This window comes from Stenotrophomonas maltophilia R551-3 (genome assembly GCF_000020665.1).
GTDB lineage: Bacteria > Pseudomonadota > Gammaproteobacteria > Xanthomonadales > Xanthomonadaceae > Stenotrophomonas > Stenotrophomonas maltophilia_L.
In genome coordinates, this window is record NC_011071.1 from 286,373 (window position 1) to 341,589 (window position 55,217).

General features: G+C 67.3%; 53 protein-coding genes (2 of these 53 running past the window's edge). 24 read left to right on the forward strand and 29 right to left on the reverse strand.

Annotation, left to right across the window (positions count from 1 at the left end; translation table 11 throughout):
• From rocF to SMAL_RS01220, 3 genes are all read left to right on the forward strand, one after another.
• A protein-coding gene (gene rocF, locus SMAL_RS01210; RefSeq protein ID WP_004137058.1) for an arginase crosses the window boundary here: on the forward strand, positions 1-439 show its end. 482 nt of this gene lie to the left of the window's left edge; only the last 439 of its 921 coding nucleotides appear in the window; its start codon lies off the left edge, out of view; it ends in the stop codon at positions 437-439.
• Positions 440-601: 162 nt separating this feature from the next.
• Positions 602-739: an entericidin A/B family lipoprotein gene (locus SMAL_RS01215; protein WP_008266021.1), complete on the forward strand. Its 138-nt coding sequence runs from the start codon at positions 602-604 to the stop codon at positions 737-739.
• Between the two features lie 203 nt (positions 740-942).
• Complete coding sequence (locus SMAL_RS01220; RefSeq protein ID WP_004137109.1) at positions 943-1,164, forward strand: CsbD family protein; 222 nt, start codon at positions 943-945, stop codon at positions 1,162-1,164.
• Positions 1,165-1,237: 73 nt separating this feature from the next.
• Here SMAL_RS01220 and SMAL_RS01225 read toward each other — a convergent pair whose 3' ends face one another.
• Positions 1,238-2,038, reverse strand: coding sequence for a hypothetical protein (locus tag SMAL_RS01225; protein WP_012509781.1), 801 nt, complete (start codon positions 2,036-2,038; stop codon positions 1,238-1,240).
• A gap of 108 nt (positions 2,039-2,146) precedes the next feature.
• On the opposite strand from SMAL_RS01225, the gene SMAL_RS01230 reads away from it, so the two are divergent.
• The 4 genes from SMAL_RS01230 to SMAL_RS01245 all read left to right on the forward strand — a co-directional run bounded on the left by SMAL_RS01230 (position 2,147) and on the right by SMAL_RS01245 (position 6,726).
• Positions 2,147-3,439, forward strand: a complete 1,293-nt coding sequence (locus SMAL_RS01230; protein WP_004137142.1) for a tryptophan--tRNA ligase — start codon at positions 2,147-2,149, stop codon at positions 3,437-3,439.
• Positions 3,440-3,577: 138 nt separating this feature from the next.
• Positions 3,578-3,880, forward strand: coding sequence for a hypothetical protein (locus SMAL_RS01235; RefSeq protein WP_012509782.1), 303 nt, complete (start codon positions 3,578-3,580; stop codon positions 3,878-3,880).
• Positions 3,881-4,035: 155 nt separating this feature from the next.
• Positions 4,036-4,968, forward strand: coding sequence for an MBL fold metallo-hydrolase (locus SMAL_RS01240; RefSeq protein ID WP_004137180.1), 933 nt, complete (start codon positions 4,036-4,038; stop codon positions 4,966-4,968).
• Between the two features lie 105 nt (positions 4,969-5,073).
• Positions 5,074-6,726 (forward strand): M28 family metallopeptidase, encoded by a 1,653-nt coding sequence (locus SMAL_RS01245; protein ID WP_012509783.1) that lies wholly within the window; start codon positions 5,074-5,076, stop codon positions 6,724-6,726.
• Positions 6,727-6,852: 126 nt separating this feature from the next.
• Here SMAL_RS01245 and SMAL_RS01250 read toward each other — a convergent pair whose 3' ends face one another.
• Both SMAL_RS01250 and SMAL_RS01255 read right to left on the reverse strand, forming a co-directional pair.
• On the reverse strand, positions 6,853-7,206 hold the full coding sequence (locus tag SMAL_RS01250; protein WP_012509784.1) for a hypothetical protein: 354 nt from the start codon (positions 7,204-7,206) through the stop codon (positions 6,853-6,855).
• Positions 7,207-7,216: 10 nt separating this feature from the next.
• Positions 7,217-8,551, reverse strand: a complete 1,335-nt coding sequence (locus SMAL_RS01255) for an MFS transporter (protein WP_004137399.1) — start codon at positions 8,549-8,551, stop codon at positions 7,217-7,219.
• Positions 8,552-8,863: 312 nt separating this feature from the next.
• Between SMAL_RS01255 and yedA the strand changes: the two genes are divergently transcribed.
• Positions 8,864-9,769 carry a drug/metabolite exporter YedA gene (gene yedA / locus SMAL_RS01260; RefSeq protein WP_012509785.1) on the forward strand — a complete coding sequence of 302 codons (906 nt, stop codon included), beginning with the start codon at positions 8,864-8,866 and terminating at the stop codon, positions 9,767-9,769.
• Entirely contained in the window at positions 9,766-10,662 is an 897-nt protein-coding gene (rarD, locus tag SMAL_RS01265; RefSeq protein ID WP_012509786.1) for an EamA family transporter RarD, read from the forward strand. The genes yedA and rarD overlap by 4 nt, the downstream gene beginning before the upstream one ends.
• Positions 10,663-10,893: 231 nt before the next feature.
• Here the strand turns inward: rarD and SMAL_RS01270 are convergent, their stop codons facing one another.
• The 5 genes from SMAL_RS01270 to SMAL_RS01290 form a co-directional block, all read right to left on the reverse strand.
• Positions 10,894-13,752 (reverse strand): TonB-dependent receptor plug domain-containing protein, encoded by a 2,859-nt coding sequence (locus SMAL_RS01270; protein WP_012509787.1) that lies wholly within the window; start codon positions 13,750-13,752, stop codon positions 10,894-10,896.
• A gap of 370 nt (positions 13,753-14,122) precedes the next feature.
• A complete protein-coding gene (locus tag SMAL_RS01275; RefSeq protein ID WP_012509788.1) occupies positions 14,123-15,445 on the reverse strand; it encodes an ABC transporter permease in 1,323 nt (440 codons plus the stop codon).
• Between the two features lie 13 nt (positions 15,446-15,458).
• Positions 15,459-16,616 carry an ABC transporter permease gene (locus SMAL_RS01280; protein ID WP_012509789.1) on the reverse strand — a complete coding sequence of 386 codons (1,158 nt, stop codon included), beginning with the start codon at positions 16,614-16,616 and terminating at the stop codon, positions 15,459-15,461.
• A gap of 14 nt (positions 16,617-16,630) precedes the next feature.
• Complete coding sequence (locus tag SMAL_RS01285; RefSeq protein ID WP_012509790.1) at positions 16,631-17,320, reverse strand: ABC transporter ATP-binding protein; 690 nt, start codon at positions 17,318-17,320, stop codon at positions 16,631-16,633.
• A gap of 102 nt (positions 17,321-17,422) precedes the next feature.
• Positions 17,423-18,676, reverse strand: a complete 1,254-nt coding sequence (locus tag SMAL_RS01290; protein ID WP_012509791.1) for an efflux RND transporter periplasmic adaptor subunit — start codon at positions 18,674-18,676, stop codon at positions 17,423-17,425.
• A 202-nt stretch (positions 18,677-18,878) separates the two neighbouring features.
• Between SMAL_RS01290 and SMAL_RS01295 the strand changes: the two genes are divergently transcribed.
• Genes SMAL_RS01295 through SMAL_RS01310 form a run of 4 tightly spaced genes read left to right on the forward strand, consistent with a single transcriptional unit; the run spans position 18,879 to position 22,368 of the window.
• Positions 18,879-19,775 carry an ABC transporter ATP-binding protein gene (locus SMAL_RS01295; RefSeq protein ID WP_012509792.1) on the forward strand — a complete coding sequence of 299 codons (897 nt, stop codon included), beginning with the start codon at positions 18,879-18,881 and terminating at the stop codon, positions 19,773-19,775.
• Positions 19,772-20,548: an ABC transporter permease gene (locus SMAL_RS01300; protein ID WP_012509793.1), complete on the forward strand. Its 777-nt coding sequence runs from the start codon at positions 19,772-19,774 to the stop codon at positions 20,546-20,548. Before SMAL_RS01295 ends, SMAL_RS01300 begins: the two co-directional genes overlap by 4 nt.
• Positions 20,549-20,554: 6 nt before the next feature.
• Positions 20,555-21,769, forward strand: a complete 1,215-nt coding sequence (locus SMAL_RS01305) for a sensor histidine kinase (protein WP_012509794.1) — start codon at positions 20,555-20,557, stop codon at positions 21,767-21,769.
• The gene (locus tag SMAL_RS01310; protein ID WP_005407733.1) at positions 21,766-22,368 is read left to right on the forward strand and encodes a response regulator transcription factor; all 603 of its coding nucleotides are present in this window, start codon (positions 21,766-21,768) and stop codon (positions 22,366-22,368) included. The genes SMAL_RS01305 and SMAL_RS01310 overlap by 4 nt, the downstream gene beginning before the upstream one ends.
• Before the next feature lie 608 nt (positions 22,369-22,976).
• Here the strand turns inward: SMAL_RS01310 and SMAL_RS01315 are convergent.
• From SMAL_RS01315 to SMAL_RS01355, 9 genes are all read right to left on the reverse strand, one after another.
• Entirely contained in the window at positions 22,977-23,513 is a 537-nt protein-coding gene (locus SMAL_RS01315; RefSeq protein ID WP_012509795.1) for a cytochrome b, read from the reverse strand.
• Positions 23,510-24,613 carry a catalase family peroxidase gene (locus tag SMAL_RS01320; protein WP_012509796.1) on the reverse strand — a complete coding sequence of 368 codons (1,104 nt, stop codon included), beginning with the start codon at positions 24,611-24,613 and terminating at the stop codon, positions 23,510-23,512. Before SMAL_RS01320 ends, SMAL_RS01315 begins: the two co-directional genes overlap by 4 nt.
• A gap of 135 nt (positions 24,614-24,748) precedes the next feature.
• The gene (locus SMAL_RS01325; RefSeq protein ID WP_012509797.1) at positions 24,749-26,116 is read right to left on the reverse strand and encodes a leucyl aminopeptidase family protein; all 1,368 of its coding nucleotides are present in this window, start codon (positions 26,114-26,116) and stop codon (positions 24,749-24,751) included.
• Between the two features lie 3 nt (positions 26,117-26,119).
• Positions 26,120-26,839: an HAD family hydrolase gene (locus SMAL_RS01330; RefSeq protein ID WP_004137824.1), complete on the reverse strand. Its 720-nt coding sequence runs from the start codon at positions 26,837-26,839 to the stop codon at positions 26,120-26,122.
• Positions 26,840-26,870: 31 nt separating this feature from the next.
• Positions 26,871-27,980 carry an AI-2E family transporter gene (locus SMAL_RS01335; protein WP_012509798.1) on the reverse strand — a complete coding sequence of 370 codons (1,110 nt, stop codon included), beginning with the start codon at positions 27,978-27,980 and terminating at the stop codon, positions 26,871-26,873.
• A 67-nt stretch (positions 27,981-28,047) separates the two neighbouring features.
• Entirely contained in the window at positions 28,048-28,515 is a 468-nt protein-coding gene (locus SMAL_RS01340; protein ID WP_012509799.1) for a hypothetical protein, read from the reverse strand.
• On the reverse strand, positions 28,512-28,982 hold the full coding sequence (locus SMAL_RS01345; protein WP_004137827.1) for a phage holin family protein: 471 nt from the start codon (positions 28,980-28,982) through the stop codon (positions 28,512-28,514). The genes SMAL_RS01340 and SMAL_RS01345 overlap by 4 nt, the downstream gene beginning before the upstream one ends.
• A gap of 8 nt (positions 28,983-28,990) precedes the next feature.
• Complete coding sequence (locus SMAL_RS01350; RefSeq protein ID WP_004137828.1) at positions 28,991-29,356, reverse strand: hypothetical protein; 366 nt, start codon at positions 29,354-29,356, stop codon at positions 28,991-28,993.
• 101 nt (positions 29,357-29,457) lie between these two features.
• On the reverse strand, positions 29,458-30,891 hold the full coding sequence (locus SMAL_RS01355; RefSeq protein ID WP_012509800.1) for a Do family serine endopeptidase: 1,434 nt from the start codon (positions 30,889-30,891) through the stop codon (positions 29,458-29,460).
• 491 nt (positions 30,892-31,382) lie between these two features.
• Between SMAL_RS01355 and SMAL_RS01360 the strand changes: the two genes are divergently transcribed.
• Both SMAL_RS01360 and SMAL_RS01365 read left to right on the forward strand, forming a co-directional pair.
• Positions 31,383-32,291, forward strand: coding sequence for a hypothetical protein (locus SMAL_RS01360; RefSeq protein WP_012509801.1), 909 nt, complete (start codon positions 31,383-31,385; stop codon positions 32,289-32,291).
• 107 nt (positions 32,292-32,398) lie between these two features.
• Entirely contained in the window at positions 32,399-33,088 is a 690-nt protein-coding gene (locus SMAL_RS01365; RefSeq protein ID WP_012509802.1) for a hypothetical protein, read from the forward strand.
• Between the two features lie 15 nt (positions 33,089-33,103).
• Here the strand turns inward: SMAL_RS01365 and SMAL_RS01370 are convergent, their stop codons facing one another.
• The gene (locus tag SMAL_RS01370) at positions 33,104-33,463 is read right to left on the reverse strand and encodes a DUF1428 domain-containing protein (RefSeq protein ID WP_004137873.1); all 360 of its coding nucleotides are present in this window, start codon (positions 33,461-33,463) and stop codon (positions 33,104-33,106) included.
• Between the two features lie 282 nt (positions 33,464-33,745).
• Between SMAL_RS01370 and SMAL_RS01375 the strand changes: the two genes are divergently transcribed.
• The gene (locus SMAL_RS01375; RefSeq protein ID WP_012509803.1) at positions 33,746-34,318 is read left to right on the forward strand and encodes an OmpO family porin; all 573 of its coding nucleotides are present in this window, start codon (positions 33,746-33,748) and stop codon (positions 34,316-34,318) included.
• Positions 34,319-34,508: 190 nt separating this feature from the next.
• Positions 34,509-35,243 carry a response regulator transcription factor gene (locus SMAL_RS01380; RefSeq protein ID WP_004137916.1) on the forward strand — a complete coding sequence of 245 codons (735 nt, stop codon included), beginning with the start codon at positions 34,509-34,511 and terminating at the stop codon, positions 35,241-35,243.
• On the opposite strand, the gene SMAL_RS01385 is transcribed toward SMAL_RS01380, so the two are convergent.
• Positions 35,188-35,577 carry a DUF6165 family protein gene (locus SMAL_RS01385; protein WP_012509804.1) on the reverse strand — a complete coding sequence of 130 codons (390 nt, stop codon included), beginning with the start codon at positions 35,575-35,577 and terminating at the stop codon, positions 35,188-35,190. The two genes, SMAL_RS01380 and SMAL_RS01385, sit on opposite strands and share 56 nt — an antisense overlap.
• 178 nt (positions 35,578-35,755) lie before the next feature.
• Here SMAL_RS01385 and SMAL_RS01390 point away from each other — a divergent pair, with 178 nt between their 5' ends.
• Positions 35,756-36,454, forward strand: a complete 699-nt coding sequence (locus tag SMAL_RS01390; protein WP_012509805.1) for a TorF family putative porin — start codon at positions 35,756-35,758, stop codon at positions 36,452-36,454.
• Here SMAL_RS01390 and SMAL_RS01395 read toward each other — a convergent pair.
• Complete coding sequence (locus tag SMAL_RS01395; protein ID WP_332250438.1) at positions 36,451-37,599, reverse strand: MFS transporter; 1,149 nt, start codon at positions 37,597-37,599, stop codon at positions 36,451-36,453. The genes SMAL_RS01390 and SMAL_RS01395 overlap by 4 nt on opposite strands.
• Positions 37,600-37,742: 143 nt before the next feature.
• Between SMAL_RS01395 and SMAL_RS01400 the strand changes: the two genes are divergently transcribed.
• The gene (locus SMAL_RS01400; RefSeq protein WP_012509807.1) at positions 37,743-38,630 is read left to right on the forward strand and encodes a LysR family transcriptional regulator; all 888 of its coding nucleotides are present in this window, start codon (positions 37,743-37,745) and stop codon (positions 38,628-38,630) included.
• On the opposite strand, the gene SMAL_RS01405 is transcribed toward SMAL_RS01400, so the two are convergent.
• Positions 38,599-39,066, reverse strand: a complete 468-nt coding sequence (locus tag SMAL_RS01405) for a YehS family protein (RefSeq protein WP_012509808.1) — start codon at positions 39,064-39,066, stop codon at positions 38,599-38,601. The two genes, SMAL_RS01400 and SMAL_RS01405, sit on opposite strands and share 32 nt — an antisense overlap.
• Before the next feature lie 162 nt (positions 39,067-39,228).
• Between SMAL_RS01405 and SMAL_RS01410 the strand changes: the two genes are divergently transcribed.
• The gene (locus tag SMAL_RS01410; RefSeq protein WP_012509809.1) at positions 39,229-39,981 is read left to right on the forward strand and encodes an SDR family NAD(P)-dependent oxidoreductase; all 753 of its coding nucleotides are present in this window, start codon (positions 39,229-39,231) and stop codon (positions 39,979-39,981) included.
• Between the two features lie 161 nt (positions 39,982-40,142).
• Here the strand turns inward: SMAL_RS01410 and SMAL_RS01415 are convergent, their stop codons facing one another.
• The 3 genes from SMAL_RS01415 to radC all read right to left on the reverse strand — a co-directional run bounded on the left by SMAL_RS01415 (position 40,143) and on the right by radC (position 43,583).
• Positions 40,143-41,054, reverse strand: a complete 912-nt coding sequence (locus SMAL_RS01415) for an SPOR domain-containing protein (protein ID WP_012509810.1) — start codon at positions 41,052-41,054, stop codon at positions 40,143-40,145.
• A gap of 21 nt (positions 41,055-41,075) precedes the next feature.
• Positions 41,076-42,764 carry an arginine--tRNA ligase gene (gene argS, locus SMAL_RS01420; RefSeq protein ID WP_012509811.1) on the reverse strand — a complete coding sequence of 563 codons (1,689 nt, stop codon included), beginning with the start codon at positions 42,762-42,764 and terminating at the stop codon, positions 41,076-41,078.
• 114 nt (positions 42,765-42,878) lie between these two features.
• A complete protein-coding gene (gene radC, locus SMAL_RS01425; RefSeq protein WP_012509812.1) occupies positions 42,879-43,583 on the reverse strand; it encodes a RadC family protein in 705 nt (234 codons plus the stop codon).
• A gap of 151 nt (positions 43,584-43,734) precedes the next feature.
• Here radC and SMAL_RS01430 point away from each other — a divergent pair, with 151 nt between their 5' ends.
• Entirely contained in the window at positions 43,735-44,790 is a 1,056-nt protein-coding gene (locus SMAL_RS01430; protein ID WP_012509813.1) for a hypothetical protein, read from the forward strand.
• Positions 44,791-44,801: 11 nt separating this feature from the next.
• Here SMAL_RS01430 and SMAL_RS01435 read toward each other — a convergent pair whose 3' ends face one another.
• Entirely contained in the window at positions 44,802-45,428 is a 627-nt protein-coding gene (locus SMAL_RS01435; RefSeq protein WP_012509814.1) for a response regulator, read from the reverse strand.
• Positions 45,429-45,656: 228 nt separating this feature from the next.
• Between SMAL_RS01435 and coaBC the strand changes: the two genes are divergently transcribed.
• From coaBC to SMAL_RS01450, 3 genes are read left to right on the forward strand one after another with little or no spacing between them, the layout of a single operon-like run.
• On the forward strand, positions 45,657-46,919 hold the full coding sequence (gene coaBC / locus SMAL_RS01440; protein ID WP_012509815.1) for a bifunctional phosphopantothenoylcysteine decarboxylase/phosphopantothenate--cysteine ligase CoaBC: 1,263 nt from the start codon (positions 45,657-45,659) through the stop codon (positions 46,917-46,919).
• Positions 46,916-47,389, forward strand: a complete 474-nt coding sequence (gene dut / locus SMAL_RS01445; RefSeq protein WP_006387785.1) for a dUTP diphosphatase — start codon at positions 46,916-46,918, stop codon at positions 47,387-47,389. The genes coaBC and dut overlap by 4 nt, the downstream gene beginning before the upstream one ends.
• Before the next feature lie 12 nt (positions 47,390-47,401).
• The gene (locus SMAL_RS01450) at positions 47,402-49,750 is read left to right on the forward strand and encodes a phosphomannomutase/phosphoglucomutase (RefSeq protein WP_012509816.1); all 2,349 of its coding nucleotides are present in this window, start codon (positions 47,402-47,404) and stop codon (positions 49,748-49,750) included.
• Between the two features lie 95 nt (positions 49,751-49,845).
• Here SMAL_RS01450 and SMAL_RS01455 read toward each other — a convergent pair whose 3' ends face one another.
• The 4 genes in view from SMAL_RS01455 to kdpB are tightly spaced (at most 51 nt apart) and all read right to left on the reverse strand, a layout consistent with a single transcriptional unit that may run on beyond the window.
• A complete protein-coding gene (locus SMAL_RS01455) occupies positions 49,846-50,559 on the reverse strand; it encodes a response regulator transcription factor (RefSeq protein WP_006387966.1) in 714 nt (237 codons plus the stop codon).
• Entirely contained in the window at positions 50,540-53,200 is a 2,661-nt protein-coding gene (locus tag SMAL_RS01460) for an ATP-binding protein (RefSeq protein ID WP_041864462.1), read from the reverse strand. The genes SMAL_RS01455 and SMAL_RS01460 overlap by 20 nt, the downstream gene beginning before the upstream one ends.
• Positions 53,201-53,251: 51 nt before the next feature.
• Positions 53,252-53,902: a potassium-transporting ATPase subunit KdpC gene (gene kdpC, locus SMAL_RS01465; RefSeq protein ID WP_012509818.1), complete on the reverse strand. Its 651-nt coding sequence runs from the start codon at positions 53,900-53,902 to the stop codon at positions 53,252-53,254.
• A protein-coding gene (kdpB, locus tag SMAL_RS01470; RefSeq protein WP_012509819.1) for a potassium-transporting ATPase subunit KdpB crosses the window boundary here: on the reverse strand, positions 53,899-55,217 show its 3' portion. 739 nt of this gene lie beyond the right edge of the window; the window shows 1,319 of its 2,058 coding nt (coding positions 740-2,058); its start codon lies beyond the right edge, outside the window — the gene reads right to left on this strand; it ends in the stop codon at positions 53,899-53,901. The genes kdpC and kdpB overlap by 4 nt, the downstream gene beginning before the upstream one ends.

Consider the following 55,217-nt stretch of genomic DNA (forward strand, 5'->3'; position numbering starts at 1 on the left):
CCTCGGTGGCACCGTGCCGGCGATCACCCCGGCGCAGATGCACCAGATCGGCATCCGCTCGGTGGACCCGGAAGAGAAGCGCCTGATCAAGACCCACAAGGTGGATGTCTATGACATGCGCTACATCGACGAGAACGGCATGAAGCGCACCGTGGAAGCCGCCTTGGCCGGCATCGACGAGAACACCCATCTGCATGTCAGCTTCGATGTCGACTTCCTCGACCCGAGCATCGCACCGGGCGTGGGCACCACCGTGCCGGGCGGGGTGAACTACCGTGAGGCGCAGCTGGTGATGGAAATGATCGCCGACACCGGGCGCATGGGTTCGCTGGACATCGTCGAGCTCAACCCCTTGTTGGACAAGCAGAATGCCACTGCCGAACTGGCCGTGGACCTGGTCGAAAGCCTGTTCGGCAAGTCCACGCTGATGCGCGATTGACGGCGCCGCCTGAACGAATCTGTGATCCGTTCACACGCGCTCCACGCCACTGCCGCCAGATTGCACTTCACGCGGCGGTGGTGGGTGTTGGCCTTCTCCCGCCGAGCGAAACAATCCCATCCGCGAATGAAGCGGTGTAGCGGCAAACCCAAGGAGAAGCCCATGAAGCGCGTAGTTGCCCTGATGCTGTTGTCGATGTTCTCGGTGGCCCTGCTGGCCGGTTGCAACACCATTGCCGGTGCCGGCAAGGACGTGCAGAAGGCTGGTGAGAAGGTTGAGGACACCGCCAAGGGCCGGTAAGACCGGCACGCAGCGAAAAGAAAAAAGGCCGGGGACATCCCCGGCCTTTTTTTGTGCGCGCTATTCGCTGCGTGCTGTCGAAGCGGAGTGAACCATTCAAGCAGGTGAGCATGTATTTCATTGCAGGTTGACCGGTCTTCAACGGCCACTGCGCGAAGCTGGAGCCACGGTAAGAACGCCGTTGCAACCAAGGATTCCCAGCAATGAACAAAGACATCATTTCCGGCAAGTGGTCGCAGCTGAAGGGCAAGGCCCAGGCCAAGTGGGGCGATCTGACCAACGACGATTTCGATGTGGCCGAGGGCAATGCCGAGTATCTGGCCGGTCGCCTGCAGGAACGTTATGGCTGGGCCAAGGACCGCGCTGAGAAGGAAGTCCGTGAGTTCCAGGACAGCGTGAGCAAGGACTACCCGGACTACAAGTAAGCGCTTCGGTTTCCCCCATAACACGACGCCCGCACCGTGAGGTTGCGGGCGTTGTGTTGTCTGCAGGGGGCGATCAACGCGCCGGCGGGTCCGGCACGTAGCGGTTGGGGAACGCCTGCGGTTCGCGCGGTAGGCGGGAGGGGGAGTCCACCAGGATGCCGCGTGCGCGCAGGTTGCGGGCGCTGTCGTAGCGCAGCTGCAGGACCTGCGCCGGGCTGCGGCTGGCGCGTTCGAAGTCGGTATCGCGCACCGAAGACTGCTCGCGTGCACCGTGGCCGGTGCCCAGCGCTGGCGACTGCGACTTGCTGGCGTAGCCCTCGATGCGGCTGTTGCTGGCGCTGGCATCGGCCGCTGCTTCGGCCGCCGGGGCCGGTGCTGGCAGGCCACGGCGCAGGATCGGCTGCGGGTACCAGCGTCGCGCTTCCTCGAACACCGCCACGCCCACCACGCCGATATTGTCTGGGCGGCCGGTGCGGCTGGCATAGCTGCCGCTGGGGCTGCTGAACACGAACTGCGCCACTTCGTCCTGGCTCTTGCGCCAGCCGGTGATGTCGGCGCGCTGGCCGGGGTTGAGCACGTAGCCGGTCTGCGAGGGATCGGCATCCTCGCCGGAGATGGCATTGACGCCGTCCACCGACAGCACCACCAGCACCCGGCGCGGGCTGTCGTTGTACAGGCGCACGGCGTAGCGGTGGCCGCGTTCGCCGGCCACCCAGCGCTGGCCGTCGGCCGGGTAGGCGCGCAGTTCAGTACCGCGGTCGCGGTCGACCAGGGCCATGCGCACGGGGCCGCCCTCGTACACCGGCGGCGGCATCGGAGCCGGACGGAAGCCGGCCAGGGGCAGGATCAGCAGCAGGGGCAGCAGGCGTTTCATCGGGCGTCTCCAGCGGGGTTGCGTGAATGAACGCGCCGCAGGCCCTGACGGGGTTGGTGGCGTGCAAGGTAAACTGGCCCCGTTCATCGAAGGTTACCCCACGCAGTCATGACGACCCGAGTCCTTACCGGCATCACCCCCTCCGGCACGCCCCACCTGGGCAACTACGTTGGCGCCATCCGTCCGGCCATCGCGGCCAGCCGCGCGCCGGGGATCGAGAGCTTCTTCTTCCTGGCCGATCTGCACAGCCTGATCAAGTCGCAGGACCCGCAGCGCACCCAGCGCGCGACCCTGGAGATCGCGGCCAGCTGGCTGGCCTGCGGCCTGGACCCGGAACACGTGTGGTTCTACCGCCAGAGCGACATCCGCGAGACCACCGAGCTGATGTGGTTCCTGACCGCGATTGCCAGCAAGGGCATCCTCAACCGCGCGCATGCCTACAAGGCGGCGGTGGACAAGAACCGCGAGGAAGGCGTGGACGAGGACGCAGGCGTCAGCGCCGGCCTGTTCATGTACCCGGTGCTGATGGCGGCCGACATCCTGATCTTCAAGGCCAACCAGGTACCGGTGGGCCGTGACCAGATCCAGCACATCGAGATGGCGCGTGACTTCGCCCAGCGCTTCAACCACGTGTACGGCAAGGAGTACTTCCCGCTGCCGGACGTGGTGATCGACGAGCAGGTGGCGACGTTGGCCGGCCTCGACGGCCGCAAGATGAGCAAGAGCTACCACAACACCATTCCGCTGTTCGTGCCGCGCGAAGAGCTGAAGAAGCTGGTGTTCTCGATCCTGACCGACTCGCGCGCACCGGGCGAGCCGAAGGACACCGAGGGCTCGGCGCTGTTCCAGATGTACCAGGCGTTCGCCACCCCGGAACAGACCGCGGAATTCGCCAAGGCGTTCGCTGCCGGCATCAGCTGGGGCGATGCCAAGCAGCAGCTTTTCGAGCGCATCGACAGCGAGCTGTCGCCGCTGCGCGAGCGCTACAACGCGCTGATGGCCGAGCCGGAGAAGATTGAAGCGCTGCTCAAGCGCCGTGGCCAGCAGCTGCGCGAGCAGCTGGCGGCCCCGCTGCTGGACGAGCTGCGCCATGCGGTGGGTCTGCGTGACCTGTCCAGCGCGGGCGACATCGCCAGCGAGGACGCCGGCGTGGCCCGCGTGGCACCGCCGCTGTTCAAGCAGTACCGCGAAAAGGATGGCCGCTTCTACTTCAAGCTGACCGCCGGTGACGGCACGCTGCTGATCCAGAGCGAAGGTTTCGATTCGCCGCGCGATGCCGGCCAGCTGATCGCCGTATTGAAGCAGGCTGAGCAGGGCGACCAGCTGCAGAGCGATCTGTTCAAGCTGGACGCCGAGGTCGATGCCGTGCTGGCCGCCCTGGCCATGCTGCGCGAAGCGTAAGGGGTAGTGCCGGCCGCTGGCCGGCAACTGCACGTTCCCCAGGTTCCCGGAAATGCCGGCCAGCGGCCGGCACTACCCGTGAACGAAGGTCATGGCATGATGTCCGCGCGCCGCCGGCGCGATGACATGGAGTCTGCGATGGCCTGGTTGTCGCTGCTGCTGTTCCTGCCCTGGTTTCTGTTGCTGGGCAGCCTGTACTGGCTGTTCCCGCGCCAGCCGCGTACCGCGCGACGGCGCCTGTTCGATGGTGCTGCCCTGGCATTGGCATTGCTGCTGAGCATCCTGGCGATGCTCTGGGGCCACCACATCGGCCTGGTGCAGCCCGGCGCCGGCCCGATCTGGCCGCAGGTGCTGGCGGTGCTGTATGCCTACGGCGCGTTCCTGGCGGTGCTGGTGTTGGCCCTGTTGCTGCGGCCGCGGTTCGCATTGCGCTGCGACTGATCGGTAGCGCCGGCCGCTGGCCGGCAACTGTATTCACCTGGCTGCCCCGAGGTTGCCGGCCAGCGGCCGGCACTACCGACCAAAGCCGCATCGAACCTGGGCTGCCTGCGCGCCTACCATGGGTGTCTGTTCCCGATCCTGCCAGGTGCGTGCCAATGACCGCCGACCCCAGCATCCACACCATCGATACCGGTTTCCAGCGCCCGGATTTCGACGCGGCGTATCTGATCGTTGAAAACGGCCGCGCCGCGTTCGTCGACTGCGGCACCGGCCTGTCGGTACCGGCGATGTTGCAGGCGCTGGCGGACGCCGGTCTGGGTGTGGAAGCGGTGGACTGGCTGCTGCTCACCCACGTGCATCTGGATCATGCAGGCGGTGCAGGCCTGCTGATGCAGCAGCTGCCGAACGCGAAGGCGGTGCTGCATCCGCGCGGCGCGCCGCACATGATCGATCCGACCCGGCTGATTGCCGGCGCCACCGCGGTGTACGGCGCCGAAGAGATCGCGCGCAGCTATGGTCGCATCGAGGCGATTCCGGAGCACCGTGTGGTGGTGGCCGAAGACGGCCGCCGCATCGATCTGGCCGGCCGCGAGCTGGTGCTGCTGCATACGCCGGGCCATGCACTGCACCACTACTGCGTGTGGGATGCGCGCAGCCGCAGCTGGTTCACCGGCGATACGTTCGGTATCTCCTACCGCGAGCTGGATAGTGCGCAGGGTGCTTTCATCTTCCCCACCTCATCGCCGGTGCAGTTCGATCCGGAGGCGATGAAGGCCTCGATCCGGCGCATGCTGGGCTACGGCCCGCAAGCGATGTACCTGACCCACTACGGTCGTGTGGAACCGGTGGAGAAACTGGCCGACGACCTGTTCGAGCAGATCGATGCGATGGCCGCCATCGGCCGCCAGTGCGATGGCCGACCGGATCGCCACCGCTGCCTGCTGGCCGCACTGCAGGCGCTGTACCTGGAACGTGCACAGCTGCATGGCTGCGCGCTGGACGATGCCGCGGTGACCGCTGTTCTGGCGATGGACATCGAACTCAACGCCCAAGGCCTGGCCTGCTGGCTGGATCGCATCAGCAGGTAGATCCACGCCATGCGTGGATGACGTTGGCCCAGGCTGCGCCGCGATGTCACGACCACGTTACACTCTGGTGACTTCCAAGCTAGCCGTGGTACTGCCGTGAATCCGATGCGCGTGTTGCTGCTGTCGTCCTGCCTGTTCGTGGGTGGCCTGGCCCATGCGGCCAACGACCTGCCGGGCGGCGGCATCGATCCGCAGGCACTGTCGCGCCATGTGCGCGTGCTGGCGTCGGATGAGTTCGAGGGCCGCGCGCCGGCCACCGAGGGTGAAGAGCGCACGGTGCAGTACCTGATCGAGCAGTTCCGCAGCTATGGCCTGCAGCCGGGCGGCGTGGACGGCAGCTGGGTACAGCCGGTGCCGCTGGTGCGCGCACAGCTGGATGGCGCGGCCAAGGCCAGCCTGTCGCTGAAGCAGGGCAAGCGCGCGCTGGCCAACGGCGTGGACGTGACCCTGCAGAGCCTGCAGCCGCGCAAGCGCGTGCAGATCAAGGACGCCCCGCTGGTGTTCGTCGGCTACGGCATCGACGCGCCGGAACGCCAGTGGAACGACTACAAGGATGTGGACCTGCACGGCAAGATCGCCGTGGTGCTGATCAACGATGCCGATTTCGAAGCCGACGCGCCGGGTGCATTTGATGGCAAGGCGGTGACCTACTACGGCCGCTGGACCTACAAGTTCGAGGAAGCCGCGCGCCGCGGTGCCGAAGGCGTGCTGATCGTGCACGAGACCGCACCGGCTGCGTATGGCTGGGCCACGGTGAAGAGCTCGGGCACCTCGCCGCTGTTCGACATCGAACGCGGCCAGGCGGAAGCGATGGCCCAGCACACGCCGCTGCGCGGCTGGATGCAGCGTGAGCTGGCCGAGGCGATCTTCGCCGACGCCGGCCTCGACTTCGATGCCGAGAAGCGCAAGGCGATGCGTGCCGACTTCCGTCCGGTGGCGCTGGACAACGCGAAGCTGAGCGTTGATTTCGCGCTCAAGCGCGAGCAGGTGGTGACCCGCAACGTGGTGGCCAAGCTGCCCGGTGGTGAGCATGCCGACGAGGCTGTGATCTTCTCGGCGCACTGGGATGCCTTTGGTATCGGCCAGGCCGACGCCAAGGGCGACCGCATCCGCCGCGGCGCGATCGACAACGCCACCGGCGTGGCCACGGTGCTGGAACTGGGTCGCGTGTTCGCCGCCGGCCCGCAGCCGCAGCGCACGTTGTACTTCGTGGCACTGACCGCTGAAGAAAAGGGCCTGCTGGGCGCCAGCTACTACGCCGCACACCCGCTGGCGCCGCTGGACAAGACCGCCGCAGTGCTGAACATCGAGATGTTCAGCCCGGATGGTGCGACCCGTGACATCGCTTCGTGGGGCAAGGGCCGGGTCTCGCTGGAAGGTGACCTGGAACGCGTGGCCAAGGCCCGCGGCCGCAGCTACAGCCCGGACCCGAATCTGGAAGCCGGCTTCTTCTACCGTGCCGACCATTTCGCCTTCGCCCGCCTGGGCGTGCCGGCGATCACCATCGGCCCGGGCCTGGACAAGCTGGACGGTGGCGTTGAAGCCGGTCGCGCGCTGCGCGAGAAGTACTTCGCCGACTGCTACCACCAGGCCTGCGATGCGTGGACGCCGAGCTGGGACCCGGCCGGCCATGCCGCCGACACCTTGCTGGTCTACGACCTGGGCGCCGAGCTGGCCAACAGTCGCCGTTGGCCGACGTGGGAAAAGGAATCGGAATTCCGCGGCGCGCGCGACAAGAGCGAAGCGGCCCGCCGTTGAGGTAGTGCCGGCCGCTGGCCGGCAACCTCATGAACCTTCGGAAAGAATGTGGAGTTGCCGGCCAGCGGCCGGCACTACCGAAAGAGGTGGCGTTGCCGGCCAGCGGCCGGCACGCCCGGGTATTCGTCAGCGCCGGCGCAGCAGCTTCCACGCACCCCAGCCACTGGCGACGAGTGCTGCCAGATAGCACGCCACCATCGTGCGCAGTCCAACCGGCGACCCTGGAGAGATGCCGCGATGCAGGCGCATCTGCAGCGAGCTGTGGCCGCTGCCCAGGTCCACCGCCAGCTGCAGCGCCAGCGCGGCGCAGAACACCAGCAGGGCGATCCCGAAACCGATGCGCGGCCACGCGGCCTGCGCGTTGGGGCGGCGCAGCAGCCAGGCCAGTGCCGTGGCTGCGGCCAGCGTCGCCGCGATCCACATCAATGGCGTGGCGGGAGACGCAGCGGCCACCGGCATTGCACCGGTGGCCGCGATCATGACGACGCGCTTACTTGCGGGTGCCGTCGAGCCAGTTCGGGCCCTTGTTGGTGAGGAAGAACACATAGACCACCAACGATACCGCGATCGTCGCGGTGACGTAGATGGCGAACCAGTCCACGTGGCCGGTCTTCAGCGCGCCCTGGTACAGCAGCGGGGCGGTGCCGCCGAACAGCGAGTTGGCCAGTGCATAGCCCAGGCCCACGCCCAGTGCACGCACGTGGGTGGGGAACAGTTCGGCCTTCACCACCGCGTTGATCGAGGTGTAGCCGGTGAGGATGACGAAGCCCAGCGCGAGGGTCAGGAATGCCAGGGTGGCGTCATGCTGGTGCGGCAGCTGGGTGATCAGGTACCAGCTGTACAGCACGCCGCCGACGCCGAAGAACACCAGCAGGGTCTTGCGGCCGATGATGTCCGACAGCCAGCCACCGACCGGCTGCAGCACCATCAGGAAGGCCAGCACGCCCAGGTTGATCAGGGTGCCGGTCATCGGATCATTGGCGGCGAAGGCACTCTGGATCATCTTCGGGCCGTTCACCGAGTAGGTGTAGAAGGCCACGGTGCCACCGGCGGTGATCAGGAAGCACAGCAGCAGCGGCCGCCACTGGTGCACGAACAGCTCGTACATCGAGCCGGACTTCTGTGCCTTGCCCTCGCGTGCGGCCTCGATGGACGACTCCGACAGCGACTCGTCCATGCCACGACGCAGCCAGAACACCACCACTGCCGCGATGCCACCGATGCCGAAGGCGATGCGCCAGCCCCACTCGGAGATTTCCGGCTTGCCCCAGAAGGTCAGCATCAGTAGTAGCGTCAGCTGGGCCAGCACATGGCCACCGACCAGGGTGACGTAGTGGAAGGAAGACAGGAAGCCGCGACGGCCGGGGATGGCGGCCTCGGACATGTAGGTGGCACTGGCACCGTACTCGCCGCCGGTGGCGAAGCCCTGCAGCAGCCGTGCGAACAGCAGGATCACCGCTGCCCAGATACCGATGCTGGCGGCGGTGGGGGTGATGGCGATGAGGAACGAGCAGGCCGCCATCAGCGTGACCGACACGGTCAGGGCCTGGCGACGGCCATGGCGGTCGGCGAAGCGGCCGAAGAACCAGGCGCCGATCGGGCGCATCAGGAAGGTTGCCGCGAAGATCGCCCACACGTACATCGTGGAGTTCTTGTCATCCGGCGAGAAGAACTGCGATTCGAAGTACACGGCGAATACCGAGTACACGTAGACGTCGTACCACTCCACCAGGTTGCCGGCGGAGCCTTTGAGGGTATTGGAGATGGAACGCCGCAGCGCGGCGCCGTCGGTGCTGGGGACAGCGGAATGGGACGTGGTGCTCATCCGGGTGGGAATCCTCGATGCGGCGCTTCCGTGCGGGAAAGATCGGTGCCAGCCGCGCGCGGGGCGCTTGCGGCCAGCCTCCTAGGTAATGCATCCCACGTCAACGCCGGGTGCCGAACGAGCGGGCGGGGAATGGGACCGGACAGGGTGACAGCGGGCGCCAGACGGGCCTATAGCTAAATCGTCGTACGCCGTTTCGCGTCCGGCACCGGGGAAGATCGCCCATCCGAGTTGCAGTGTGTTGAAAACCGGGGTTATTTCAGCCGGCCGAACGTCCTAGAATCCGCGTTCCCCCGGCCCCTCTGGTGCGTCATGTCGGCTCCCCCTGTTCCGTCTGCGGCTGCCCCCCGGGGTGGCCTTGTCGCGTTGGCGCTGCTGCTGGTCTACGTGGTCTGGGGGTCGACCTACCTGGGCATCGCCAAGGCCCTGCACGGCGGCGCGCTGCCGCTGACGATGGTCTCCGGCAGCCGCTTCATCATTGCCGGTGGCCTGATGTTCCTGGCCCTGCGCCTGTTCTGGAAGATGCCGAACCCGACCCTGCGGCAGTGGCGCAACCTGGTCATCATGGGCGTGACCATGCTGGTGCTGGGCAACGGCATGGTGGTGCTGGCCGAGCGCGAGGTGTCCTCGGGCTTGGCGGCCACCGCGGTGGCTTCGGTGCCGCTGTGGATGGCACTGTTCTCGGCGCTGCGCGGCCAGCATGCCAGCAAGGGCGAATGGCTGGGTATCGCCGTCGGCTTCGTCGGCGTGGTCTGGCTCAATGCCGGCAGCAGCCTGACCGCCTCGCCGACCGGGCTGGTGCTGCTGCTGATCGCGCCGATCGGCTGGGCCTTCGGTTCGGTGTGGGCACGCGGGCTGGATCTGCCGGGCCCGTTCATGACCGCCGCCGGTCAGATGCTCTGCGGCGGCGTGCTGCTGGTGCTGATCGGCCTGGCCGTTGGCGAGCGGCCGACCACGCTGCCCGATACCGGCGGTCTGCTGGCGATGGCCTACCTGTGCGTGTTCGGGTCCATCGTGGCGTTCACCGCCTATGTGTGGCTGCTGCAGAACGTACGCCCGGCGCTGGCCGGCAGCTATGCATACGTCAATCCCGTGATCGCGGTGCTGCTGGGCGCCGCATTGAATGGTGAACGCTTTGGATGGCGGGACTTCCTCGCCATGGCGGTGATTCTTCTGGGTGTGGTGGTGTTGACGATGGCGAGGACGCGAAAGAAATGAGCATGGACGAGAAAGAACAACGCCGCGGCCTGCTGGTCACCGCCTCCACCTTCGTGATCTGGGGGCTGGTGCCGGTGTACTGGCACCTGCTCAACGAGGTGCCCTCGTTCCAGATCATCGCCCACCGCATCATCTGGAGCACGGTGATGGTGCTGGGCTGGCTGCTGCTCAGTTCGAAGCTGGGCTGGTGGCAGAAGATCGCCGCGCAGCCGCGCGCGCTGTCGATCCTGCTGGTTTCGAGCCTGACCATCGCCTTCAACTGGGGCCTTTACATCTGGGCCATCAACGCCGGCCACGTCATCGAGACCAGCCTGGGCTACTTCATCAATCCGCTGGTGAACGTGCTGCTGGGCGTGCTGGTGCTGAAGGAGCGCCTGCGCCGGCTGCAGTGGGTGGCGGTGGCGATGGCGGCCATCGGCGTGGCCTGGCTGACCATCGATGCCGGGACGCCGCCGTGGATCGCGCTGGGCCTGGCCTGCTCGTTCGGCCTGTATGGCCTGCTGCGCAAACTGGTCTCGGTCGATCCGGTGGCCGGCTTGGGCGTGGAAAGCCTGTACCTGTTCCTGCCGGCGCTGGCGTTTGCGATCTGGGCCGAGAACGGCCACGGCGGGGCGTTCTTCCATGGCTGGGGCTGGCGCAACGACCTGCTGCTGATCTTTGGTGGTGCGATCACCGCAGTACCGCTGATCGGCTTCGCCTACGGCGTCAAGCGCATTCCGCTGTCGCTGGTCGGCATCCTGCAGTACATCGCGCCGAGCCTGCAGCTGCTGCTGGGCGTGTTCTTCTTCCACGAAGCGTTCGACACCGCCAAGGCGATCGGCTTTGCCGCGATCTGGGCTGGCCTGATCCTGTTTGTCGGCGACAACATCCGCACGATGCGCGCCAAGCGGTAGCGCCGGGCCATGCCCGGCGAAGTTGCGGGGTCGGATCCCTCCGCAACGTGGAGGGCTCCGACCCGCAGGCTTCGGATGGAATGGGGTCAGAGCCCTTCGCGGGCGAAGGGATCCGACCCCCGCTTCTCCGACCCCGCTTCCCACAAAAAAGAACGGCGCCCCGAGGGGCGCCGTTCTGCTTCCATCCACGGCCAGGAGAGAGTTGGCCGTGGCGGGAACGCGGTTGCAGGCTTAGAAGCGCTGCTGGTACTTCATGTACATGAAACGACCGATATCGAAGCCACCGTAGTAGGTGAAGCTGCTGTTCGGCTGGCTGTACATGATCGGACCCTGGTGGTCGAAGACGTTGTTCACGCCCAGCGACACGGTGCCGTCCCACGGCAGGCTGTAACGCACCTGCAGGTCGTGGAAGGTGTTGGAGCCCACCTTGCGGCTCGGCTGCGCATCGGTGTACGGCGAGACGAAGCCGGCCATGTTGCAGTCCGGGCCACCGCCCAGGTCATACGAGCAGGCTTCCTTCATGCCCGAGTAGTAGCGGGCGGTCCAGCCAATGCCCAGGTCGCCGTACTGCCAATCCAGGTTGAAGGTCGAACGCACGCGGAAGTTGCCCTGCCAGCCGGTCTTCTGCTCCACCGGCGTGGTGGCGGCGCTGTCGTTGCGCTGCTCCAGGTAGTCGGTGTAGGTGGTGTTCCAGGTGGCGGCAAAGCGGCCGAACGAGGTTTCCGGCAGGCGGTAGCGCAGGCTGAAATCGTAGCCAGCGGTTTCGCGGTAGCCCGCATTGACCAGCGAGCGGTCCAGCGCCGTCACCTGGCCCAGCGTCTTGGCGCTGGTGGAACGGGTGAAGCGGCCGCAGGCCGAATCCACGCCCTGCACGTAGCACTGGTTGAGGATGTCGGTGGCCGACTCACCCACGATCGCGTTGTCGATGCGGATCTTCCACCAGTCCAGGCTGACGTCCAGGCCCGGCACGAACTCGGGGCTGTACACCAGGCCCACGGTCCAGGTCTTGGCGGTTTCCGGCTTCAGGTTCGCATTGGAACCGGAGTCGAAATCGGCGATGCCCTGCTGGCCCGGACGGTTGGCGACGTTGCCTTCCGACGCGGTCTGCTGGCGGAAGTTCGCCGGCACCTTCAGCGCCTGGCAGCGTGCGGCCACGGTCGCGCTGCTGGCAGCGATGCCGAACGAGGTATCGCACGGATCGGTGAACGAATCACGGCTCTTCGCGCCACCGCTGTACAGGTCGTCCACGGTCGGCGCACGGAAGCCGGTGCCATAGGTAGCGCGCACCAGCAGGCTGTCGATCGGCTTCCACTTCAGGCCGAACTTGCTGTTGGTGGTCGAACCGAAGGTGTTGTAGTCGGTGTAGCGGCCGGCCAGGTCCAGCGACAGCTCACGCGCGAACGGCATGTCGGCCAGCAGCGGTACCTGCAGTTCCAGGTAGACCTCGTTGAGCGAGTAGTCGCCACGGGTCGGCTGGCCGGTGGTGCCGGCGATCTGGCCCTTCTGCACCATCAGGTCCGGGGTGTAGCTGGCTTCTTCGCTGCGGTGCTCGAAGCCCATCGCGGCCATCACGTCGCCGGCCGGCAGGGAGAACACCGAACCGGAGATGTTGGCGCTGGCCACCTTGGTGGTGCTCTTCATCTTGTCGACGAAGCGGGTGAACAGGTAGTCCTGCACGTCCTGGTTGCTCAGCGAGCCCGGGCCCGCATAGCCCATCGGCGCGGCCGGGTTCCACGGCACGCAGCCGGCGATCACTGCACCCGGGCTGCCGCAGCGTGCCACGGTGCCATCCATGAAGGACGGGCCCACCGCCAGGTCGACATGCGGCTGGTACATGCTGCCGGTACCGATGCGCTCGCCTTCATTGCGGTTGTACATGTAGCTGACGTTCCAGTCCCAGTACCGCGAACCGGTTTCGAAGCTGCCTTCCAGGCCGATGCTGGCGCGCTTGGTGTCCAGGTTGTTCTCGGTCGCACGCGGCATTTCTTCGGTGCGGTGCGAGAACAGCACGTCCTGGCCCCAGTGGTTGAACGCGCTGTCCTTGGACAGGGCAGCACGGGAACCGTTGCGGGCCTGTGCGGTGGATACCGAGTAGGGGTAGCCGGCCAGGTGCTTGGTCGACTCGCGCTTGCTGTACAGCGCGTCGGCCACGATGCGCAGGTCATCGGTGATCGAGAAGCCACCGTTGGCGAACACCGAAGTGCGCTCCATGCCGCTCAGCAGGCTCATGTTGGTCTTGGTGTTGGCACCATCGGCCGGATCGGGCGTGTGGAAATTGCCCTTCTGGCTCGGGTCGCCGCCCGGGCCCACGGTCAGCGACTTGCCGTCGACGGTGACGCTGCCCCACTGCGTGGTCTGGTTCAGTGCCTTGACGTCGTCGGGATGGCGCGGGCCCCCCGGGTAACGGCTGAACTCACGCTCGCTGCCGAGAATCTCGTCTTCCTTGGTGCGCTCGGCGCCGACGCTGAACCAGCCGCGGTCGAAGGTCTTGCCGAAGGTGGCGCTGTAGGAGCGCTTCTGGCCGTCGCCTTCACCGTACTGGCCGACGTAGACGCTGGCTTCGCCACCGTCGAAGTTCTTGCGGGTGATGATGTTGACCACACCGGCGATGGCGTCCGAGCCATACAGCGCGGATGCGCCGTCGGTCAGCACTTCCACGCGCTCGACAATCGCCGAGGGAATCGAAGCCAGGTCGGAGTAGCCACCGGCGCTGACGCCCATGCGGCGGCCGTCGATCAGCACCAGGCTGCGTTCAGGCCCGAGGTTGCGCAGGCTGACGTACGTGCCGCCGAAGTCGCGCGAAGAACTCAGCGACGACGAGCGGCTCAGGCTCGGTGCGCCGGCGGCGGTGACGTCCTGCAGGATGTCGGCGACGTTGATGTAACCCTTCTTCTCGATCTCGGCGCGGCTGAGCGCGACGACCGGCTGTGCGGTCTCGACACTGGCCTGGCGGATGCGCGAGCCGGTGATTTCGATGCGGTCGAGGTTGGTCGGGGTGTCGCCGGCGCTCTGTGCGAAGGCGGGGGTGGTGCAGCTGGCGGCCAGCGCGATGACGATCGCGTTGCGCAGCGGATTGGTTTTCAGGGACATCCGTGAAATCTCGTGTTTCAGAAAAAACATGCGCCCGTTCTGTGGGCGCGTGGGGTGCTGCAAACCAACGTGGGGCCGCGATTCTAGAATGTTTCCATTCGTAACTGTTTGTCCCTGCGCGCTGGGAAGTGCGCGAAAATGAATCGCAACCAACAATCCACAGATGCACTGTGCGCAGCGTCACGTGCGTTGCGTTTGCGACGGGCAGAGGCATCGGTAGCGGCGGTATCTACGCAATCTGTAGCGACGACCACCCAGATCGGGGTCAGATCCCTTCGCGTAGCGAAGGGATCTGACCCCACCAAAGAAAAAGGGACGGAGCCTTCGCTCCGTCCCCCTGCGTGATGCGCAGTCTGTCGCTGCGTGATGCTCAGGTTTCGCGCAACGCCGTGGTGATGGGCAACCGTGCCGCGCGCAGCGCCGGGAACAGGCCGCCGACGAGGCCGATGCCCAGTGCCCATTTCAGGCCGGTCCACAGCAGTTCCGACGACACATGGAACTTGAACACCACCGCGCTGAAGTTGCTGCCGATGGTGGACACGCTGTAACCATTGAACAGCAGCCACGCCACCGCACACCCCAGCAGGCCACCCAGCAGGGCCAGCAGCATTGTTTCCAGCATCACTGCAGTCACCACCGGCAGGCCGCGGAAGCCGATCGCCCGCATCGTGGCGATCTCGCGCGCACGCGTGGCCACCGCTGCGTACATGGTGTTGAGCGCACCGAACACCGCACCCACCGCCATGATGGTGCCGATCACCTTGCCGAGGATGTCGATCAGCTTGGTCAGGCCACCGCCCTGCTTGCTGTAGTAGACGCGGGTGGTTTCCACGTCCAGTTTCAGGCGCGGGTCGGCAGCGACGGCGGCCTTGAACTGCTCGAAGCCGGGCTTGCCATCGGTGCGCACGCTGATCGACTGCCACGCACTGCGCTGGTAGGTGGTGGCCAGCGTATCGGCGTCGGTCCACAGTTCCGAGTCATGCGCATCGCCGGTGGCGAACACACCGACCACGGTCCAGGTCTGGTTGCCCAGCGTCAGCGTCTTGCCCACATCCAGATCGCGGAACTGGCCCTTGGCGCCCTGGCCGACCACGATCTCGCGCAGGCCGGTGGCGAACGTGCGGCCTTCGACAATCTTGACCTTGTCATGCACCGCCCACGCCTGCGGGCCGACGCCGCGGAACTGCGCGTTGACGTCGGTGCCATCGGACTTCGACACCAGGTTGACCACCTGCGACAACTCCGGTGACAGCAGCGGCCGGCCTTCGGCATCGCGGCTGATGCCGGGCAGGGTGGACAACGTCGGCACCTGCTCGCGGGTGATGACCGAGTTGGTTTCGGCCTGCGAGCCGCCGCGCAGCACGATGGCGGTGGTGTCATCGCCGGTGTTGTTGAGCGTGGCCTGGAAGCCTTCGCCCATCGCCAGCATCGCCACCAGCACGCCGACCACGCCGGCGATGCCGACCACGATCACCGAGGACGCGCCCCAGCGCTGCGGCAGACTGGCTACGCCGATGCGGGTGGCGGCCAGCGCCAGTCGCCCACCGCGGGTCAGCAGCAGCCACAGTGCCACCAGCACGGCGACCGCCAACACGCCGATCCACGGCAGGCCGATCCACAGCACCAGGCCGATCACCAGCAGCAGCGCGGTCAGCGCATTGCCCAGCCACTTCTTGAGTTTGCTCTTGAACATGTCGGTGTCCTCCTCAGCGGCCGGCCAGTGCGTCGACGATCTTCAGGCGCTTGGCACGCAGCGCCGGCAGCAGGCCGACGATGATGCCGATCACCACGATCAGGCCCAGCCCCATCAGCCAGGTCGGCGTCGGCACGTGCGGCGGCAGCATGCCCATGCTCTTTGGCCCGATCGCCGGCAGGATCAGTGCAGCCAGGCCCATGCCGATCAGGCCACCGAGGCCGATCAGCAGCACCGACTCCACCATTACCAGCATCAGCACGGTGCTGTCCTTGAAGCCCAGCGTCTTCAGCGTGGCCAGTTCGGGCACGCGCTCGCGCACCGCCTGCGCCATGGTGTTGCCGGTCAACAGCAGCAGGGTGAAGAACACCGCACCCATGATCGAGGTGACGATCATGCCGATGTCGGCGAACTGCTTGACGAAGGCCTGCTGGAACGCCGATTCGGTCTGGGTCTTGGTTTCGTGGTCGGAGTTGGCCGAGATCGCGTCGATCGCCTGCGCCACCCGCGAAGAGTGGTCCGGGTTGTCCAGCGTCACCGTGTACCAGCTCACCTGGTTCTTGATGTAGTCGTTGGACTCATCGAAGTACTTCCAGTTCATCATCAACTGGCGTTCTTCGTTGGAGGCCTGTGCCGGATCCCTGGAACGGTAGATGCCCTTCAACTCCAGCGGCCAGTCGTTGCTGCCGCCGCGCGGGAAGATTGTCGCCTGCAGCGGAATGGTGTCGCCGATCTTCCAGCCGAACTGCTTGGCCAGGGTCTCGCCGACGATGGCGCCGGTGCGGGTGTTCTTCCAGTCTTCCAGCTGCGCCGGGTCGATCTGCAGTTCGCGGTAGACATCGAAGTAGTTGGGTGACACCGAGAAGTTCGGGAAGAAATTCTTCGGGTCCTGGTAGATGCCGCCGAACCACATGCCATAGGCCACGTCGCGTACACCGGCGACCTGGCGGATCTGCGTTTCCAGGCGGATCGGCAGCGACTGGGTGATCGACAGGCGCGAGGCAGTGACCAGCCGGTTGGCACCTTCCACGCTACCACCGGAGGTGAACGCCACGCGCACCGAATCGAGCATGCCGAACAGCAGGAACGCGGCCACCACCGACAGCAGGGTCAACAAGGTGCGGGTGCGGGTGCGGAACAGCTGCGCCCAGACCAACGAGAAGTATTTCATCGCTGTGGCCTCCGTCAGTGGGTCAGCGGCGCGTCGGCCAGCTCGCCCTTGTCCAGGTGCACTGTGTGCGTGGCGTACTCGGCGGCCTTCGGGTCATGGGTGACCATGATGATGGTCTTGCCGTGCTCGCGGTTGAGCTGCTGCAGCAGGCCCAGGATCTCCTCGGCAGACTGGCGGTCAAGATCGCCGGTAGGTTCATCGCAGATCAGGAAAGTCGGGTCGGAGACGATTGCGCGCGCGATCGCCACGCGCTGCTGCTGGCCGCCGGACAGTTCATTCGGGCGATGGCTGCGGCGGTCGGCCAGGCCGACCAGGGTCAGTGCGATCTCCGCATTGCGCTTGCGCTGCGCCGCACTGAGATGGGTCAGCAGCAGCGGTAGTTCCACATTCTTCTGCGCGGTCAGCATCGGCATCAGGTTGTAGAACTGGAACACGAAGCCGACGTGGTGGCTGCGCCAGGTCGACAGCTGGCCGCCGCTCATCTGGTCGATGCGCTCGCCTTCGATGCTGATCTCGCCGCCGCTGGGATTGTCCAGGCCGCCGATCAGGTTGAGCAGGGTGGTCTTGCCCGAGCCGGACGGGCCCATCAGCGCGACGAAGTCGCCGCTGGCGATGTCCAGGTCGATGCCGTGCAGCACCTGCACCTTTTCGGGGCCGCGCTGGTAGGTCTTGGTGATGTTGCGCAATGAAACCAGGGTCGACATGGGTGGTTCTCCACGGAAGGCGGGAAACGGGGAAGCACACCTGCGGTGGCCGCAGGCGTGCGTCGAGCGGTGTTGCCGGCGGCGCCCGCAGGCGCCAGGCCGTTACTGCGCTTGTTTCTGTTGCACCTTGGCGCCATCGCGGAGGGTGTCCGGCGGGTTCACCACCACCGATTCACCTGCGCTCACGCCCTTGAGGATCTGGCGGTCCTTGCCCATCGCCTGGCCAGCCTCGACCGTGCGCTGCTGCACGCGGCTCTCGTCACCCAGCACGAAGGCCACCGATGTGCCCTCGCGCTGGACCACGGCGCCACCTGGCACGCGCACGCCTTGCGGCTTGGCGGCCGCCTGCGGCTGTGCCTGTTCCAGGAAGCTGACCCGCACGCCCATCTCCGGCACGATGCGCGGGTCCTTCACCTTCAGCGCCACGCGTACCTTCACCGTGGCCTTGCCGCGGTCGGCGGTGGGGATGATGGCGATCACCTCACCCGGAATCTTCCATTCCGGGTAGGCGTTGAGCGTGGCTTCCACCGGCATCTTCGGCTGCACGCGGCCGATGAAAGCTTCGCCGACCTCGACTTCGATCTCCAGCGATTCCATGTCGACGATGGTGCCGATGCCGGTACGGGTGAAGCCACCACCGGCCGACAGCGGCGAGACGATTTCGCCGGGCTGCGCAGCCTTGGCGGTGACCACGCCGGAGAACGGCGCGCGCACGATGTTGTTGTCCACGCCCAGGTCGGCGATGGCCAGCTGGTCGTTGGCCACCTTGACGTTGCGCTGTGCGGTGTCCAGCTGTGCACGCAGGCTGTCGCGCTGGGCCACCGCCTGGTCGTACTGCGAGCGCGACACCAGCTGCTGGCCGACCAGTGCCTGCAGGCGGCTGGCCTCGGCGGCGGCCTGCTTCTGCTGTGCTTCCAGCCCGGCCACCTGGCTGCGTGCGGCCTGCAGCTGCGAGGCATACAGGCTGCGCTGCGCGTCGGCATCGATCGGGTCCAGCGTGGCCATGATCTGGCCCTGCTCCACGCGCATGCCTTCCTCGATCATCACCTCGCGAACCTTGCCGGTGATCTTGGCCGAGACGGTGGCCATGCGCCGCGCAACGACATAGCCGCTGGCGTCGAGCACCGAACTGCTGGCGTTGCCCTGCTGGATGGCCACTGCCGGCGCGGTTTCCACGTCCACCGCCGGGGTACGCCCGAACAGGGCGAAGGCAGCAGCGGCCAGCAGCAACACGATCACGATGATCGCGATCCACAGCCAGCGGCGGCCACCACCACTGCCACTCCCTCCTGAGGCGGGCGGCGGGGACTTGCGGTCGATACGGAGTTCCTTCAACAGCTCGGCAGAAGCGTTCATTCGTTCCATCACAGGCGTTCGGGCGGGTGTGACCGGAAGGGCGGACGGCGGCGGTTCCGGCGGTGGAGCGTGCGGCACAGCATGAAGGCAGGCACAGCGATGACGGCAGTGACAGCTGTCACCCGATGACACTGACGGCGGCAACTGCGAAATGTGACCACGGCGGCACAGGATGGCAACGTCCCCGCTACCGGTACCGCCCATGGATCCGATCGCCCCGTCGCTGGCCCGCCTGCAGCAGGTGCAGGTGCGTTACCGCGACCATACCGCCCTGCATGGCATCGACCTGCAGGTCCGCGCTGGCCAGGTGCTGGCGCTGCTGGGCCGCAACGGTGCCGGCAAGAGTACCGCGATCAGCGTGTTGTTGGGCCTGCGCCGCGCCGATGGCGGGCAGGTCGAACTGCTCGGCGGCGACCCGCAGCAGCGGACCAGCCGTCTCGGCCTGGGCGTGATGCTGCAGAGCACCAGCCTGCCGCCGATGCTGCAGGTGGACGAACTGGTGGCGCAGGCAAGCGCCTGCTACCCCGACCCGATGCCGCTGCAGGAGGTACTGCAGCGCGCCGGCCTGCAGGCGCTCGCGCGCCGCCGCTACGGCCAGCTGTCCGGTGGCCAGCAGCGCGCCGTGCAGTTCGCCATCGCGCTGTGTGGGCGGCCACGCGTACTGTTCCTGGACGAGCCCACCACCGGTCTGGACATCCAGGCACGGCGGGTGATGTGGCAGGCGATCCGGCAGCTGGTGGCCGAAGGCTGTGGCGTGCTGCTGACCACCCATTACCTGGAGGAAGCCGAAGCGCTGGCGCAGCAGGTGGTGGTGCTGGAGCAGGGCCGGGTACTGGCCGACGCGCCGCTGAGCGAGCTGCGCCTGGCCGATCGGCCGCGCCGCATCCGCTGCCGCAGCGGGTTGCCCATGGAGGACGTGCAGCAGTGGCCGGGCGTGCAGGAGGTGCAGCGCGACGGCGAGCACCTGCAGCTGCTGGCGAGCCCGGCCGAGCCGGTGGTGGCGCGCCTGCTGGCCGCCGACGCGCAGCTGCGCGAGCTGGAAGTACAGGGCGCGGCGCTGGCCGACGCCTTCCTCGACATGACCCGGGAGGCCGCATGAACACCCTGATCCGTACCGCCAGGTTGCCGCTGCCTGCATGGCGCCAGGCGCTGCGCCCGTATCGCGCTGAACTGCTGGCCGAACTGCGCCGGGCCTGGCGTACGCCGGCGTTCGCGGTGCCCTCGCTGCTGTTCCCGGTGCTGTTCTATCTGCTGTTCGGTGTGCTGCTGGGGCGTGGTCACGCGCCGCTGTATCTGTTGGCCACCTACTGCGTGTTTGGCGCGATGGCCCCGGCCCTGTTCGGCTTCGGCGTGCAGTTGGCGCTGGACCGCGAAGGCGGCCTGCTGACCCTCAAGCGCGCGCTGCCGATGCCGGCGGCGGCACCGCTGCTGGCACGGCTGGCGATGGCGGTGATGTTCGCGCTGCTGGTGGCGTTACTGCTGATCGGCGTCGCGCGCGTGTTCGGTGGTGTGCAGCTGCAGGCGTTGCAGATGGTGCAGCTGCTGGCGGTGGCGGGCCTGGCGGCGCTGCCGCTGGGGGCGATCGGCCTGCTGATCGGCAGCCATGTCAGTGCCAGCGCGGCGCCGGCGATGGTCAATCTGGTTTATCTGCCGCTGGCCCTGCTGTCCGGCCTGTGGCTGCCGCTGTCGGCGCTGCCGAAGTTTTTCTCGACGATGGCCCCACTGTGGCCGACCTGGCATCTGGCGCAGCTGGCGCTGCCGGTGGTCGGGCTGCCGTCGGTGGGCAGCCTCGCCGGCCACCTGCTGGTGCTGCTGGCGGTGACCGTGGTCGCGTTGCTGCTGGCGCGCCGTCGCCTGCGCCGGATCGGCTGAACTGGCATGATCGGCAGCGATCGTCCCCGCCTGGATTCTCCTGTGTCGTCGAGCTGGCTTGCGTCCCTGCTGCGCCCCGCACCGGATTCGGCGGTGGCCGAGCTGCTGCGGCGTGGCAAATCGCCCTGGAGCGGTGCGATCCACCTGCTGTGGTCGGTCTGGATCTTCCTCACCCCGGTGCTGGGGAACGGCTTCACCCTGCGCTGGCTGTTGCTGACTCTGGTCAGCTATCCGCTGTTCCTGCTGTTCTACGCCAAGGTGATGCTGGCGCCACGGCACCATGCATGGCGCTACGCGCTGGGCATGATCGTGATGGCCCTGGTACTGCTTCCGTGGTACCCCTCGGGACTGAGCTATTTCGTGTTCGGCTGCGTGATGATCCGCATGAGCAGCCGGGGCGGCTGGTGGCAGTACCTGCTGCAGCTCACCGGGCTGAACCTTCTGTTCTGCAGCACCGCGCTGTACTTCGGTTATCCGTGGCAGGCCATGGTGTGGATGCCGGCAGTGTCGTTCATCGTCGGCCTGGTGGTGAACGTGGAGGCCTTGAGCCAGCAGCGCGACGTGGCCCTGCAGCTGTCCCAGGACGAGGTGCGACGGCTTGCGACCACCGCCGAGCGCGAGCGTATCGGCCGCGACCTGCACGATCTGCTGGGGCACACGCTGTCGCTGATCACGCTGAAACTGGAGCTGGCGCGCAAGCTGTACGATCGCGATGACGAGCGTGCACGGCAGGAAATCGGTGAAGCCGAGGCCATCGCCCGCGAAGCACTGGCACAGGTGCGCAGTGCGGTGACCGGCATCCGCGCCAGTGATCTGGCGGGCGAACTGGCGTCGGCGCGTCTGCTGCTGGAATGCCAGCAGGTGCACCTGCAGTACACGGCGCCGCCAGCGATGCCGGTGGAGGTGGAACGCGGGCTGGCGCTGGTGTTGCGCGAGGCCGCCACCAACATCGTGCGCCATGCGCAGGCGACCCGGGTGCAGGTGGATTTCATGCTTGAGGACCGACAGTTGGCGATGCAGATACGCGATGACGGCCGCGGCGGCGTGCAGGCCGAGGGCAATGGATTGAGTGGCATGCGCGAACGGGCGGCGGCGCTCGGGGGACAGCTGACCCTGCAGTCGCCGCGCGGCGAAGGCACGCTGCTGACCGTGCGCGTGCCCCTGATGGCCGCCACCACGCCGTTGTCGCCGGCATCGTTGGCACAGGGGGGCGCGGCATGATCCGCATCCTGCTGGCCGAAGACCAGGCGATGGTGCGCGGCGCACTGTCGGCGCTGCTGGGCCTGGAACCGGACATCGAAGTGCTGGGCAGTGCTGCCGATGGCGAGGCCGCCTGGCGCATGCTGCAGCAGCTGCAGCCGGACATCCTGGTCACCGACATCGAGATGCCGGGCCTGAGCGGGCTGGAGCTGGCGCAACGCATCGCCCGCCACGAACTGCCGATCAAGGTGGTGATCGTGACCACCTTCGCCCGCGCCGGTTTCCTGCGCCGCGCGCTGGAAGCTGGCGTGCTGGGCTACCTGCTGAAGGACGCACCGGCCGAGAACCTGGCCGATGCACTGCGCAAGGTGAAGCAGGGCATCCGCGCGATCGACCCGCAGTTGGCGCTGGATGCCTGGTCGCAGGCCGATCCGCTGACCGACCGCGAACGCCGTGTGCTGCGTCTGGCCGGCGAAGGCCGTACCGCCAGCGAGATCGCAGAGCAGCTGGGGCTGTCGCACGGCACGGTGCGCAACTACCTGTCCGAGTGCATCGGCAAGCTGGGCGTGGCCAATCGGATCGAGGCGTACCGGCTGGCGCGGCAGAAGGGGTGGTTGTAGGGGCGTGCCCCAACGCATCGGTAGCGCCGGGCCATGCCCGGCGGATCATTTCCGCGACCGCGGGGGGGTGTCACTTTCTTTGCTCGTGCAAAGAAAGTAACCAAAGAAACGCTCCGCCGGCCGCGAGCCGGCGCGCTTCGCACGCCGGTGCCCTGCGCTCCTCGGTCCGTCGAGGGATGGTGCGGGAACTCGCTGCGCTCAGACACCCGCACCTCTTCGCCCTCGCCGGACCTGCGGTGCTCGGCTCGCTTGAAGGCGGACTGGAAGGTCAAGGTCAAGGTCAACGGCAACGCCATCCACGCATGGCGTGAATCCACTGGGTGCAGCTGTGGCATTTGACCTTGGGTCCGCCTTGAGCGAGCCGAGCATCGCAGGGGAATCAGGGGCGAAGAGGCGCCGGTGTTTGAGCGCAGCGAGTTCGGCGCCGTCCCCTGATTCACCGAGAAGCACAGGGCACCGGTGCGTAGCACCGGCTCGCGACCTGGCGGCGTGTTTCTTTGGTTACTTTCTTTGCACGAGCAAAGAAAGTGACACCTCTCCGCAGGCGCGGAAATGATCCGCCGGGCATGGCCCGGCGCTATCCATGCGTGGGCGCAGGTGGAACCCGATCAATCCTTCCCCCGCGCCATCGCCTGGAACACGCCATCCCGCCGCACCCACAGGTGGAACAGCGCCGCACCCACATGCATCAGCACCGTGGCGAACAACACATAGGCCAGCAGGCTGTGCGCATTACGCAACGCGGCATACAGCGCCGGGGTATGCGGCACGATCGGCGGCAGGTGCAGGCCGCCCCACAGCACGATCGGGTAACCGCCGGCCGACAGCATCGCCCAGCCGATCAGTGGCATCGCCAGCATCAGTGCATACAGCATCCAGTGCGAGGCCTTGGCCGCCATCACCTGCCATACGGGAAGATCCGCCGGCAACGGCGGCGGGCGATGGCGCAGCCGGTTGTACAGGCGCAGCAGCACCAGTACGCCGATGGCGATGCCCAACGGGCGGTGCAGGTCGATCAGCATAGGCCGCAGGTGCAGCGAGGCGACCATGGTCACGCCGATGAACAGCATGGCGATGATCATCAGTGCCATGGACCAGTGCAGCACCCGTGCCAGCAGGTTGAAGTGGCCGTTACCGGTGCTCATCGTGCGGCCTCCTTCGGTTGCTCCACGTTGCCGCTGGCGCGCTCGCGTTCGCGTCGGTTGAAGGATTGCGAGTACACGGCCGAGCGGGCGGCCAGGATCGGATCGTCACTGCCACGCACGCCACTGGGCAGGATCAGCGGATCGAAGTTGATCTGGCCGCAGGCGCCCTGTTCCTGCGACTGCAGGCGGTCCAGGCTGAGCACGCCGGCCACCACCTGTTCACGCGATTCGGGCCACGGCACTGAAGGATCATCGATGGCATCGCCGGGTTCGGCGGTGGTGACGACCAGGTTCCAGCGCACCGGGCCACTGGCCAGGCGCTGCTGCAGTTCCTGGCTGAGGAAATCGACACTGGCCTTCTTGCGCGTGTCCGCGTCCATCTCCACCACCGGCGCCTGCGGCTGCCAGCGCCAGCGCACCGCGCGCTTCTGGCCCTGCACATTGGTGAACCAGAAGCTGTTGACGCTGTTGAAGGTGGTGTCGGCCCAGCTGCTGGTCCACGGCGCTGTCTTGGCCCATTGCTGGAACGCCTGCGCACTCGGGTACTTCGCCAGCACCGCGGCCATCTTCTGCGGGTCGGGCTTGCCGGTGGCCGGGTCGGGAATGGAGGCGCGCGTCTGCTCGTAGAACGCCTCGGCGTTGGGGGCAGCGAAGAACGGGAAGCTGTTCATCGCCATCCGCCATTCCTGGCCGTCGTCGCTGACCATCTGCACAGCGAGGCTGCGCACGCGCGCGGTGTTGTCGGCGCCGTAGGGGTCGCCACCGCCGATCGACAGGCGGCCCATCACGGGCACCTTCTGCTGTGAAAACACCCGTGCACTGGACAGCGTCGGCGCCTGCGAACTGGGTTCGAACCAGCCGCTCACGCAGATGCCCTTGCTGTGCGCACGGCGGAAGCCGGGATGGGCAGGGCCGGTGGCTTCGATGGTGTCGGTGAAGCGCTGCGCGGTCAGGCGGCCGCCAATCCAGCCGGCCAACCAGGCGAAGGCCAGCGCCACCGCACCCAGAATGAGTGCGATCAGTGCGATCCAGAGCAGGGGGGAATGCTTGCGCGGTGCGCCCGGCGTCTGGCCAGCGCGGGTGTAGCGGAAGAGCGACATGGTCGGAGTCCTGCCTTCACGGAGCGTGTGGGTGGTCGACCCACACATCCTCGCAGAACCCTTCCAGGCCCGGTATTCAATTTTTCGTCAAGTTTTCCGGGGACGGCGTGCCGACCAAGGTCGGCACCCACCCGATCAGCTGTAACGCGCTTTCAGCATCGCCCACGCCGAACGCAGCGCCAGTGCTTCACCACCGGCCGGACGGCCCGGGCGTTCGCCGTCGTTCCAGGCATACACGTCCAGATGCGCCCAGCGCTGGCCGTCTTCCAGGAAGCGTTCCAGGTACAGCGCGGCGGTGACCGAGCCGGCCATGCGCGAACCGGCGTTGGCCAGGTCGGCGATGCCGCTGCTCAGGTAGCGCAGGTACGGGCGCCACAACGGCATGCGCCAGACCGGGTCGCGGGTCGCGTCACCGGCCTGCAGCCATTGCTGGGCGACCGCGTCGTCATTGCTGAACAGTGCCGGCAGGTCGGGACCGAGCGCGATGCGTGCAGCGCCGGTAAGGGTGGCGAAGTCCAGTACCAGGTCCGGCTTCTGTTCGCTGGCGAAGGTCAGCGCATCACACAGGATCACGCGGCCTTCGGCGTCGGTGTTGTCGATCTCCACGCTCAGGCCCTTGCGGGTGGCGATCACTTCGCCCGGGCGGAACGCATCCGGGCCGATCGCATTCTCCACCGCCGGCACCAGCAGGGTCAGGTGCACCGGAAGCCGGCGAGCCATGACCAGGCCGGCCAGGGCCAGTGCGTGTGCAGCACCGCCCATGTCCTTCTTCATGTTGCGCATGCCGTCGGCCGGCTTGATGTCCAGGCCGCCGGTATCGAAGCACACGCCCTTGCCGACCAGCACCAGTGCAGGATCGGTTTCCTTGCCCCAGCGCAGCACCACCATGCGCGGTGCGCGGTGCGAGGCGCGGCCGACGGCATGGATGGCCGGGAAGTTCTGCTTCAGCAGTTCATCGCCGGTGATCGCCTCGACCTGCGCGCCATGTGCCTGAGCCAGGGCGCGCGCTGCGTCTTCCAGCTGCTGCGGGCCCATGTCCTCGGTCGGGGTGTTGACCCAGTCACGCACGCGCAGGCTGGCGGCGATCAGATCGGCCACTTCACCGGACGGTGCAGCCACCAGTTGCGCCGGAGCGCGGTTGCGCTTGCGGTAGCGGTCGAAGCGATAGCTGCCCAGGCCCCAGCCCAGCTGCAGCAGCGCCTGCTCTTCGGCCGGCAGCTCAGTTGCCAGCTGCCACACGCTGCCTTCCGGCAGGGCATGCGGGGCATGCGCATAGCTGTAGGCGTCGGCGCGATCACCAACACCGATCACCGCACCGGCCAGGCCGTCGGCGCCCGGCAGCAGGGCCACGCTGTGTGCGCCGGCATTGAAGCCCTGCGATGCCAGCCAGGCCTGGGTGGCGGCCGGCTGGCCGTCCTTCCAGGCCGCGAACTGCTCGCGGCCCAGCACATGCAGCGGCAGTGCTGCGGCGGTGTCGGCAGTGAAACCAGTGATCTCGCTCATGCGTCAGGTACTCCGGGGTGCGGCGGCATCGAGGTTGTCATCCAACCAGTCGGCCAGGCCGGTGAGGGTGTCGAACTGCAGGTCCGGCTGCAATTGCGGATGGGTCCAGGTCGCGGCTTCGCGGTTGATCCAGCAGCCGCGCAGGCCGGCGGCGATCGCCCCGGCCACGTCCATCTCGGCGTGGTCGCCGACATGCAGCACCTGTGCCGGCGCCACACCCAGGCGGGTGCAGGCGGCGTGGAAGATGCTTGCCTCGGGCTTGGCCGCGCCGTGTTCGCGCGCACCCAGCTGGAAGGCGAAATGATGGGCCAGGCCGATCCGCTCCAGATCGGCATTGCCGTTGCTCAGCGCTGCCACCGGGACCCGCGCGGCAATCCGCGCCAGCGCATCGATCGCGTCGGGATAGCACTCGACCTGGTTGCGCGCGGCGTAGAACGCCTCGTAGGCCGGTTCGAGCAATTCCAGGCTGGCGCCGCTGTTCTGCAGGGCCTCCTGCAGCGTCAGCCGGCGCAGCGCGCTCAGGTCATGGTGAAGGTGTGGATTGTCTCGGAACGAGCGCTCGCGCAGTTCGCGCATCGCCGCCAGCGGATACATCGCGGCAGTGGCAGGGCTGTGTTCACGCATCCACTCGTGCAGGACCAGGTCGATGCGGGCGCCGATCGGGGCGAACGGCCAGAGCGTGTCGTCGAGGTCGAGGGTGATGGCAAGGACAGGGAATTTCACCCCGCCATTCTACCCCTGCCCGCGCGGGCTTTCATTCCAGCAGGCGCGCCCATCCCTGCATGCCGTCCAGCCGTGCCAGCACCAGCTTGATGCAGACCAGCAGCGGTACTGCCAGCAGCAGGCCGATCATGCCCCAGGCCCAGCCGAACAGCATCAGCGCCAGGATCAGCACCAGCGGCGACAGCTTCATGCGCCGCCCCAGTACGATCGGGGTCACCATCTGTCCCTCCAGGGTGTGCAGGCCCAGGTAGGCCGCGGCCGGCAACAGGGCCTGCAGCGGGTCGCGGAACTCGACGAAGCCCATCAACAGCATCAGCGCCACGCCGATCAACGGGCCCACGTAAGGTGCGAAATTCAGCAGCGCGGCCACCGTGCCCCACAGCAGGGCTTCCTGCAGGCTGATGCCCAGCAGCATCAGTACCCCGGCGAACACCAGTCCGACCAGGGTGTTGATCACGCTGATGGTCAGCACGTAGCGCGACACCTCGCGCTCGATCGACCGCAGGATGTCGCTGGTGAAGCGTTGCTGCTGGCGGTTCGGGAACAACGCGATCGCCGCGCGCTGCAGGCTCTGCCCGTAGATCATGAAGAACAGGGTCAGCAGCACCACCGCCAGCACCGAAGCGGCCAGCCGTGGCGCGCGGGTCAGCATGCGGTAGGGGTCGTCCAGCTGGGTGCGGATCACCTGCACCTTGCGGTTGCTGTCACCGCCGGCGACGCGGGCGAAGTTCTCCGCGGCCTGGTTGGCCTGCTGCACCGGCTTGGTCAGGTCCTGCACCTGCCGGGCCACCTTGCGCAGCTGCTGTGGTGCTTCCTGCGCCCATTCCATCGCCGGGCCGATCAGCTGCACGGCCAGCGAACCGGTCACGCCCAGGCCGGCACCGAGGATCAGCAACGCGCCCAGTGCACGTGGGATCCACAGCTTCTGCAGCAGGCGCAGGATCGGGTTGCCGACCAGTGCGAAGAACATCGCCAGCAACACCGGCAGGATGATGTCCTGTGCTGCCCACAGCGTGTAGCCCACCGCCAGCGCGGCCAGCACCACCAGCGACATCGGCCCGCGCGGGCGCGATGGTGGCGGCAGTGGCGCCTCGGGCGCTTCCGGGCCAGCCGGTGATGGGGACAGGAGGGACTCGCTCATCGACGCATCAACCGGAATGGGGAGCGCATTATCCGCCGGCCGCGATCGGCGCGGCGGATTCCATGGATCAACGTTCGGACAGTTCGGTGGCCGCTTCGGCCGGACGGGGTCCGCGCGGGTCTGGTTCCGGTACTGGCTCCGGCACGGAGCGTGGTGCCGGTGCCGGACGTGCCTCGGCAGCGGAGGCCGCCGCCTGTGCATGTTCGCTGGCATCGTCGGCTTCTTCAGCCGCATCGTCGGCGGTGGCCGCGGCCTGCGCTGCCATCGCGGTAGCGAATGCTGCCTGCGCGCTGGCGAACAGGTTCGACACCGACCCCACCATCTGCAGCCAGCGTGCGCCGTTGACCCTGCCTGGCACTTCCAGCTTGCCGGCGATGAAGCCACCGGCCAGGCCCACCACGATGATGCGCAGCGGCGACCAGCCCTGGCGCCAGACCTGGCTGAGCGTGCCCCAGTGGTCCTGGGTCTCACCCATGCGCACGGTCACCACCTGTTCGCAGCGCTTTACCCGCCGCTGCAGCGCGCCGAACTTCATGGCTTGCCCTCCGGCAGCTGCACCCCGGCATCAGGGTCATCCTCGCTGGGCTCATCGAACAGGCCCAGGCGCGACAGCTGGCGCCGGGTGGCGTGCATGCCGGTGTGGTGGAAGAAGTAGGACACCCGCCAGATCGCATAGCCGGTAACGGCCAAGCTCAGCAGCGAGGTGATCAACAGGGCCTGCAGCCAGCTCAGGCCCCAGCTCTGCAGCAGGGCGATCAGCGTGGCGGCCATCAGCAGCCAGGCCGAGGCTCCAAACACGATCGCCACGCCGGCCCAGGCCAGCGCGCGACCGAATGCACTACGCGCCAGCGCGAAGTCGGCCGAAGCCAGCCGGCGCAGGGAGCGTACCGTGTGCTTGGCAGAATCGGCGGCGGCACGACCGGCCGCGCCGACCTGGCGGATGCTCTCATCCAGCGGCGGGGTCGCCGCCGGATCAGGCGCTTGCGCGTTCTCTTCGCTCACGCTGCGGCTTACTTGTCGCTGCTGCCGCGGGCCAGCTTGGCAATGATCCAGCCAGCTGCGAAGGCGACGCCGAACGAAGCCAGCGGACGTTCGCGGATCAGTTCAGCGGCGCTGTCGATCAGGTCCTTGCCCTTGTCCATCAGTGCGTCGACCTGTTCCTTGGCCGCAGCTCCACCGAATTCGGCGGCGGCCAGGCCGGACAGCGCGCTGTCGGACAACTCCGCCTTGACGTTGGCCTTGCCGATGCGCAGTTCGTCGGTTGCTGCACCGGTTGCGCCCTTGATCGCACCGCCGGCAGCGCTGGCGGCCTGCTTCAGGTGGGAACCGGCTTCACCCAGGTGGTCCTTCAGGTTCTCGGTATTGGTGGGGCTCATCGAATCACTCCTGTTGCGATGGGGGAACGGGGGACGGCGGTGCCGACCTGGACTGACAGCAATAGCATTGCCCGGGTATAGGGGGTGTTACGGCTGGGCGATCAGCGCATCACGAGCTGGCCCTGCTGCTGGCCATTGTTACGCAGCACGCGCAGCACCAGGGTGGGTGGGCGCTGCTGGAAATTGGCGCGCCAGCTGGCCAGGTCAGCGAATTCACCTACTGTTGCATCAGTGATGATGTCGCCCTGCTGCAGCCCGTTGCTGGCGGCGCGGCTGCCGCGCTTGACCTCGCTGACCAGGACGCCGCCAGCGCCGGACTGGCGCAGCGATTCGGGCAGATCGACGAAGGTGGCACCGCCCAGGCGCGGGTCCAGGCTGTCGCCGGTGACCGCGCGTGCCTGTTCCTTCAATATCGCCTTGATCTGCAGCGGCTTGCCTTCGCGACGCACGTCCAGCGTCAGCGGGCTGCCCACTGTGGCCAGGCCTTCCACGTTGTGCAGCGCTTCGGCGCTGTCCACGCGCTGGCCGTTGGCCGACACCACCACATCGCCCGGTTTCAGGCCCGCAGCGGCCGCAGCCGATCCGGCCAGCACGCGGGTGACCAGTGCGCCGCGGGTTTCGCCCAGGCCCAGGCCCTGCGCGATCTGTGCGGTCAGGTTCTGGCTCTCCACGCCCAGCGTGCCGCGCACCACCACGCCGTGCTTGACAAGCTGGTCGACCACGCTGCGCGCCAGGTTGGAGGGGATCGCCAGGCCCAGGCCGATGTTGCCGGCCATGCTGCCCTGCGGGTTGAAACTGGCGGTGTTGATGCCAACCAGCTGGCCCTGCAGGTCGACCAGTGCGCCACCGGAATTGCCCGGGTTGATCGACGCATCGGTCTGGATGAAGTTCTGGTAGCCCAGCCCGCGGATGCCGCTGCGGCCCACCGCCGAGACGATGCCGGAGGTGACCGTCTGGCTGAAACCGAACGGGTTGCCGATGGCCACCACGAAGTCGCCCACGCGCAGCTGGTCGCTGTTGCCAAGCTTGATGTCGGTCAGGTTCTGCGCCGGAATGCGGATCAACGCGATGTCCGTATCGCGGTCCGAGCCGAGGAACTCGGCCTTGACCGTGCGCCCGTCGGCCAGTGTCACCTGCACGTCATCGGCATTGTCGATGACATGGTGGTTGGTCAGTACCAGGCCTTCCTTGGCATCGATGATCACGCCCGAGCCGAGCGATTCGTTGATGCGCTCCTGCGGGATGTCCGGGAACAGGCGGCGGAAGAACGGGTCGTTGAAGAAGGGGTTGCGCACCCGCACCACCTGCTTGGTGTTGACGCTGACCACTGCCGGCATCGCCTTCTCCAGCATCGGCGCCAGTGACGGCACCGCCTGCCCGGCTACCGAAGCTGGCAACGCGGCGGCGGTGGGCAGCACCGCCGGCAGCGGCGCGGCATCGGCACGGTTGTCCAGGTGCGCATTGAGGCCGGTGGCAACAAAGCCACCGAAGGCGGCGGCGATTGCGAGCGTGAGCAGGGTGGGAAGCGGTCGCATGGGAGTCGGTTCGCTGGCGTGGGTGGGGGCGGTTCGGCCCTACGGTAAAACAAGCTGAATGAGTGTGTCGCGATCTGGATAAATGCGCCATGAAAACGGGGCGCCGGAAAGCGGGATGACTGTCGCCCGCTTCGGGCTGGTGGCGTCATCCGCGGAGGTGCTGCGTACACGTTCGTTCTCCGTCGGATGCGCTGCGGATACAGGCCGATACTTGCGCAGTTCCGCGCAACCGGGTGCCGCGATGCGCCATGACGCACACCTTCGCCTGCATTCGAGCAGGCACGTGCAGCGAACGTCCGCTGCAGCCTCGCCAGCGCGGCGCAGTCCTGAAAAGAAGGGGTTTCCTGCACACATGCATCGCCGCCAAGGGTGGTGGGCTACACCATCGGCGTCGCAGCAGATGCGATTGCTGGCGCATGCCCCGTTCCACGATCGTCAATGTCGGTATAGCATCGCCCCGTTTTGATACTTAAGGCCCCCAGGAGGGCAACATGAGCAACGGTAATGGTGTGTCGGTCGTGACCGACGCCGTCGAGAACGTCAAAGAAACCGCCACCAACGTCGGCGAGACCATCGCCCACGCCGCCGAAGACGCCGTGAAGTCGGTCAAGAAGACCGTCAAGCGCGCCACCAAGGCTGCCGGTACCCGCGTTGCCAAGGCCAAGAAGGCTGTGGCCAAGGTCGAGAAGACCGTTGCCAAGAAGGCCGAGAAGGCTGCCAAGTCGGTCGGCAAGACCGTTGCCAACGCCAAGAAGAAGCTGGAAGCCGCCAAGAAGAACGCCAAGGCCGAAGCCGCTGCCCTGAAGAAGGAAGTGGCCAAGAAGAAGGCGGCTGCAGGCAAGGCTGTGACCAAGAAGGCCGCCGCTGCCAAGAAGACCACCAAGGCTGCCACCAAGGCTGCTGGCAAGAAGGTCGCCACCGTGAAGAAGGCTGCCACCAAGAAGGCCGCCGTCGCGAAGAAGACCGTTGCCAAGAAGGCCGCAGCCGCCAAGAAGGTTGTCGACAAGAAGGTCGCTACCGCCAAGAAGGCTGTGGCCAAGAAGACCGTCGCCGCCAAGAAGGTCGCCGGCAAGAAGGTCGTGGCTGCCAAGAAGGTTGTCGGCAAGAAGGCTGCTGTCGCCAAGAAGGTCGCCACCAAGAAGACTGCTGCTGCCAAGAAGGTCGTCGGCAAGAAGGCCGCTGTCGCCAAGAAGGTCGTCGGCAAGAAGACCGCCGTTGCCAAGAAGGCCGTCGGCAAGAAGGCTGCCGTCGCCAAGAAGGCGGTTGGCAAGAAGGTTGCCGCCACCCGCAAGACTGTTGCCAAGAAGGCTGCGCCGCTGAAGAAGGTCGCTGCCAAGAAGGCTCCGGCGAAGAAGGCTCCGGCCAAGAAGGCCGTGCGCAAGGTCGCCAAGCGCAAGTAATCGCGCGGGTACCGAAGGCCCTGCCACCCACCGGGTGGTGGGGCCTTTCGCGTTTCTGGGACACGGTATGGGGCAAGATGCAGGTTCTTCCCGCCGGAGCCCCGGGCATGCGCGGTATCGACTTCAGTTCCTGGCAGGGCGTGCTGTCCACGTTGGCCGGCCTGGTCCTGATCACCCTGCTGGGCGTGGGCATCCGCCTGCTGGTGATGCAGACCCTGCAGCAGCGCCGCGAGCGCGAGAACCGGCAGATCAATGAGCGGCTGCGCACGCTGATGGCGGCCTACAAGACCCTGGGCGGGTCGTTCACTGGCGAACTGGGTGTGGATCCCAGCCATCGCCGCGACCTGCGCCAACGCCAAGATGCCGAAGGCATCGCCGAACCCCGCTCGGATCGCGCGCGCCGCATCCGCGACGCCGTTGAAGCGGCGCTGTCGGACATCCTGTTGCTGGGCACCGACGAACAGGTACGGCTGGCCGCGCGTGCGGCCAACGAACTGGCGCAGGGACGACCGGTGCACACCCACGATCTGGTGGTTTCACTGCGCGATTTCGTGCGCGAAGCGCTGGACCTGGCGCCGATCCCGGCCGATCTGCAGATTCCACCGCAGGGCCCGACCCGCCCGGGCGGTGCCAGTGGCAAGGGCCGCGCCGAGGGTGACGCCAAGGGGGGCCGCACTGGAGGCGGCGGTGGTGGCGGGGGCGGGATGGGCGCCGGCATGGGGGGCGTGGGTCTTGGCGCCGGCGCCGCACTGGGCGCCGGCCATGCCTCTGCCAGCGATGAAGTGGACGCGCGCTGAGCACGCGCTCCGGATTCAGCGCGTAAGTTCGTAGATCGGTACGAAGCCGCCGTAGATCATCCGCGCACCGTCGAACGGCATCGGGTTCTTCGCCGGATCCATCCGCGGGTCCTCCATCATCTTCTTCATGCCGGCGTCGCGGGTCGGCTTGTCCGGCCATTCGATCCACGAGAAGACCACCGTTTCGTCCGCTGTGGCTTTCACCGCGCCGAAGAAGTCGGTGGTCTTGCCGTGCGGTACATCATCGCCCCAGCACTCGACCACGCGCAGCGCGCCGAACTCGACGAAGATCGGGTTGCCCGCACGTGCATGGGCGAGGAACTTCTCCTTGTTGGCGGTGGGCACCGCCAGTACGAAACCATCGATGTAGCTCATTGCCTGCCTCCGGATGGACCGCGCCGCATGCACGGCCTTCAAGTACCCGACGAACCAGGGCGGCGCAGATCGACATCCTGCCTGCGCATGCCCGTTGCAGAGGATGAATGCACGCGTGCCGCGCGCGTATGCCAGACCCAGCCTGAATCAAGCCAAAAAATTCAGCAATGCGAAGACCGCTGTTTTCAGGGAGCGTTGTGGCGAATAACGGAGAATTTACATTCCCGATGCGATGGCGCCCTGGCGCTGCTGCACACCATAAGAAAGTAAAGGTGTACCCCCATGAAGAATTCGCTGATTGCTCTGGCCCTGGCCGCTGCCCTGCCGTTCACCGCCTCGGCTGCTGAGAACCTGTCCTACAACTACGCCGAAGCTGACTACGCCAAGACCGACATCGATGCGTTCAAGGCCGACGGCTGGGGCGTGAAGGGTTCGTACGGCTTCCTGCCGAACTTCCACGCCTTCGGTGATTACAGCCGCCAGGAAATCGACAACACCAACATCAAGCTGGACCAGTGGAAGATCGGTGCCGGCTACAACGTTGAAATCGCTCCGACCACCGACTTCGTTGCCCGCGTTGCCTACCAGAAGCGCGACCAGAAGCACGGCCTGGACTTCAACGGCTACAGCGCCGAAGCCGGCATCCGCACCGCCTTCGGTGCCCATGCCGAGGTCTACGGCATGGTCGGTTACGAAGATTTCTCGAAGAAGCACGGCATCAATCCGGAAGGCCAGTGGTACGGCCGCCTGGGTGGTCAGGTCAAGCTGAACCAGAACTGGGGCCTGAACGGCGAGCTGAAGATGAACCGCGACGGCGACAAGGAATACACCGTCGGCCCGCGCTTCAGCTGGTAATTGCTTCCTCGGCGCGCCTGCGCGCCGAAGATGCCTCGACAGGCCCGGCCCATGCCGGGCCTGTTGCGTTTCCGGCCGGGCAAACGCTACCTGACCGTGTCGCGGCGGAAGGGCAGCATTGCAACGAATTGGATTCCGCAGGCGTCGGCTGCGCCCTAGGGTGAGTGGCCTGTTCTGCAGGAATGCAACCATGCCCACGTTTCCGTCGCCCCGCGATTCTCCCTACCGCCTGTTGCTGCTGGATCCGCACCCGCTGTTGCGGCATGGCGTGCAGGAAGTCCTGGCCCGGCAGGCGGGCCTGCAGGTCGATGGAAGCTACGGCCGCAGCGGTGATCTGCTGCAGCGCCTGCAGCAGCAGGCGGCCGCGATCGATCTGCTGCTGGTCGACGCCTTGCCGATGGGTGACAGCGGGGAAGGTCTGGAACTGCTGCGGCACCTATCACGCCATTGGCCGGCAGTGCCGATTCTGGTGTTGTCCGCGCACTGCAACGCGGGTGTCGTGTCCTTGGCCCTGCAGGCCGGTGCGCGCGGATTCCTGTCCAAGGCCTGCGCGCCGCAGATGCTGCTGCGGGCAGTGAGCGTGGTTGCCCGTGGCGGGCGCTTCGTGCCGCCGGAACTGCGTGCACAGTGGAACCAGTCCCGCCGGCAACGCCAGCAGCCCGTGCGTCCACCACGGTTGAGTACGCGCGAGCGCACCGTCCTGCAATGGGTGCTGCGCGGCTGCAGCACCGGCGAGATGGCACACCGCAGTGGGCGTACAGCCAGCACCATCAGCACGCAGAAGCGAGCGGCTTACCGCAAGCTGGGCATCCGCAACGATGGCGAGCTGTTCCGCTTCCGCCATCTGATCGACGCTGATCGAGGCGGCGTTACTCGCCCTGGTACTGCTTCTCTTCCACCAGCGCTGAACCGGCCACGCGGTTGATCTCGTTCTTCACCTGCACGCGCTCGCCATTGGTGCCATAGACACCACGCGCCAACTGGATGAAGGCATCGTCGAACACCTGGGCCGCTTCCTTGTCGCGCAGCTGGTCCTGGATGTCCCACATGCGCTCGTTGATCGCCTTCAGCTGCTGCTTCAGCATGGCCAGCGCCGGCTGAGCCTGCAGCTGCAGCTGCAGCAACGGAAGCAGGCCGTCCAGCTCGGTGCGCACGTTGCTCAGCTTGGCGGCATCGTCGATGCGCTCGGCCTTGATCTCGAGAATGGTGATCTTGTCGATCAGCTCGCCGATCGATACCGGAGTCAGGATGGCGTCCACGCGGTTGGTTCCTGGAAACAGGGCGCCATGATACCGCGCTGCTGGCATGTGGCCCCGGTCCGCGGGATTTACGCCGAATTTGCGCCACGGGCCCGGCAGCACCCTCGATCCGTTACGGCCACCGCCTCGACACTGCGTTCCCGGCGGCGTGACCGCCTTCGACGAGGAACACAGTGCAGTGAACAGCAAGGGGATGATGGCGGCGATGGTGGCCGCGCTGGCAGGAATGCTGGGTATCGGCAGCGCGCAGGCGCAGGTGCAGGTCAGTGGCAGTGCGGCATTGACCAGCGACTACGTGTGGCGCGGCAGCTCGCAGAGCGACGGCGACCCGGCGGTGCAGGCGGGCGCGAAAGTGGCGCTCGCATCCGGTTGGTACGCCAGCGCGTGGGGCTCCAACGTATCGTTCAAGCCGGACAACGGCGCGCGCAGCGAGTTCGACCTGGTAGCCGGTTGGAGTGGTGCACTGGCACCGGACTGGACGCTGGATGCCAACCTGACCCGCTACGTGTACCCGGGCACCGGCCGCGCGCTGGACTGGACCGAACTCAATACCACGTTGAACTGGAAGCAGCGCGCGTGGCTGCAGGTTGCGCATTCCAGTGACGCGCTGGCCGGAGGTCATCGCGGCACCTATGCGCAGTTCGGCGTGCGTGTGCCGCTGCACGAGCGCGTCCGCCTGGAGGCGGTGGTGGGCCAGTATTGGTTGGCCACCGCACAGGGGCCGGACTACCTGCATGGCCAGCTCAGTGCCATTGCCACGCTGACCCCGGCGTGGGAGCTGCGGGCCACCGTGCACGACACCGACAACGCGGCCAAGCGCCTGTTCCCGGGCAACGCCGGGGGGCGTTGGGAGCTGGCGCTGCAGGGCAGCTTCTAGTTGGCAGCCGTGGTCTGGCGCGCACGCAGCGCGCCGGGCAACCACAGCAGCAGGGCCAGTGCGGCAACAGCGGCGCCGGCCACGCAGACGCCGGTCCAGCCGAAGCGCTGGTAGACCTGCGCCGACAGCAGTGAACCCAGCGAGCCGCCGATGAAGTAGCCGGTCATGTAGCCGGCATTGAGGCGGTTTCGCGCCGCCGGTTGCAGCGCATAGATCAGGTTCTGGTTGCTGACGTGCAGCAGCTGCGCGGCCAGGTCCAGCACCACCACGCCGACCAGCAGTGCCAGCAGCGAGTGTGCCGACAGTCCCAGTGGCAGCCACGACAGCAGCAACAGTACCAGCGCGATGGCCGTGGCACGGCCGGTCTGGCCACGGTCGGACATGCGGCCGGCCAGGCCCGCGGCCAGCGTGCCGGCGGCACCGACCAGTCCGAACAGGCCGATGGTGGCGTCGCTGTAGGCGTACGGTGGCTGTGCGAGCAGGAACGCCAGTGGCGTCCAGAAGATCGCGAACATGGCGAAGCTGCACGCACCCAGCAGCGTGCGATGGCGCAGCACCGGCTCCTGCACGAACAGGGAACCGATCGAGCGCAGCAGGGCGAAGTAGCCGAGGCCGGCGCTGTGGTGGAAGCGTGGCAGGCCACGTTGCAGCGCCAGTGCGGTCAGCACCAGGGTGCCGGCGGCGATCGCATAGACCAGGCGCCAGTCGCCAAGGCTCGACAGCAGCCCGGCCACGGTGCGCGCCAGCAGGATGCCCAGCAGCAGGCCGCTCATCAGCGTGCCGACCACGCGGCCGCGATGTTCGGGCGAAGCCAGCGTCGCCGCGAACGGCACCAGCACCTGCGCCACCACCGAGAACAGGCCAGTGATCGCGGTGCCCACCAGCAGCCAGGCCAGCGACGGTGCACAGGCACTGATCACCAGGCCAGTGGCCGACAGCAGGCTCATCACCACGATCAGCCGGCGGCGCTCGAACAGGTCACCCAGCGGCACCAGCAGGATCAGCCCGGCGGCATAGCTCAGCTGCGCCACGGTAACCACCATGCCGACCTGGCCGAACGGCACGCCGAAGGCATCGGCGATGGTGTGCAGCAGCGGCTGCGCATAGTAGTTGCTGGCCACGGCCACGCCAGTGGCGACCGACATCAGCAGCACCTGCCAGCGGTGCAGAGGGGGGAGGGACGGGCTCACGCGGTGTTCCAGAATGCGGGGTGCACAGTGTCCGCCCGCTGCAGTCATGATGGAAATGAATCATCATCATCCCTGTCATCTGGAAATGAGATGGTTGTGTGAATCTCAAGCAGCTTGAATTCGCCGTTGCCCTGGCCGAGGAGGGCAACTTCACCCGTGCCGCCGAGCGTTGCCATGTGGTGCAGTCGGCGCTCAGCCATCAGATTGCCAATCTGGAACAGGAGCTGGGCACGCCCCTGTTCGAACGCCTGCCGCGCCAGGTACGTGCCACTGCCGCCGGCGAAGTGCTGCTGGTGCACGCGCGGCAGGTGCTGGCCAGCCTGCGCCACCTGCGTGCCGACGTCGCCGCTGTCAGCGGCGAAGTGCGCGGGTTGTTGGCGATAGGGCAGATCTCTTCGTTGACCGACATCGACGTGGTGGCGATGCTGGCGGCCTTCCAGCAGGCACACCCGCAGGTTGAATTCCAGCTGCGGGTGGACAAGAGCGAGGACCTGATCGCGCAGGTGCAGTCGCGCGAACTGGATGTCGCCCTGGTCGGGTTGGCGCCCTCGGCGGGGCTGGATGGCGTCTGCCACCAGATGCTGCAGGAGGAAGACCTGGTGGCGGTGCTGGCGCCGTCGCACCGGTTGGCCGGGCACACGCGGCTGCCATTGGCCGCGCTGCAGGATGAAGCGCTGGTCGACTTTCCGCGTGGCACCGGCGCGCGCCGGCAGACCGATGATGCCTTCGCCGCCGCTGGCCTGCCGCATACGGTGCGCTTCGAGGTCAATCTGATGGAACTGATCGAGCGCTTCGTCCGCCATGGGCTGGCGGTTGGCATCGTGCCAGCGTTGATCGCCGACGGGTTCCAGGGGGTGGTACAGATTCCGCTGCAGCCGACCCCGACCCGCCGCGTGCACCTGGTCTGGCAGCGGTTGCCGACGCCGGCGGCACGGGCGTTCGTCGCGGCCGTGCTCAGCCGCGCAGGCGCAGGCTCAGGCCCTTGAGGAAGTTGCGCAGCATCTGGTCCAGGCAGCGCCGGTAGTTGGTGTGGCCGGGCTGGCGGAACAGCGCACCGATTTCCGACTTGGAGACGTTGAAACCGGCGCTGGCGAAGATTTCCATCAGGTCCACGTCACGCAGCTGGAAGGCCACGCGCAGCTTCTTCAGCACCAGGTTGTTGTCGATGCGGGTTTCCACCGCGCGTTGCGGCTGGCTCTCGTCGCGACCGCGCAGGTGCACGATCAGGCCATCGAGGAAGTGCGCCAGCGCGCTGTCGTTCATCGCCTCGAAGCCGGCTTCGTCATCGCGGCGCAGCCAGGCCTTCACCTGCTCGGTATCCACCGCGAAGGCCGGATCGGCCAGCTGGCACAGGGTCACCACGTGGTGGTCACCCAGGTCCAGGGAGTAGCGCACGCTGCGCAGGACATCGTTGTTGATCATGGCCCAATTGTACCGGTCACCCCGGCAGGTGGGGTCAGATCCCTTTGCTGGAGGCAAAGGGATCTGACCCGGGTTCTGCTCCAGGTTCTGGCCGATCTGGCAACACGGGGATCGGTCGACGGTGCCAGAATGGGGGTCTGGTTTTCCCCCTGGAGTTGCCTGATGACCCGCACTGTCCTGATTACCGGCGCCACTTCCGGCTTCGGCGCCGCTGCCGTCCACCGCTTCGCCCAGGCGGGCTGGAAGGTGATCGCCACCGGCCGCCGCGGCGAACGCCTGCAGCCGCTGGTCGAACGCTATGGCAAGGACGTGGTGCATGCCGCGGTCTTCGACATCCGCGACCCGGTGGCGATGGAAGCGGCGCTGCTGGCGCTGCCGCCGGCGTTCGGTGAGATCGACCTGCTGGTCAACAACGCTGGCCTGGCACAGGGCACCGCGCCGGCACAGAGCGCAAAGCTGTCCGACTGGACCACGATGATCGACACCAACATCACCGCACTGGTGACCCTGACCCACCGCCTGCTGCCGCAACTGGTCGAGCGCAAGGGCGCGATCATCAACATTTCCTCGGTGGCCGGCGTCTACCCCTACCCGGGCGGCAACGCCTACGGTGGCACCAAGGCCTTCGTCAGCCAGTTCTCGCTGGGCCTGCGCTCGGATCTGCACGGTACCGGCGTGCGCGTGACCACGATCGAGCCGGGCATGGCCGAAACCGAGTTCACCGTGGTGCGAACCCATGGCGACCAGGCTGCGTCGGACAAGCTCTATACCGGCGCCAACCCGATGACCGCCGAAGACATCGCCGAACAGATCTTCTGGGTGGCCACGCTGCCGCCGCACCTCAACATCAACCGCCTGGAGCTGATGCCGGTCAGCCAGTCGTTCGCAGGTTTCCAGGTCGCCCGCGAAGGCTGACCTGGACAGTGCGTCCTGTAGAGCCGAGCCCACGCTCGGCTGCTTTTGCCGTTTGTAGAGCCATGCTCGACTGCTTTCAACAGAAGCCGAGCATAGGCTCGGCTCTACACAGACAAAAAAAAGCCGGGCAATGCCCGGCTTTTTCATTCACATCGGCAGGCTTACTGCGCCTTGATCGCCATCGCCTGCAGGCCGGTACCATCCAGCTTCTGCTTGGCTTCGGACAGCTCGCCGGCACTGCCATACGGCCCCATGCGCACGCGGTACACGGTCTTGCCGTTGATCTGTGCCGACTCAACGCGTGCGGCCAACCCCATCATCGCCAGCTTGGCCTTGGTCGCCTCGGCATCGCCGGAGGCACCGAAAGCGCCTGCCTGCAGGATGTAGCGGGCGTTGTCGGCAGCAGCGGGTGCGGCAGTGGCCGCCGTGCTGGTCGCAGCCGGTGCAGCTTCCGCACGCGGAGCCGCGGTGGTCGCAGCCGTGTTGCTCGAGGCCGCAGTGGTGTTGGCCGCCGGCGTTGCCGCCGCCGGACGCTCACTCAGCGGCGCCGGCAACGGACGGCTGGTGGCGGTGACCGGTGCAGTGCTGGCCACGCTGGCGGTTGCCGTCGGTGCCGGTGCAGTGGCCGTGGCCGTGGCCGGCGGAACCGGCTTGCCTTCCAGTGCCGCCTGCGCGCGCTGCGCTTCGGCCTTGGCCCGGCGCTGGTCCTCGGCACGCGCGCTGGCGGCCAGTTCGGCGTCGGACATCTCGACTTCCTTGCCCGGCAGCAGGGTGTAGAAGTCGTACTGGGTAGCGGCCGGCTTTTCCGCTTCGGCCGGCTTCGGCGTGGCCGGCTGTGCGGCCGGCTGGGTGCCGACATCGCTGTCTGCATCAGCGACCGGGGCTGGCTGTGCGTTCGGGTTCGGCTGCGGACCGGCGCGCAGGAAGCCATCGCCTTCGCCCTTGAACAGGTTCGGCGCCGCCAGGAACACCACGGCCGCAATCGCCACGCCAGCGACCAGCCACACCCATCCGGGTGTGCCCTGGCTGCTGCTGTTGCGTCGTGCCTGGTTTTTGCCGCGTCGTGCTGCCATGTGTACTGCGTCTCCTGATGCTTACATTTTTTCCGGGGCGCTGACGCCCAGGAGTTCGAGGCCGTTGGCCAGCACCTGGCGCGCGGCGCAGGCCAGGGTCAGCTTGGCGTTGCGGTCGGCGCTGTCATCCACCAGCACCGGCGTCCCGTGATACCACGTGTGGAACGCGTGCGCCAATTCACGCAGGTACTGCGCCACCAGGTGCGGTTCCAGCGCCACGCCGGCCGCTTCCACCACTTCCGGGTACCGCGAGATCTCGTTCATCAGCAGCAGCGAGGCGTCGTCGGACAGGCGGCCGAGGTTGGCCAGGCCGTTGCCCTGTTCGTACACCAGGCCCTTCTCCTGTGCCTGGCGCAGCAGGCTGCAGACACGCGCATGCGCGTACTGCACGTAGAACACCGGGTTGTCGTTGCTCTGCTGGCGGGCCAGGTCGATGTCGAAGGTCAGCTGCGAATCCGGCTTGCGCGCGATCAGGAACCAGCGGGTGGCATCGCGGCCGGCTTCTTCGATCAGGTCGCGCAGGGTGAAGTAGCTGCCGGCACGCTTGGACAGCTTCACTTCCTCGCCGCCGCGCATGACGGTGACCATCTGGTGCAACACGTATTCCGGCCAGCCCTGCGGGATGCCCACTTCCATCGCCTGCAGGCCGGCGCGCACGCGTGCCAGTGAACCGTGGTGGTCGGCGCCGAGCTCGGTGATCGCGCGCTCGTAGCCGCGCTGCCACTTGGACAGGTGGTAGGCCACGTCCGGCACGAAGTAGGTGAAGGTGCCGTCGGACTTGCGCATCACGCGGTCCTTGTCGTCACCGAAGTCGGTGCTGCGCAGCCACAGCGCGCCGCCTTCCTCGTAGGTGTGGCCCGAGGCCTGCAGCTTGGCGACCGCTTCGGCGACCTTGCCATCGGCGTACAGCGAGCTTTCCAGGAAGTAGATGTCGAAGTCGACGCCGAATGCAGCCAGGTCCAGGTTCTGCTCGTTGCGCAGGTAGGCCACGGCGAAGCGACGGATCGCCTGCATGTCCTTTGCGTCCTTGGCACCGACCACCAGGGTGCCTTCCAGATCGACACTGGCACCGGCCATGTAGGCGCGGGCGACGTCGGCGATGTACTCACCGCGGTAGCCGCCTTCCGGCCAGCCGTCCTGGTCCGGGGCAATGCCCTTCACGCGGGCCTGCACCGACAGCGACAGGTTCTCGATCTGCACGCCGGCGTCGTTGTAGTAGAACTCGCGCTTGGCGTTCCAGCCGTTGGCGTCGAGCACGCGCGCCACGCAGTCGCCGATCGCCGCGGCGCGGCCGTGGCCGACATGCAGCGGGCCGGTCGGGTTGGCCGACACGTACTCCACGCCCACCGTGCGGCCATTGCCGGACAGGTTGCGGCCGTAGTCGTGACCTTCCTTGATGACCGACGCGGCTTCACGCTGGTACGCGGCCGGTGCCAGGTAGAAATTGATGAAGCCGGGGCCAGCGATCTCGACCTTGCTGACGTCCTCGCTGCGCGGCAGCGCCTCGACCAGCGCCTGTGCCAGTGCGCGCGGATTGCTGCGCGCGGCCTTGGCCAGCAGCATCGCGGCGTTGGTGGCGAAGTCGCCATGGTCGCGGGTCTTCGGGCGCTCGACCACGAAGTCCGGCGGCAGGGAGTCGGCGGGCAGGGTGCCATTGGCGCGCAAGGCTTCGATGCCTTGGCTGATCAGGGCGCGGAGGAGATTTTTCACGAGGCCTGCTGTGAGAATGAGCGGCGGAATCGCCCATTTTAGCGCAGATACCAGCGGCCACGCTGACCGGAACCTGCCTGTGGGGGCGACCGATGGCGCCCGGAGGGCGGGCGCTCAGCCGAACAGCCGGGGCTGGGGCGGCGACAGCAGGCCTCGTTCAGCAAACGAAACGGGGCGGCCCTCACCGACCACGAAGTGGTCCAGCAGGCGCACGTCCACCATCGCCAGTGCCTGCTGCAGTTCGTCGGTGATGCGGGTATCGGCGCTGGAGGGTTCCGGGTCGCCGGAAGGGTGGTTGTGGCTGAGGATCACCGCCGCCGCGTTGTGCAGCAGGGCGCGCCGCACCACTTCGCGGGGGTAGACCGGCGCGGCGTTGATGGTGCCGTGGAACAACTCCTCGCAGGCGATCAGCCGGTGGCGGTTGTCCAGGAACAGGGCCATGAAGATCTCCCGGGCCTGGCCGCGCAGGCGGTGCTGCAGGTAGCGGCCGACCGCGGCCGGATTGTTGCCGACCGCCTCGCCATGTTCCAGCTCGGCAGCCAGGTAGCGGTGGGCCAGTTCCAGCCCGGCAGCCAGCGTACAGCTGCGCGCCGGGCCGAGCCCGGGCAGGCGGGCCAGTTCACGCGCGGGGCGGTCCAGCAGCACCCGCAACGGGCCGTGCGCCTGCAGCAGGTCGCGCGCGGTCTGCACGGCATCGCGGCCGCCGAAACCGGAGCCCAGGAACAGCGCCAGCAGTTCGGCATCGGAAAGCGCCGTGGGCCCGCGTGCCATCAGCTTTTCGCGGGGACGTTCCTGTTCGGGCCAGTCGTGGATGGGCATGGCCCCAAGCTTGGACGTTTGGCCCCACCACCGAAATCAGGAAACCGGGATGAGAGGGGTCAGTCGATGCCTACCGGGCAGATTTTCAACAAATTTCAATGTATCCACTGATCGCCTTTTCTAGACTTCAATGGTGTGCTTAGGAGACCTGATGAAGCGACTTTCCCTGATCCTGATCCTTTCAACGTCGATACTGCCTGGTCCGGCCGGGGCAGGGGGCGCTGCCGCCACCTACGAGGAACTGTCCTCGTTGGCCAACAGCGGAGCTGCGGTCGTGGCGGCAAGCTTCGATGGCGCTGTACTGGCGGGGACTGGCCGTCGCGGATGCTGCTTCTCGCAGGCATTCCGATGGTCCAGCCAGGATGGTGTCCGCTGGCTGTCACGGCAGCACGAAGCAGAAGACAGTTCGGCTCGGGCAATCAGCAGGGACGGTCAGATCATCCTGGTGGAGACCCGAATCTCGACCGCGATGCAGGTTCTCCGCTGGTTGCCTGATGGCGAACGGGTTGCGGTTACCCCGGTCAGCCAATCCCACCGAGGCTTGGCGATGAACGCTGATGGGACAGTCGTCGGGGGGGCGGAGTACCTCTACCACTCACCGGATAGCGAGCAGCCGTACCTGTGGAGCGAGGCAGAAGGCTATCGCATTCTTCCGGCACCAGGAGGAGCCGACGGTACGCGTCCCACCCATTTCGACCCGGATCCGGCTGTTGTCCATGGCATTTTCTTTGTCGACGGGCCTGAACCAGGCAATCCCGCGAGGCCCATGCGGATCCGGTGGCGAAACGATGAAATCGATCCCGCCTCGCTTGCACCCATGCCGGATGACACCCTCCAGATCGGTCAGATCGCCATGGAGCAGTCGCTTCAGGTCGCAGGGATCGATCGCTACGAGCCAATGTCGATCGTGTGGATGGATCTGCAGGGCGGAATCCTGCTGGGAAGCGAGCCATTTTCCAACCAGGCACTGATCTGGACGCGCAGCAACGGCGTGTGTCGTCTGGAAGACTGGCTGCGGGCACTTCCTGTGGAGCTCCCCGAAGAGACCCGTTGGGAAGGCTCTCTGGTCAGCCCGGACGGACGCGTGCTGGTTGGCGTTGGGCACCGCAAGGAAGGCGAGGAGCAGGTTCCCTGGCGGGTATCGTCGGAGGTGCCTTTGGCAGACATTGTCCTTTCTGCTCCTGGTTGCGCCGCTTCAGCCAGCTGAGCCCCGATGCCTCAATCGCGCCGGGTCTGCAGATAGTCGAACAGTTCCTGGTTGTTCTGCAGGCCCAGCTTGCGCTTGGCTTCGGCCTTCTGCCGGCTGATGGTCTTCGGACTGCGCCCGCAGCGCTCGGCGACAGCGTTCACGCTGAGCCCGGCCGCCAGCAGATCCAGCACCTCCTGCTCGCGTGCCGACAGCGGTGCCGGTTCGCGCGGGAACAGCAGGTCGCGGGCCTGCAGGTGGTGGCGCAGCTGCTGGGAAACGAACACCTGGCCGGCCAGTGCCGCGCTCAAGGCCTGCGGCAGTTCGGTGAAATCGGCGCACTTGTCGACCAGGCCGCTGATGCCTTCGCGCAGCAGGCCGTCAAGCAGCCCGGGATGGCGCGCACCGGTCAACACCACCACCGGCAGCCCCGGATGACGTGCGCGCAGCGCGTCGATCAGTTCCGGACCATCCGGCCCGGCGCCGGGCATCGACAGATCGGTCAGCACTGCATCGCAGTCGTTGTTGTCCACCAGCTGAAGCAGCTCGGCGCCATCGCACGCACTGCCGACCACGTCCATCAGGTGGGTCTGCAGCACGACGCGGATGCCGTGCAGGACCACAGGATGGTCGTCGGCGATGATGATGCGTGGGTGCACGCGCTTCCTCGGAGATCGAACGGACCGCTGCACACAGCGGCCAACGTCTGATTCTGCAAAAGGGCGGGGTCGTAACGGTATAGGAAAGGTCCGAAACCGAGGCCCGGCGTCTGCCAGGTCAATACGGGCGGACTCCATCTGCTGATAGCCGCCCGCTATGTATGCCGTGTACCGGGACATTACCGACCATCGGGTAAGCTACCGCCCTCGTTTGCACAGGAATTCCAGGTGGCTGACTCCCCCAATGCTTCTCCCGCGCCGGCCCGCGCGCTGGAAGGTCAGAAACTGCTGTTGTGCGTCGGAGGCGGGATCGCGGCCTACAAGGCTTTGGAGCTGGTGCGGCGCCTGCGCGACGCTGGCGCCCAGGTGCAGGTGGCGATGACCGCCGGTGCCCAGCAGTTCGTCACTCCGCTCAGTTTCCAGGCCCTGTCCGGGCAGCCAACCCGCACCACGCTGTGGGACAGTGCCGCCGAACAAGCCATGGGCCACATCGAGCTGGCCCGCTGGGCCGACCGCATCGTGGTCGCCCCCGGCACCGCCGATCTGCTGGCGCGGCTGGCCCAGGGCCATGCCGATGACCTGGTCAGCACCCTGTGCCTGGCCAGCACCGCGCCGCTGACGATCTGCCCGGCGATGAACCATCGCATGTGGCTGCACCCGGCCACCCAGGCCAATATCGCCCTGCTGCGCCAACGTGGCGCACAGGTGATCGGCCCGGTTGACGGTCCGCTGGCCGAAGGCGAATCCGGTCCTGGCCGTCTGGCCGAACCGGGTGACATCGTCGCCGCGCTGGCCGCCAACGGCAGTGCCGAGGCACCGGCTGCCGCGCCGGAAACCCGCGCGCTGCAGGGCCTGCGCCTGCTGATCAGCGCCGGCCCCACCTATGAAGACATTGACCCGGTGCGTTACGTCGGCAACCGCAGCAGCGGCAAGATGGGCTTTGCCCTGGCCGCTGCGGCGGCCGCACTCGGCGCCCAGGTGGTACTGGTCAGTGGCCCGGTGCAGCTGCCGACGCCGCAGGGCGTGCAGCGCATCGACGTGCGCTCGGCCGCGCAGATGCGCGATGCCGTGCTGAAGTCGCTGCCGGCCGACATCTATATCGGTGCGGCGGCCGTTTCCGACTACACGCCGCGCCAGGTCGCGCCGCAGAAGCTGAAGAAGACCGCCGACAGCCAGTCACTGGTGATCGAGCTGGTGCGCACGCCGGACATCCTTGCCGAGGTGGCCGCACAGACGCAGTCGCTGAAGCTGGTGGTCGGCTTTGCCGCCGAGACCCACGACGTGGAGAAATATGCGCGGGGCAAGCTGGTCGACAAGCGCCTGGACCTGGTGATCGCCAATCAGGTCGGCATCAGCGGCGGCGGTTTCGAGAGCGACAACAATGCCGCCACTGCCTTCTGGCAGGATGGTGAACAGGTATTCCCGGCCACCTCCAAGCGCGAGCTGGCCGAACAACTGCTGGCGCTGATCGCGCGGAGACTTCAGGCATGACCCAGGCATCCACTTCCCAACCGCTGCAGGTCAAGCTGCTCGATCCGCGCTTCGGCGACAGCTGGCCGCTGCCGGCCTACGCCACCGCAGCCAGCGCCGGCATGGACCTGCGCGCGGCGCTGGATACCGCGCTGACCCTGCAGCCGGGCGACACCGCGCTGGTGCCCAGCGGCCTGGCCATCCACATCGCCGATCCGCACCTGTGCGCGGTGATCCTGCCGCGTTCGGGGCTGGGCCACCGCCATGGCATCGTGCTGGGCAACGGTACCGGCTTGATCGACGCCGATTACCAGGGCCCGCTGCTGATCAGCGTCTGGAACCGTGGCCGTGAGGCCTTCACCATCGAGCCGGGCGATCGAATCGCGCAGCTGGTGGTCGTGCCGATTGCCCGCGTCAACCTGCAGGTGGTGGATACTTTCACCGACAGCGTGCGGGGAACGGGTGGATTCGGCCATACCGGGGTGCGTTGACGGGGGACATCGATGAGCGGCATCGGGGAAGGACAGCGGGGACGGTCGTTGGGTCGCAGTGCACCACTACTGGGGGTGCTGCTGATCCTGCTGGCCGGCTGGTTCGGATGGAGCGCGGTGCAGCAATGGCGCCAGGAGGCCAACGGCCAGGCGCTGGAAGAAGCACGTGACCAGGCCGTGCAGGGCCTGCAGGACGCGGCCGCCGGCCAGCTGAAGCAGCTGCAGCAGCAGCTGAAGAACGAGCGCGTGCAGCAGGCGCTGCAGGCCGGCGATGCCGCTGCAGCGGCACTGGCCGTGCGCGAGAGCTGGACCGGCGTGGAACAGGCGGAAGTGCTGAGCGCCGATCTGGCCAGCGCCTACGCCGACCCGGCCACCTTCGGCTATGCCCGGCTGGCGCTGCTGGAAGCGGCATTGGCTGAAGCCAAGCCCAGCCTGCGCGTGGTCCGCGATGGCGGTGGCAACCGCCTGGGTCTGGCCGCGCCGGTACAGCTGGGCAGCCTTGGGCCGGCGGTGCTCTATGTGCGCCAGCCGTTGCTGCGGCTGACCGCGCCGTTGGACCAGGTCAGTGCGCCGGCCACGGGTTTCCTCGGCCTGCGCCAGGGTATGCATGATCTGGTCACCCAGGGCGATGCCAGCCTGGCCGAGAGCGCCGAGGCACTGGCACGGCCGATCCCGGGCACGCCGTTGCGCCTGGTGGCCGCGGTCCCCAATGTCGAATCCGGGCCGTTGGGCCTGGGCGCGCTGGCCAGCGCCATCGTCGCGCTGCTGCTGGCGTTCATCGCGGTGCTGCTGGTGATCGGCCGTGGCCGCCTGCCAAAGACCCTGCCGCTGCCACGTCGCGCCGCTGCGGCGGATGCCGACCATGGCCCCACCCTGAGTGAAAGCCTGCAGCAGGCTCCGCCAGCGGTGGCCGCCGTGACCAGCAGTGGCGATGCCACGCCACCGTCGCCACCGCCGGTGCCGGCCGAGGCGTTGGCCGCCGGCATCTTCCGCGCCTATGACATCCGTGGCGTGGTCGGCAGCGAACTGACGCCGAAGACTGCGGCGCTGATCGGCCAGGCCATCGGCACCGTGGCCCTGGAACAGGGCCTGCGCGAGGTGGTGATCGGCCGCGATGGCCGCCTGTCCGGTCAGGAGCTGGCCGCCGGCCTGGCCGAAGGCCTGCGCCGTGCCGGCTGTGCAGTCATCGACATCGGCCTGGCGCCGACCCCGCTGGTGTATTACGCCGCCTTCCATCTGCGCACGGGGACCTGCGTGGCTGTGACCGGCAGCCACAATCCGCCGGAGTACAACGGGTTCAAGGTGGTCATCGGCGGTGAAACGCTGTCCGGTGATGCGATCACCGATCTTTACCAGCGCATTGTCGAGGGCCGCCTGGTACAGGCCGCCGAACCGGGCGACTACCAGCAGCGGGACGTTGCGGCCGACTACATCCAGCGCATCGCCGATGACGTGCAGCTGGACCGCCCGCTGAAAGTGGTGGCCGATGCCGGCAACGGCGTCGCCGGCGCGCTCGCACCCCAGCTGCTGGAAGCGATCGGCGCTGAGGTCATTCCGCTGTACTGCGATGTCGACGGCACCTTCCCCAACCATCATCCCGACCCGAGCGAACCGGCCAACCTGGAAGACCTGGTGCAGACGGTGAAGCGCTTCGGTGCCGATCTCGGCGTGGCCTTCGATGGCGACGGCGACCGTCTGGGCGTGGTGACCGCCGAAGGCAAAATCATCTACGCCGATCGCCTGCTGATGCTGTTCGCCGCCGATGTGCTGATGCGCAATCCGGGCGCAATGGTGATCTACGACGTGAAGTGCACCGGCAAGCTGTCCGACCACGTGCTGCGCAACGGTGGCAGTCCGCTGATGTGGAAGACCGGGCATTCGCTGATGAAGGCGAAGATGCGCGAGACCGATGCCGAACTGGCCGGCGAGATGAGTGGCCACTTCTTCTTCAAGGAGCGCTGGTTCGGTTTCGATGACGGCCTGTATGCGGCCGCGCGCCTGCTGGAGATTCTGGCCCAGCGCGAGGAAACGCCGGATGAGGTGTTGGCCGAGCTGCCGGAGATGGTGGCCACGCCGGAACTGAAGGTGCCGGTGGCCGAAGGCACGCCGCATGCGCTGGTGGCGATGCTGGTGGCGGCGGCGCAGTCGCCCGACAACCCGTATGTGGGCGGTCGGCTGTCGACCATCGATGGCCTGCGCGTGGACTTCCCCGATGGCTGGGGCCTGGTGCGCGCCTCCAACACCACGCCGGTGCTGGTGCTGCGTTTCGAAGGCAACGACGAGGCGGCACTGGAACGAATCCAGGCGCTGTTCCGCAGCCAGCTGCAACCGGTGCTGGGCGACACCCCGCTGGGCTTCTGATTGATCGGGATTGGATCGATCGGGTAGTGCCGGCCGCTGGCCGGCAACCACAGGATGGTTCTGGGATTCAGGAGGTTGCCGGCCAGCGGCCGGCACTACCCCTTGAACCGCAAACCCACGCCCGGTTCGGTGAACAGGTAGCGCGAATCCAGCGCTGAATCGCCCAGCTTGTGCCGCAGCTTGCCGACCAGGATGCGCAGGTAATGAGTGTCGTGCTGGTGGGTCGGTCCCCAGATCTCCTGCAGGATCTGCGGCTGGGTCACCACTCGCCCGGCATTGCGCAGCAGCAGTGAGAGCAACGCGTATTCCTTGCGGGTAAGCGCCACCGGCTCGCCATCCAGCGCCACTTCACGACGCACCAGGTCCACATGCAGGTGGCCATCGTCGAATACCGGCGGCGTGCCATCACTGGGCACGCTGCGCGTGCGCAGCAGCGCCCGCACCCGCGCCATCAGCTCCTGCGTGCCGAACGGCTTGGTCACGTAGTCGTTCGCGCCTGTATCCAGCGCGCGCACCTTCTCGGTTTCGCCGGCACGCACGGTCAGCATGATCACCGGCACCTGGCTCCACTGCCGAAGCTGTTCCAGTACCTCGTGGCCTTCCATGTCCGGCAGGCCGATATCCAGGATCACCAGATCCATGTCCTCGCTGGCGGCCAGCTGCAGGCCTTCCTGGCCGGTGGCGGCCTGTCGTACCTGGTAGCCCTGCGCGCGCAGGCTGATGTCCAGGAACCGGCGGATCTGGGTTTCATCATCGATCACCAGCACGCGCGCGGCCGGGACGCTGGCATCAATCGGGGTCGGACTCATCGTGGGAGGCTGGCTTGAGCAGGGGCAGGGTGATGCGGATCAGGGTACCGCGACCATCGCGTCCGGGCAGCGCCTGCACGCTGCCGCCATGCGCGCCGATCATGCCCTGGCAGATGGTCAGGCCCAGGCCGGTGCCATGGCGGCCACGGTCACCGCGTTCGACGCTGTAGAACATGTCGAAGATGCGCGCACGCTCGTCGTCGGGAATGCCGGGGCCGGCATCGATCACGTCGATGCGCAGCTGGCCGTCCAGCTCGCGCGCCTGTACCTGCACGGCGGCATCGGGCGGCGAGAACTTGGCCGCGTTCTCCATCACGTTGAACACCGCCTGTTCGACCAGCGCCGGATGCACCCAGATCGGCGCCAGCGAGGAAGGAATGTCGAGCTCCAGCCGCACCTTCGGCTGATAGCGCTGCAGGCGTCGCGCTGCCGAGCCGATCAGTTCGTCCACGCCGATCCAGTCGCGGTTGATCTTCAACCCTTCGTGGCCAAGCCGGGTCATGTCCAGCAGGTTCTGGATATAGCGGTCCAGGCGTTCGCCTTCGACCAGGATGGTATCGAGCAGGGCACGGCGATCGGTCGTGTCCATTGCCGCGCCGTAGCTGGCCAGGCTGTCGGCCGAACCGATCATCGCCGCCAGTGGCGAGCGCAGGTCGTGCGACACCGAAGAGAGCAGGGCCGAGCGCAACCGCTCGGTCTCGTTGCTGACGTGCGCCTGTTCCAGTTCGGCCACCAGCCGTGTGCGAAGCGCGGCCTGGGCGATGTCATCGACCATTGCCTCGGCCAGCTGCCGTTGCTCCGGCAGCAGGCGCGCCTGCGCGCCGGGCAGGTACAGGCCGGCCACGCCAATGGCGCGGTCCTCGCCATCCAGCAGTGGCAGGAACCACCACTGCGCACCGGCCAGGGTATCGGTGAAGCGGCCGCTGGGCTGGCCATGGCGCAGCGCCCAGTCGGCGGCGGCCAGATCGGTGTCCCCCGGCTGGCTGCGACCACCGGCCGCGGTGTCTGTTCCAATGCGCAGCCATGCCGGAACGTCCATCGCCTGCTCCAGCGCCAGCCTGCCGGCCTGCGCGACCTCGCCATTGCCGGCCGCACTGGCGAGCTGACGGCCCAGCTGCTGGCGCGCACGCGCATGGCGGTTGGCTGCACGCAGCGCGATCACCTGCATGCGCAGGCGCGAGGCCAGCCGTCCGGCCACCAAGGCGGCGGCCAGGAACAGGAACACGGTGATCACGCCCTGGCGCGCACCAATGGCGAAGGTGAAGCGCGGCGCGATGAACAGGAAGTTGTAGGCGAGGAAACACAGGATCGCCGCCATCACCGCCACGCTGGCGCGCGTACGCGCGGCCACCACCACCACCGCCACGATGAACACCATCGACAGGTCGGCCATGCCGACCCAGCGCTCGGCCAGCCACGCCACTGCGCAGGCCAGTGCGGTGGCGATCAGCGCCTGCGCTGGCTCATGGCTGATACCGCGCACCGGTGGCAGCAGGCCCTCGCGGCGGGAACGCGCGCGCGCCTGCGGCGTGCTGATGATGGTGATCTCGTAATGCGCGCCGCGCTGGATCAGCTGCTGGGTCAGGGTGCGGTTGAACATCCGCGCCAGCGGCCGTTCACGGGTGCGGCCCAGGACCAGGGTCGATACGCCGTTGTGTGCGGCATGGTCGAGCAGGGCATCGGCAATGCTCGAACCATGCAGCAGCTCGGCGTCGCCGCCCAGTCGTCGTGCCAGCGCGAACGCGGCATCGATCTCGCGCCGGGTCGCCTCGTCCTGGCGCCGGCCCTGCACGGTCACCACCGTCCACGGCGCGTCGCGGCGTTCGGCGATGCGTCGCGCCACCCGCACCAGGTATTCGCTCTGGCCGCCGCCATCAATGGCCACCAATACGCCACGCCGCAGCGGCAGGTTGCTCTCGCCGCGTGCCGCCCGTGCTTCGCGCAGGCTGCTATCGACGCGGTCGGCCGCTTCCTGCATTGCCAGTTCGCGCAGCGCGGTCAGGTTGGCTGGCGAGAAGAATGCCTGCAGCGCCTGCGCAGCCTGTTCGGGCACATAGACCTTGCCCTGCTGCAGGCGCGCGATCAGTTCGCGCGGCGGCAGGTCGACCAGCACGATGTCGTGCAGGCGGTCGAGCACGCCGTCCGGCACGGTCTCGCTGACGCGCACGCCGGTGATCCGCATCACCACATCGTTGAGGCTTTCCAGATGCTGGATGTTGACCGTGGTCCAGACGTCGATGCCGGCGTCCAGCAGCTCCATCACATCCTGCCAGCGCCGCTCGTGGCGGCTGCCCGGCGCATTGCGGTGGGCCAGTTCGTCCACCAGCACCAGCGCCGGATGCCGGGCGAGCACGGCATCCAGATCCATCTCCTGCAGCGAGTGGCCGTGGTAGGCCACTTCCTTCAGCGGCAACTGCGGCAGGCCTTCCAGCAGTGCCTGGGTATCGGCACGGCCATGGGTTTCCACCAGGCCCACAACCAGGTCGACACCGCGGCGCAGCTGTTCCTGCGCGCGGGTCAGCATCGTGTAGGTCTTGCCCACGCCCGGCGCCGCACCGAGGAACACGGTCAGCTTGCCGCCGGCTTCGCGTTGCAGGCCTTCGACCAGGGCATCGGCCTGGCGGGTACGCGCATCAGTCATGGGTGCCGCTGTCATGGCCGCCATTGTGCGCGCAGCCGGTGCAGGCCGGCATCACGGTGCCTTGGCCGCGTGGTCAAGTGCGAAGTTCAGCGTCACCACGTTCACCCGTGGCTGCCCGAACAGACCCCACTGGCGTCCCTCGGTATGCGCCTGCACCAGGGCCTGCACGCGCTCCACCGGCAGGCCACGGGCACGCGCCACGCGCGCCACCTGCAGCTGTGCCGCCGCCGGTGACAGCTGCGGGTCCAGGCCACCGGCAGACTGGGTGACCAGGTCCGCCGGCACCTGCGCCGGGGCGACGCTTTCGCGTGCGGCGACCGCGGCAGTGCTGGCGGCAACACGTTCGGCCAGGGCCGGGTTGCTGCGGGCCAGGTTGGAACCGGCGGCGGCCATCGGGTCATAGTTGGCCGCCGACGGACGCGCCTGGAAATAGCCGTCACCCGTGAACGGCTGCGAAAGCCACGCCGAGCCGCGTACCTGGCCGTTGCCATCGCGCAGCAGGCTGCCCTCGGCCTGGGTCGGGTACGCCAGGCCGGCAAAACCGGTGGCGATACCGGCGTAGACCGCGCCAGCCAGCAGCAGTGTGGCCAGGCCCAGGCCGATCGCCGGGCGCCAGCTGGCACCATCCTGCAGGCTGGCCACGCGGGCCTCGGCCTTCTGTTCGCGCGGAAGGGAAGATGAAGTGGAAGCAGTACGGTTCATGCGCCGAATACCAGGACAAGAAGAAGGTCGATCGCCTTGATCGCTGCGAACGGCAGCAGCACGCCGCCGAGGCCGTACACCAGCATGTTCCGGCGCAGCAGCGCGGTTGCAGTGGCCGGGCGGAAGCGCACGCCACGCAGGGCGAGCGGGATCAGGGCGGGAATCACCAGGGCGTTGAAGATCAACGCCGCCAGCACCGCATTGCGCGGGCTCGACAGCTGCATCACGTTCAATGCGGCCATGGTCGGCACGGCGGCGGCGAACAGCGCCGGCAGGATCGCGAAGTACTTGGAGACGTCGTTGGCCAGCGAGAAGGTGGTCAGCGCACCGCGGGTGATCAGCTGTTGCTTGCCCACTTCCACCACTGCCAGCAGCTTGGCCGGATCCGAATCGAGGTCGACCATGTTGCCGGCTTCCTTTGCCGCCTGCGTGCCGGAGTTCATTGCCAGGCCGATGTCGGCCTGGGCGAGCGCCGGTGCGTCGTTGGTGCCATCGCCGACCATCGCCACCAGGCGGCCACCGGCCTGTTCCTGGCGGATGCGTGCCAGCTTGTCCTCCGGGCGAGCCTCGGCGATGTAGTCGTCGACGCCGGCTTCGGCGGCGATGGCGGCGGCGGTCAGCGGATTGTCGCCGGTGATCATCACCGTGCGGATGCCCATCGCCCGCAGCTGCGCGAACTTCTCGCGCATGCCGTGCTTGACCACGTCCGACAGCTCGATCACGCCGAGCACGTGGCGACCTTCGGCCACCACCAGCGGGGTGGCACCGTTACGCGCCACCTGCTCCACGCGTCCGGCAAGTTCAGCCGGCACGCTGCCGCCCAGCGCCTGCACGTGGGCACGGATCGCATCGGCGGCGCCCTTGCGGATCTGCCGCCCATGTTCCAGGTCCACGCCGGACATGCGGGTCTGTGCACTGAAGGCCAGGTAGTCGGCATGGTCCGGCTCGGCGGTGGCGCAGCCCTGTTCGCGCGCCAGGCGCACGATCGACTTGCCTTCCGGGGTCGGGTCGGCCAGCGAAGAGAGCAGTGCTGCTTCGCGCAGCTGGCTGGCGTCGATGCCGGCCAGCGGATGGAAATGGCTGGCCTGGCGGTCGCCGTAGGTGATGGTGCCGGTCTTGTCCAGCAGCAGCACGTCGACGTCGCCGGCCACTTCCACCGCCTTGCCCGACTTGGCCAGCACGTTGGCGGCCAGCGCACGGTTCATGCCAGCGATGCCGATGGCCGGCAGCAGGCCGCCGATGGTGGTCGGGATCAGGCACACCAGCAACGCGATCAGCAACAGCGGGTCGACCTTGACGCCCACGGAGGCACCAA

What these genes read in the sequence shown, in the direction of transcription:
- SMAL_RS01215 (WP_008266021.1), top strand. Translation starts at nt 602, where the DNA reads ATGAAGCGCGTAGTTGCCCTGATGCTGTTGTCGATGTTCTCGGTGGCC.
- SMAL_RS01220 (WP_004137109.1), top strand. Translation starts at nt 943, where the DNA reads ATGAACAAAGACATCATTTCCGGCAAGTGGTCGCAGCTGAAGGGCAAG.
- SMAL_RS01225 (WP_012509781.1), bottom strand. Translation starts at nt 2,038, where the DNA reads ATGAAACGCCTGCTGCCCCTGCTGCTGATCCTGCCCCTGGCCGGCTTC.
- SMAL_RS01230 (WP_004137142.1), top strand. Translation starts at nt 2,147, where the DNA reads ATGACGACCCGAGTCCTTACCGGCATCACCCCCTCCGGCACGCCCCAC.
- SMAL_RS01235 (WP_012509782.1), top strand. Translation starts at nt 3,578, where the DNA reads ATGGCCTGGTTGTCGCTGCTGCTGTTCCTGCCCTGGTTTCTGTTGCTG.
- SMAL_RS01240 (WP_004137180.1), top strand. Translation starts at nt 4,036, where the DNA reads ATGACCGCCGACCCCAGCATCCACACCATCGATACCGGTTTCCAGCGC.
- SMAL_RS01245 (WP_012509783.1), top strand. Translation starts at nt 5,074, where the DNA reads ATGCGCGTGTTGCTGCTGTCGTCCTGCCTGTTCGTGGGTGGCCTGGCC.
- SMAL_RS01250 (WP_012509784.1), bottom strand. Translation starts at nt 7,206, where the DNA reads ATGATCGCGGCCACCGGTGCAATGCCGGTGGCCGCTGCGTCTCCCGCC.
- SMAL_RS01255 (WP_004137399.1), bottom strand. Translation starts at nt 8,551, where the DNA reads ATGAGCACCACGTCCCATTCCGCTGTCCCCAGCACCGACGGCGCCGCG.
- yedA (WP_012509785.1), top strand. Translation starts at nt 8,864, where the DNA reads ATGTCGGCTCCCCCTGTTCCGTCTGCGGCTGCCCCCCGGGGTGGCCTT.
- rarD (WP_012509786.1), top strand. Translation starts at nt 9,766, where the DNA reads ATGAGCATGGACGAGAAAGAACAACGCCGCGGCCTGCTGGTCACCGCC.
- SMAL_RS01270 (WP_012509787.1), bottom strand. Translation starts at nt 13,752, where the DNA reads ATGTCCCTGAAAACCAATCCGCTGCGCAACGCGATCGTCATCGCGCTG.
- SMAL_RS01275 (WP_012509788.1), bottom strand. Translation starts at nt 15,445, where the DNA reads ATGTTCAAGAGCAAACTCAAGAAGTGGCTGGGCAATGCGCTGACCGCG.
- SMAL_RS01280 (WP_012509789.1), bottom strand. Translation starts at nt 16,616, where the DNA reads ATGAAATACTTCTCGTTGGTCTGGGCGCAGCTGTTCCGCACCCGCACC.
- SMAL_RS01285 (WP_012509790.1), bottom strand. Translation starts at nt 17,320, where the DNA reads ATGTCGACCCTGGTTTCATTGCGCAACATCACCAAGACCTACCAGCGC.
- SMAL_RS01290 (WP_012509791.1), bottom strand. Translation starts at nt 18,676, where the DNA reads ATGAACGCTTCTGCCGAGCTGTTGAAGGAACTCCGTATCGACCGCAAG.
- SMAL_RS01295 (WP_012509792.1), top strand. Translation starts at nt 18,879, where the DNA reads ATGGATCCGATCGCCCCGTCGCTGGCCCGCCTGCAGCAGGTGCAGGTG.
- SMAL_RS01300 (WP_012509793.1), top strand. Translation starts at nt 19,772, where the DNA reads ATGAACACCCTGATCCGTACCGCCAGGTTGCCGCTGCCTGCATGGCGC.
- SMAL_RS01305 (WP_012509794.1), top strand. Translation starts at nt 20,555, where the DNA reads ATGATCGGCAGCGATCGTCCCCGCCTGGATTCTCCTGTGTCGTCGAGC.
- SMAL_RS01310 (WP_005407733.1), top strand. Translation starts at nt 21,766, where the DNA reads ATGATCCGCATCCTGCTGGCCGAAGACCAGGCGATGGTGCGCGGCGCA.
- SMAL_RS01315 (WP_012509795.1), bottom strand. Translation starts at nt 23,513, where the DNA reads ATGAGCACCGGTAACGGCCACTTCAACCTGCTGGCACGGGTGCTGCAC.
- SMAL_RS01320 (WP_012509796.1), bottom strand. Translation starts at nt 24,613, where the DNA reads ATGTCGCTCTTCCGCTACACCCGCGCTGGCCAGACGCCGGGCGCACCG.
- SMAL_RS01325 (WP_012509797.1), bottom strand. Translation starts at nt 26,116, where the DNA reads ATGAGCGAGATCACTGGTTTCACTGCCGACACCGCCGCAGCACTGCCG.
- SMAL_RS01335 (WP_012509798.1), bottom strand. Translation starts at nt 27,980, where the DNA reads ATGAGCGAGTCCCTCCTGTCCCCATCACCGGCTGGCCCGGAAGCGCCC.
- SMAL_RS01340 (WP_012509799.1), bottom strand. Translation starts at nt 28,515, where the DNA reads ATGAAGTTCGGCGCGCTGCAGCGGCGGGTAAAGCGCTGCGAACAGGTG.
- SMAL_RS01350 (WP_004137828.1), bottom strand. Translation starts at nt 29,356, where the DNA reads ATGAGCCCCACCAATACCGAGAACCTGAAGGACCACCTGGGTGAAGCC.
- SMAL_RS01355 (WP_012509800.1), bottom strand. Translation starts at nt 30,891, where the DNA reads ATGCGACCGCTTCCCACCCTGCTCACGCTCGCAATCGCCGCCGCCTTC.
- SMAL_RS01360 (WP_012509801.1), top strand. Translation starts at nt 31,383, where the DNA reads ATGAGCAACGGTAATGGTGTGTCGGTCGTGACCGACGCCGTCGAGAAC.
- SMAL_RS01365 (WP_012509802.1), top strand. Translation starts at nt 32,399, where the DNA reads ATGCGCGGTATCGACTTCAGTTCCTGGCAGGGCGTGCTGTCCACGTTG.
- SMAL_RS01370 (WP_004137873.1), bottom strand. Translation starts at nt 33,463, where the DNA reads ATGAGCTACATCGATGGTTTCGTACTGGCGGTGCCCACCGCCAACAAG.
- SMAL_RS01375 (WP_012509803.1), top strand. Translation starts at nt 33,746, where the DNA reads ATGAAGAATTCGCTGATTGCTCTGGCCCTGGCCGCTGCCCTGCCGTTC.
- SMAL_RS01380 (WP_004137916.1), top strand. Translation starts at nt 34,509, where the DNA reads ATGCCCACGTTTCCGTCGCCCCGCGATTCTCCCTACCGCCTGTTGCTG.
- SMAL_RS01395 (WP_332250438.1), bottom strand. Translation starts at nt 37,599, where the DNA reads ATGTCGGTCGCCACTGGCGTGGCCGTGGCCAGCAACTACTATGCGCAG.
- SMAL_RS01405 (WP_012509808.1), bottom strand. Translation starts at nt 39,066, where the DNA reads ATGATCAACAACGATGTCCTGCGCAGCGTGCGCTACTCCCTGGACCTG.
- SMAL_RS01410 (WP_012509809.1), top strand. Translation starts at nt 39,229, where the DNA reads ATGACCCGCACTGTCCTGATTACCGGCGCCACTTCCGGCTTCGGCGCC.
- SMAL_RS01415 (WP_012509810.1), bottom strand. Translation starts at nt 41,054, where the DNA reads ATGGCAGCACGACGCGGCAAAAACCAGGCACGACGCAACAGCAGCAGC.
- radC (WP_012509812.1), bottom strand. Translation starts at nt 43,583, where the DNA reads ATGCCCATCCACGACTGGCCCGAACAGGAACGTCCCCGCGAAAAGCTG.
- SMAL_RS01430 (WP_012509813.1), top strand. Translation starts at nt 43,735, where the DNA reads ATGAAGCGACTTTCCCTGATCCTGATCCTTTCAACGTCGATACTGCCT.
- dut (WP_006387785.1), top strand. Translation starts at nt 46,916, where the DNA reads ATGACCCAGGCATCCACTTCCCAACCGCTGCAGGTCAAGCTGCTCGAT.
- SMAL_RS01450 (WP_012509816.1), top strand. Translation starts at nt 47,402, where the DNA reads ATGAGCGGCATCGGGGAAGGACAGCGGGGACGGTCGTTGGGTCGCAGT.
- SMAL_RS01455 (WP_006387966.1), bottom strand. Translation starts at nt 50,559, where the DNA reads ATGAGTCCGACCCCGATTGATGCCAGCGTCCCGGCCGCGCGCGTGCTG.
- SMAL_RS01460 (WP_041864462.1), bottom strand. Translation starts at nt 53,200, where the DNA reads ATGACTGATGCGCGTACCCGCCAGGCCGATGCCCTGGTCGAAGGCCTG.
- kdpC (WP_012509818.1), bottom strand. Translation starts at nt 53,902, where the DNA reads ATGAACCGTACTGCTTCCACTTCATCTTCCCTTCCGCGCGAACAGAAG.